The organism is Sphingomonas faeni, assembly GCF_003053745.1.
GTDB lineage: Bacteria > Pseudomonadota > Alphaproteobacteria > Sphingomonadales > Sphingomonadaceae > Sphingomonas > Sphingomonas faeni.
The window spans coordinates 229,549-284,913 of record NZ_QAYE01000007.1; the positions used below are offsets into that span (position 1 = coordinate 229,549).

General features: G+C 63.7%; 57 protein-coding genes and 2 tRNA genes (2 of these 59 cut by a window edge). 24 read left to right on the forward strand and 35 right to left on the reverse strand.

Features of this window, described 5'->3' with window-relative positions:
* The 3 genes in view from C8J25_RS14130 to C8J25_RS14140 are tightly spaced (each overlapping or abutting the next) and all read left to right on the forward strand, a layout consistent with a single transcriptional unit that may run on beyond the window.
* A protein-coding gene (locus tag C8J25_RS14130) for a M1 family metallopeptidase (RefSeq protein ID WP_107954959.1) crosses the window boundary here: on the forward strand, positions 1 to 1,147 show its 3' portion. It extends 578 nt beyond the left edge of the window; only the last 1,147 of its 1,725 coding nucleotides appear in the window; its start codon lies beyond the left edge, outside the window; the stop codon is at positions 1,145 to 1,147.
* Positions 1,144 to 1,458, forward strand: coding sequence for a hypothetical protein (locus C8J25_RS21145; RefSeq protein ID WP_244187110.1), 315 nt, complete (start codon positions 1,144 to 1,146; stop codon positions 1,456 to 1,458). The genes C8J25_RS14130 and C8J25_RS21145 overlap by 4 nt, the downstream gene beginning before the upstream one ends.
* The gene (locus C8J25_RS14140; RefSeq protein ID WP_107954961.1) at positions 1,455 to 1,841 is read left to right on the forward strand and encodes a c-type cytochrome; all 387 of its coding nucleotides are present in this window, start codon (positions 1,455 to 1,457) and stop codon (positions 1,839 to 1,841) included. Before C8J25_RS21145 ends, C8J25_RS14140 begins: the two co-directional genes overlap by 4 nt.
* A 2-nt stretch (positions 1,842 to 1,843) precedes the next feature.
* On the opposite strand, the gene C8J25_RS14145 is transcribed toward C8J25_RS14140, so the two are convergent.
* Complete coding sequence (locus tag C8J25_RS14145) at positions 1,844 to 2,968, reverse strand: calcium:cation antiporter (protein ID WP_107954962.1); 1,125 nt, start codon at positions 2,966 to 2,968, stop codon at positions 1,844 to 1,846.
* A 133-nt stretch (positions 2,969 to 3,101) separates the two neighbouring features.
* Here C8J25_RS14145 and C8J25_RS14150 point away from each other — a divergent pair, with 133 nt between their 5' ends.
* Positions 3,102 to 3,518 carry a hypothetical protein gene (locus C8J25_RS14150; protein ID WP_146173337.1) on the forward strand — a complete coding sequence of 139 codons (417 nt, stop codon included), beginning with the start codon at positions 3,102 to 3,104 and terminating at the stop codon, positions 3,516 to 3,518.
* 315 nt (positions 3,519 to 3,833) lie between these two features.
* Here C8J25_RS14150 and clpX read toward each other — a convergent pair whose 3' ends face one another.
* The 5 genes from clpX to C8J25_RS14175 form a co-directional block, all read right to left on the reverse strand.
* Positions 3,834 to 5,099 (reverse strand): ATP-dependent Clp protease ATP-binding subunit ClpX, encoded by a 1,266-nt coding sequence (gene clpX, locus C8J25_RS14155; protein ID WP_056048170.1) that lies wholly within the window; start codon positions 5,097 to 5,099, stop codon positions 3,834 to 3,836.
* A 123-nt stretch (positions 5,100 to 5,222) separates the two neighbouring features.
* Positions 5,223 to 5,912: an ATP-dependent Clp protease proteolytic subunit gene (locus C8J25_RS14160; protein WP_107954964.1), complete on the reverse strand. Its 690-nt coding sequence runs from the start codon at positions 5,910 to 5,912 to the stop codon at positions 5,223 to 5,225.
* Positions 5,913 to 6,144: 232 nt separating this feature from the next.
* Positions 6,145 to 7,071 carry a glycosyltransferase family 2 protein gene (locus C8J25_RS14165; protein WP_107954965.1) on the reverse strand — a complete coding sequence of 309 codons (927 nt, stop codon included), beginning with the start codon at positions 7,069 to 7,071 and terminating at the stop codon, positions 6,145 to 6,147.
* Between the two features lie 235 nt (positions 7,072 to 7,306).
* Complete coding sequence (tig, locus tag C8J25_RS14170) at positions 7,307 to 8,965, reverse strand: trigger factor (protein WP_107954966.1); 1,659 nt, start codon at positions 8,963 to 8,965, stop codon at positions 7,307 to 7,309.
* Positions 8,966 to 9,033: 68 nt separating this feature from the next.
* A tRNA-Leu gene (locus tag C8J25_RS14175) sits at positions 9,034 to 9,118 on the reverse strand.
* 109 nt (positions 9,119 to 9,227) lie between these two features.
* Between C8J25_RS14175 and C8J25_RS20775 the strand changes: the two genes are divergently transcribed.
* The 3 genes from C8J25_RS20775 to C8J25_RS14185 all read left to right on the forward strand — a co-directional run bounded on the left by C8J25_RS20775 (position 9,228) and on the right by C8J25_RS14185 (position 10,303).
* Positions 9,228 to 9,383 (forward strand): hypothetical protein, encoded by a 156-nt coding sequence (locus C8J25_RS20775; RefSeq protein WP_165899661.1) that lies wholly within the window; start codon positions 9,228 to 9,230, stop codon positions 9,381 to 9,383.
* A gap of 2 nt (positions 9,384 to 9,385) precedes the next feature.
* Positions 9,386 to 9,604 (forward strand): hypothetical protein, encoded by a 219-nt coding sequence (locus tag C8J25_RS14180; RefSeq protein ID WP_107954967.1) that lies wholly within the window; start codon positions 9,386 to 9,388, stop codon positions 9,602 to 9,604.
* Between the two features lie 135 nt (positions 9,605 to 9,739).
* Positions 9,740 to 10,303, forward strand: a complete 564-nt coding sequence (locus tag C8J25_RS14185) for a retropepsin-like aspartic protease family protein (protein WP_244187112.1) — start codon at positions 9,740 to 9,742, stop codon at positions 10,301 to 10,303.
* Positions 10,304 to 10,569: 266 nt separating this feature from the next.
* Here the strand turns inward: C8J25_RS14185 and gatB are convergent, their stop codons facing one another.
* The 3 genes from gatB to gatC are packed head-to-tail and all read right to left on the reverse strand — an operon-like array spanning position 10,570 to position 13,839.
* Positions 10,570 to 12,051 (reverse strand): Asp-tRNA(Asn)/Glu-tRNA(Gln) amidotransferase subunit GatB, encoded by a 1,482-nt coding sequence (gatB, locus tag C8J25_RS14190; RefSeq protein WP_107954968.1) that lies wholly within the window; start codon positions 12,049 to 12,051, stop codon positions 10,570 to 10,572.
* A gap of 1 nt (position 12,052) precedes the next feature.
* On the reverse strand, positions 12,053 to 13,537 hold the full coding sequence (gene gatA / locus C8J25_RS14195) for an Asp-tRNA(Asn)/Glu-tRNA(Gln) amidotransferase subunit GatA (RefSeq protein WP_107954969.1): 1,485 nt from the start codon (positions 13,535 to 13,537) through the stop codon (positions 12,053 to 12,055).
* Positions 13,537 to 13,839: an Asp-tRNA(Asn)/Glu-tRNA(Gln) amidotransferase subunit GatC gene (gatC, locus tag C8J25_RS14200; RefSeq protein ID WP_056048145.1), complete on the reverse strand. Its 303-nt coding sequence runs from the start codon at positions 13,837 to 13,839 to the stop codon at positions 13,537 to 13,539. The genes gatA and gatC overlap by 1 nt, the downstream gene beginning before the upstream one ends.
* 247 nt (positions 13,840 to 14,086) lie before the next feature.
* On the opposite strand from gatC, the gene C8J25_RS14205 reads away from it, so the two are divergent.
* Together C8J25_RS14205 and ruvX are read left to right on the forward strand one after the other, a co-directional pair.
* The gene (locus C8J25_RS14205) at positions 14,087 to 15,193 is read left to right on the forward strand and encodes a DUF3089 domain-containing protein (protein ID WP_107954970.1); all 1,107 of its coding nucleotides are present in this window, start codon (positions 14,087 to 14,089) and stop codon (positions 15,191 to 15,193) included.
* On the forward strand, positions 15,190 to 15,657 hold the full coding sequence (gene ruvX, locus C8J25_RS14210; protein WP_060524389.1) for a Holliday junction resolvase RuvX: 468 nt from the start codon (positions 15,190 to 15,192) through the stop codon (positions 15,655 to 15,657). Before C8J25_RS14205 ends, ruvX begins: the two co-directional genes overlap by 4 nt.
* Here the strand turns inward: ruvX and C8J25_RS14215 are convergent.
* Positions 15,654 to 17,186: a hypothetical protein gene (locus tag C8J25_RS14215; RefSeq protein WP_146173338.1), complete on the reverse strand. Its 1,533-nt coding sequence runs from the start codon at positions 17,184 to 17,186 to the stop codon at positions 15,654 to 15,656. The two genes, ruvX and C8J25_RS14215, sit on opposite strands and share 4 nt — an antisense overlap.
* A gap of 135 nt (positions 17,187 to 17,321) precedes the next feature.
* Here C8J25_RS14215 and C8J25_RS14220 point away from each other — a divergent pair, with 135 nt between their 5' ends.
* Both C8J25_RS14220 and C8J25_RS14225 read left to right on the forward strand, forming a co-directional pair.
* The gene (locus tag C8J25_RS14220) at positions 17,322 to 18,308 is read left to right on the forward strand and encodes an aspartate carbamoyltransferase catalytic subunit (RefSeq protein ID WP_107954972.1); all 987 of its coding nucleotides are present in this window, start codon (positions 17,322 to 17,324) and stop codon (positions 18,306 to 18,308) included.
* Positions 18,305 to 19,525: a dihydroorotase gene (locus C8J25_RS14225; protein ID WP_107954973.1), complete on the forward strand. Its 1,221-nt coding sequence runs from the start codon at positions 18,305 to 18,307 to the stop codon at positions 19,523 to 19,525. Before C8J25_RS14220 ends, C8J25_RS14225 begins: the two co-directional genes overlap by 4 nt.
* Before the next feature lie 152 nt (positions 19,526 to 19,677).
* Here C8J25_RS14225 and C8J25_RS14230 read toward each other — a convergent pair whose 3' ends face one another.
* On the reverse strand, positions 19,678 to 20,985 hold the full coding sequence (locus tag C8J25_RS14230) for an SPOR domain-containing protein (protein ID WP_107954974.1): 1,308 nt from the start codon (positions 20,983 to 20,985) through the stop codon (positions 19,678 to 19,680).
* Positions 20,986 to 21,197: 212 nt separating this feature from the next.
* On the opposite strand from C8J25_RS14230, the gene C8J25_RS14235 reads away from it, so the two are divergent.
* The 3 genes from C8J25_RS14235 (at position 21,198) to C8J25_RS14240 (ending at position 23,096) form a co-directional block, all read left to right on the forward strand.
* Positions 21,198 to 22,256 (forward strand): SPOR domain-containing protein, encoded by a 1,059-nt coding sequence (locus C8J25_RS14235; RefSeq protein ID WP_244187113.1) that lies wholly within the window; start codon positions 21,198 to 21,200, stop codon positions 22,254 to 22,256.
* A 45-nt stretch (positions 22,257 to 22,301) separates the two neighbouring features.
* Positions 22,302 to 22,511, forward strand: a complete 210-nt coding sequence (locus tag C8J25_RS20300) for a hypothetical protein (RefSeq protein WP_146173339.1) — start codon at positions 22,302 to 22,304, stop codon at positions 22,509 to 22,511.
* A gap of 99 nt (positions 22,512 to 22,610) precedes the next feature.
* Complete coding sequence (locus C8J25_RS14240) at positions 22,611 to 23,096, forward strand: hypothetical protein (protein WP_107954976.1); 486 nt, start codon at positions 22,611 to 22,613, stop codon at positions 23,094 to 23,096.
* 148 nt (positions 23,097 to 23,244) lie between these two features.
* Here C8J25_RS14240 and serB read toward each other — a convergent pair whose 3' ends face one another.
* A complete protein-coding gene (gene serB, locus C8J25_RS14245) occupies positions 23,245 to 24,126 on the reverse strand; it encodes a phosphoserine phosphatase SerB (RefSeq protein ID WP_107954977.1) in 882 nt (293 codons plus the stop codon).
* Here serB and miaA point away from each other — a divergent pair.
* The 6 genes from miaA (at position 24,119) to leuA (ending at position 31,592) form a co-directional block, all read left to right on the forward strand.
* Positions 24,119 to 25,048: a tRNA (adenosine(37)-N6)-dimethylallyltransferase MiaA gene (miaA, locus tag C8J25_RS14250; protein ID WP_107955061.1), complete on the forward strand. Its 930-nt coding sequence runs from the start codon at positions 24,119 to 24,121 to the stop codon at positions 25,046 to 25,048. The two genes, serB and miaA, sit on opposite strands and share 8 nt — an antisense overlap.
* Positions 25,049 to 25,130: 82 nt before the next feature.
* Positions 25,131 to 26,879, forward strand: coding sequence for an acetolactate synthase 3 large subunit (locus C8J25_RS14255; RefSeq protein WP_107954978.1), 1,749 nt, complete (start codon positions 25,131 to 25,133; stop codon positions 26,877 to 26,879).
* Between the two features lie 136 nt (positions 26,880 to 27,015).
* Complete coding sequence (gene ilvN / locus C8J25_RS14260) at positions 27,016 to 27,531, forward strand: acetolactate synthase small subunit (RefSeq protein ID WP_056048113.1); 516 nt, start codon at positions 27,016 to 27,018, stop codon at positions 27,529 to 27,531.
* A gap of 100 nt (positions 27,532 to 27,631) precedes the next feature.
* Positions 27,632 to 28,651, forward strand: coding sequence for a ketol-acid reductoisomerase (gene ilvC, locus C8J25_RS14265; protein ID WP_093397093.1), 1,020 nt, complete (start codon positions 27,632 to 27,634; stop codon positions 28,649 to 28,651).
* A 483-nt stretch (positions 28,652 to 29,134) separates the two neighbouring features.
* On the forward strand, positions 29,135 to 29,740 hold the full coding sequence (locus C8J25_RS14270; RefSeq protein WP_107954979.1) for a YceI family protein: 606 nt from the start codon (positions 29,135 to 29,137) through the stop codon (positions 29,738 to 29,740).
* Positions 29,741 to 29,933: 193 nt separating this feature from the next.
* A complete protein-coding gene (gene leuA / locus C8J25_RS14275) occupies positions 29,934 to 31,592 on the forward strand; it encodes a 2-isopropylmalate synthase (protein WP_107954980.1) in 1,659 nt (552 codons plus the stop codon).
* A gap of 44 nt (positions 31,593 to 31,636) precedes the next feature.
* Here the strand turns inward: leuA and C8J25_RS14280 are convergent, their stop codons facing one another.
* The 4 genes from C8J25_RS14280 to folE all read right to left on the reverse strand — a co-directional run bounded on the left by C8J25_RS14280 (position 31,637) and on the right by folE (position 34,292).
* Complete coding sequence (locus C8J25_RS14280) at positions 31,637 to 32,314, reverse strand: type 1 glutamine amidotransferase domain-containing protein (RefSeq protein WP_107954981.1); 678 nt, start codon at positions 32,312 to 32,314, stop codon at positions 31,637 to 31,639.
* 232 nt (positions 32,315 to 32,546) lie between these two features.
* On the reverse strand, positions 32,547 to 32,903 hold the full coding sequence (locus tag C8J25_RS14285) for a dihydroneopterin aldolase (RefSeq protein WP_107954982.1): 357 nt from the start codon (positions 32,901 to 32,903) through the stop codon (positions 32,547 to 32,549).
* Positions 32,896 to 33,654, reverse strand: coding sequence for an SDR family oxidoreductase (locus tag C8J25_RS14290; RefSeq protein WP_107954983.1), 759 nt, complete (start codon positions 33,652 to 33,654; stop codon positions 32,896 to 32,898). The genes C8J25_RS14285 and C8J25_RS14290 overlap by 8 nt, the downstream gene beginning before the upstream one ends.
* Positions 33,654 to 34,292 (reverse strand): GTP cyclohydrolase I FolE, encoded by a 639-nt coding sequence (gene folE, locus C8J25_RS14295; RefSeq protein WP_107955063.1) that lies wholly within the window; start codon positions 34,290 to 34,292, stop codon positions 33,654 to 33,656. Before folE ends, C8J25_RS14290 begins: the two co-directional genes overlap by 1 nt.
* 203 nt (positions 34,293 to 34,495) lie before the next feature.
* On the opposite strand from folE, the gene C8J25_RS14300 reads away from it, so the two are divergent.
* On the forward strand, positions 34,496 to 37,555 hold the full coding sequence (locus C8J25_RS14300) for a TonB-dependent receptor domain-containing protein (RefSeq protein WP_107954984.1): 3,060 nt from the start codon (positions 34,496 to 34,498) through the stop codon (positions 37,553 to 37,555).
* Between the two features lie 416 nt (positions 37,556 to 37,971).
* On the opposite strand, the gene fghA is transcribed toward C8J25_RS14300, so the two are convergent.
* From fghA to C8J25_RS14315, 3 genes are read right to left on the reverse strand one after another with little or no spacing between them, the layout of a single operon-like run.
* A complete protein-coding gene (gene fghA, locus C8J25_RS14305; RefSeq protein ID WP_107954985.1) occupies positions 37,972 to 38,805 on the reverse strand; it encodes an S-formylglutathione hydrolase in 834 nt (277 codons plus the stop codon).
* On the reverse strand, positions 38,805 to 39,188 hold the full coding sequence (locus C8J25_RS14310; RefSeq protein ID WP_107954986.1) for a VOC family protein: 384 nt from the start codon (positions 39,186 to 39,188) through the stop codon (positions 38,805 to 38,807). The genes fghA and C8J25_RS14310 overlap by 1 nt, the downstream gene beginning before the upstream one ends.
* Before the next feature lie 10 nt (positions 39,189 to 39,198).
* Positions 39,199 to 40,305, reverse strand: coding sequence for an S-(hydroxymethyl)glutathione dehydrogenase/class III alcohol dehydrogenase (locus tag C8J25_RS14315; protein ID WP_107954987.1), 1,107 nt, complete (start codon positions 40,303 to 40,305; stop codon positions 39,199 to 39,201).
* Positions 40,306 to 40,424: 119 nt separating this feature from the next.
* Here C8J25_RS14315 and C8J25_RS14320 point away from each other — a divergent pair, with 119 nt between their 5' ends.
* Entirely contained in the window at positions 40,425 to 40,628 is a 204-nt protein-coding gene (locus tag C8J25_RS14320; protein WP_107954988.1) for a hypervirulence associated TUDOR domain-containing protein, read from the forward strand.
* Positions 40,629 to 40,675: 47 nt separating this feature from the next.
* Complete coding sequence (locus tag C8J25_RS14325; RefSeq protein ID WP_031394799.1) at positions 40,676 to 40,936, forward strand: SWIB/MDM2 domain-containing protein; 261 nt, start codon at positions 40,676 to 40,678, stop codon at positions 40,934 to 40,936.
* 390 nt (positions 40,937 to 41,326) lie between these two features.
* Here C8J25_RS14325 and C8J25_RS14330 read toward each other — a convergent pair.
* Together C8J25_RS14330 and C8J25_RS14340 are read right to left on the reverse strand one after the other, a co-directional pair.
* Positions 41,327 to 41,403, reverse strand: a tRNA-Arg gene (locus tag C8J25_RS14330).
* Between the two features lie 324 nt (positions 41,404 to 41,727).
* Positions 41,728 to 43,023 (reverse strand): DNA-methyltransferase, encoded by a 1,296-nt coding sequence (locus tag C8J25_RS14340; protein ID WP_107954990.1) that lies wholly within the window; start codon positions 43,021 to 43,023, stop codon positions 41,728 to 41,730.
* A 165-nt stretch (positions 43,024 to 43,188) separates the two neighbouring features.
* Here C8J25_RS14340 and C8J25_RS14345 point away from each other — a divergent pair, with 165 nt between their 5' ends.
* Entirely contained in the window at positions 43,189 to 43,641 is a 453-nt protein-coding gene (locus C8J25_RS14345) for a hypothetical protein (protein WP_146173340.1), read from the forward strand.
* Positions 43,642 to 43,777: 136 nt separating this feature from the next.
* Here C8J25_RS14345 and C8J25_RS14350 read toward each other — a convergent pair whose 3' ends face one another.
* The 14 genes from C8J25_RS14350 to C8J25_RS14415 form a co-directional block, all read right to left on the reverse strand.
* A complete protein-coding gene (locus C8J25_RS14350; RefSeq protein WP_107954992.1) occupies positions 43,778 to 44,245 on the reverse strand; it encodes a hypothetical protein in 468 nt (155 codons plus the stop codon).
* A gap of 4 nt (positions 44,246 to 44,249) precedes the next feature.
* Complete coding sequence (locus C8J25_RS14355; RefSeq protein ID WP_107954993.1) at positions 44,250 to 44,720, reverse strand: surface-adhesin E family protein; 471 nt, start codon at positions 44,718 to 44,720, stop codon at positions 44,250 to 44,252.
* 34 nt (positions 44,721 to 44,754) lie between these two features.
* On the reverse strand, positions 44,755 to 45,210 hold the full coding sequence (locus C8J25_RS14360) for a hypothetical protein (protein ID WP_107954994.1): 456 nt from the start codon (positions 45,208 to 45,210) through the stop codon (positions 44,755 to 44,757).
* Positions 45,210 to 45,428 (reverse strand): hypothetical protein, encoded by a 219-nt coding sequence (locus tag C8J25_RS14365; protein WP_107954995.1) that lies wholly within the window; start codon positions 45,426 to 45,428, stop codon positions 45,210 to 45,212. The genes C8J25_RS14360 and C8J25_RS14365 overlap by 1 nt, the downstream gene beginning before the upstream one ends.
* Before the next feature lie 63 nt (positions 45,429 to 45,491).
* Positions 45,492 to 45,785, reverse strand: a complete 294-nt coding sequence (locus C8J25_RS14370; protein WP_107954996.1) for a hypothetical protein — start codon at positions 45,783 to 45,785, stop codon at positions 45,492 to 45,494.
* 69 nt (positions 45,786 to 45,854) lie between these two features.
* Positions 45,855 to 48,407 carry a hypothetical protein gene (locus C8J25_RS14375; RefSeq protein WP_107954997.1) on the reverse strand — a complete coding sequence of 851 codons (2,553 nt, stop codon included), beginning with the start codon at positions 48,405 to 48,407 and terminating at the stop codon, positions 45,855 to 45,857.
* Positions 48,407 to 50,140 (reverse strand): hypothetical protein, encoded by a 1,734-nt coding sequence (locus tag C8J25_RS14380; RefSeq protein ID WP_107954998.1) that lies wholly within the window; start codon positions 50,138 to 50,140, stop codon positions 48,407 to 48,409. The genes C8J25_RS14375 and C8J25_RS14380 overlap by 1 nt, the downstream gene beginning before the upstream one ends.
* Position 50,141: 1 nt before the next feature.
* Positions 50,142 to 50,864: a hypothetical protein gene (locus tag C8J25_RS14385; RefSeq protein ID WP_107954999.1), complete on the reverse strand. Its 723-nt coding sequence runs from the start codon at positions 50,862 to 50,864 to the stop codon at positions 50,142 to 50,144.
* 47 nt (positions 50,865 to 50,911) lie between these two features.
* On the reverse strand, positions 50,912 to 51,376 hold the full coding sequence (locus C8J25_RS14390) for a hypothetical protein (RefSeq protein ID WP_107955000.1): 465 nt from the start codon (positions 51,374 to 51,376) through the stop codon (positions 50,912 to 50,914).
* Positions 51,373 to 52,005: a hypothetical protein gene (locus tag C8J25_RS14395; protein WP_107955001.1), complete on the reverse strand. Its 633-nt coding sequence runs from the start codon at positions 52,003 to 52,005 to the stop codon at positions 51,373 to 51,375. The genes C8J25_RS14390 and C8J25_RS14395 overlap by 4 nt, the downstream gene beginning before the upstream one ends.
* Positions 52,006 to 52,007: 2 nt before the next feature.
* Positions 52,008 to 53,396: a packaged DNA stabilization protein gene (locus C8J25_RS14400; protein WP_107955002.1), complete on the reverse strand. Its 1,389-nt coding sequence runs from the start codon at positions 53,394 to 53,396 to the stop codon at positions 52,008 to 52,010.
* A complete protein-coding gene (locus C8J25_RS14405; protein WP_107955003.1) occupies positions 53,396 to 53,968 on the reverse strand; it encodes a hypothetical protein in 573 nt (190 codons plus the stop codon). Before C8J25_RS14405 ends, C8J25_RS14400 begins: the two co-directional genes overlap by 1 nt.
* A gap of 90 nt (positions 53,969 to 54,058) precedes the next feature.
* On the reverse strand, positions 54,059 to 55,153 hold the full coding sequence (locus tag C8J25_RS14410) for a phage capsid family protein (RefSeq protein ID WP_107955004.1): 1,095 nt from the start codon (positions 55,151 to 55,153) through the stop codon (positions 54,059 to 54,061).
* A gap of 11 nt (positions 55,154 to 55,164) precedes the next feature.
* On the reverse strand, positions 55,165 to 55,365 hold the end of the coding sequence (locus tag C8J25_RS14415) for a hypothetical protein (protein WP_146173341.1). The gene runs 237 nt beyond the window's last position; the window shows 201 of its 438 coding nt (coding positions 238-438); its start codon lies beyond the right edge, outside the window; its stop codon occupies positions 55,165 to 55,167.

The following is a 55,365-nucleotide window of genomic DNA, read 5'->3' on the forward strand; positions in this document are numbered from 1 at the left end:
GCCGAAGGGCCTGAAGGCGCCATCGAACGGCGTGCTGCTCGGCGTCGATACGCTGGCGGACGGCCGGACGACCTGGAACTGGCGCGCCAAGCATCCCAACACCTACGGTATCGCGCTGAACGTCGGGCCGTATGAGGAGATCAGCGGCACCTACAAGAGCCGCTTCGGCAACAGCATCCCGATGTATTACTGGTATCTGCCGGGCGAGAAGGTGCAGGCGGAAAAGCTGTTCGCCGAGTTCGCGCCGACGCTCGATTTCTTCGAGAGCCTGATCGGCCCCTATCCGTTCGGCGACGAGAAGCTCGGCGTGGTCGAGACGCCGCACAAAGGCATGGAGCACCAGACGATCAACGCGTACGGCAACGAATACGCGAAGGCGCCGGAGGGGTTCGACTGGCTGTTCCAGCACGAGTTCGCGCATGAGTGGTTCGGCAACCAGCTGACCGCCGCCAACTGGGACGATTACTGGCTGCACGAGGGGTATGGAACCTACATGCAGCCGCTCTACGGCCAGTGGCGCGAGGGGCGTGCGCGGTACGCGACGATCATGCAGACCGAGCGCGCGTCGATCATGAACCTCAAGCCGATCACGCAGCAGCGCGTCACCACCGAAGAGGAGGTGTACGAACTCGACAAGGGCGGCGCAGGGCAGGACATCTACTACAAGGGCTCGTGGATGCTCCACACGCTGCGCACGTTGATCGGCGACAAGGCGTTTTTCGATGTTACGCGGCTGGCGGTGTATGGGCGCGCTGATCCGAAGCCGGGCAATTTCGCGCCGCGGTTCGGGTCGACGAAGGAATATGAGGGGCTCGTCTGGAAGGTGACGGGGAAGGACTATGCCTGGTTCTTCGACGTATATCTCCGGCAGGCGGCTTTGCCCGAACTGGTCGAGACGCGGACGGGAAATACGCTGGCTTTGGCCTGGAAGGTGCCAGGTAATGGCCCGTTCCCGCTGCCGGTGCAGGTGCAGATCGACGGCAAGACGCGGACCTTGCCGATGACTGGGGGGAAGGCGAGCTTGTCGGTCCCGGCGGGCGCGCATGTCGTGATCGACCCGGACGCTCTGGTCCTGCGGCGTAGTGTGGCACTGGAAGACGTCGCCGCCTGGAAAGCCGCGCAAGCTGCGAAGGCCAAGCCCCAATGACCTCTCCACCGTTCCCCCGCGAAGGCGGGGGCCCAGGGTCCCAGGATACGACGCTCGTAGCTCCTGTACTCCTGCGTGCGCAGGAGAACATCTGGGCGTCTCGCGCGGCGGAGATGGCGGCGATCTTCATGGTCGGCGACGGGTTGATCGGCCTTCTCCAACCCCGCCGCCACGTCGATCTCTGGAAGGACGATGCGCTTGGCACCGAGAAACTGGTGAAGCCGTTCGTCGACCGTCCCGGCCGCCGTCGCCTCTACGCCCTCGTGCAGATCGTCGCCGGTCTCGCCTTGGCTGCGCGCCAGAAGCGATGACCCCGTCGCGGTGGCCCCTGCTGGCGCTGGCCCTCGCCGGCTGTGGTCAGAGCCCCGACGCCAGCACGACTAGTCAGATCGCCAGCGGCGAACGCGTCTTCCGCCGCTGCACCGCCTGCCACACGATCGGGCAATATGCGGGCGATACCGATGGGCCGAACCTCTACGGCGTTACGGGCGGCCCGATCGGCGAGCGGCGCCCGCGCTTCTCCTACACTGCCGGGTTAAAGTCGCTTGGCGGCAACTGGGATGCCAAGCGCATGGACGCCTGGCTCACCAACCCTCGCAAGATGGTGCCCGGCACGACCATGGCATTCGCCGGCCTTCCCGACCCGAAGGACCGCGCCGACGTCATCGCCTACCTATCGACGCAGGGCCCCTGAGTTTACGGCACCACCGTCGTGAACAGATAGGCGGCGAAGATCACGAGGTGGACGACACCCTGCAACACCGTCGTCCGGCCAGTGCCGAGCGAGAGCGTGGCGACGAACAGCGAGAGCGCGAGAAGCGTCATGCTCTTCGCATCGATGCCGAGCGCGATCGGCAGGTCGAGCACCAGCGACACGATCGCCACGCTCGGGATCGTCAGCCCGATCGTCGCCAGCGCGGAGCCGAGCGCGAGGTTGAGGCTGGTCTGCAACCGGTTGCGCCGCGCCGACTTGTACGCGGCCAGGCTCTCGGGTGCGAGCACCAGCGCTGCGATCACCACGCCGACCACCGTCAGCGGCAGGCCGGCACCGAGCACCGCGGCCTCGATCGTCGGCGACAGGGTCTTCGCAAGCAGCACCACCGATACCAGCGCCACCAGCAGCGCAGCGAAGGCGATACCCGTGGCGCGGCCCGATGGCGGCGCAGCGTGATCGTCCTTGTCGTCGGTCGATGGCAGGAAATAATCGCGGTGGCGCACCGTCTGCACCAGCACGAACGTCCCGTAGAGGATCAACGATACGACCGCGACGAAGATCAGCTGCGACGACGCGTAGGTCGGGCCCTGTGTCGACGAGGTATAGTTCGGCAGGATCAGCGACAGCACTGCCATCGCCGCGAGCACGCCGAGCGCGGCAGTCATGCCCTTCAGCGTGAACCGCTGCTCATGATGCCGCACCGCGCCCGCGAGCAGGCAGATTCCGATGATGAAATTGAGGATGATCATGATCGCCGCGAACACCGTGTCGCGCGCGAGCGTGGTGGCGTCGCCAGCGTTCGATAGCATCAACGATACGATCAGCGACACCTCGATCACGGTGACCGCGATCGCGAGGACGAGCGTGCCGAACGGTTCGCCGACCTTATGCGCGATGACCTCGGCGTGATGGACGGCGGCGAGCACGCTGCCGATCAACACGATCACGGCGGCGGCGGTGCCGAGCGAGCCCATCTTCGCGAGCCCGACAAGGACGGCGAGCAGTCCCAGGCCCGGCGCGATCAGCGTCCAGATCGGCAGTGCCAGGCGGTCCGGCATCGTCTCCACCACGTGTTCGTTCGGTCGGTCGGCCACTTCGATCGTCATGCATGCTCCCTCGTTCCACTTGGATAACGAATGCGCGAGGGCCGATAAGGGTCCGAGTCGGGGCGATTGCGGAGCGGTAAGGATCGGCTAGGTTGCGGCGATGTTGGCTTGCGATCTCCGCGAAACGCTCGTCATGACCGCCGATGCGATGTGGGATGCTCAAGACCCGTGGTGGGTCATTTCCAGCGCGGCGGTGGCGCTTCACGGGGTGACGCCGATCGAGGTCGACGATGTCGATGTGTTGATGAGCGTGGTGGATGCTGGGCGACTGATGGACAGGCTTGGCGTCGTACCGATCGAGGATGGAGCGAGTGCGATGTTCCGGTCGACGCTGTTCGGGCGGTGGGAGGCACCGCCGTTGGTCGTCGAGATCATGGCGGGGTTTCATGTTGCGACGGGCTCAGGCTGGACGGAGGTGCTGCCACGAACGCGCGTGCCGGTTTTTGTGGATGAGCGCGTGGTTTATGTGCCTGACCGTGCTGAACTGGCCGAGATACTTAGGCTGTTCGGACGTCCAAAGGACTTGGAGCGGGCTCGGCTTTTGACCTGAGGACCGTAGTGGCGGCGCCGGCCACACGCGGGTACCGACGTCGTCGCCGCGAACCCTACAATGTCCCCCAAGATAGAAGGAACGCCAATGTAGTGAGTGAAGACGGGGCATATCGCCCGTTCTCTCTGGGTCAGGTCACATCCTGCCGTTCCCCCGCGAAAGCGGGGGTCCAGGAGTCACGATCGCTACAGCCTGGTACCCTGGACCCCCGCCTTCGCGGGGGAACAGTCAGAAGAGCAGCCCGCGCTCTGCCCCAAAACGAAAAAGGGCGCCGATCACTCGACGCCCTTTCCCGTATCTCAAACCCGTTCCGCTTTAAGCAGCGTCGCCGGTCTTCTTTTTCTCGGCATAGACGCGGATCGGTTCCTTACGGCCTTCGATCACGTCCTTGTCGATCATCACCTCGTCGACGCCGTCCATGCCGGGCAGGTCGAACATCGTGTCGAGCAGGATGCTCTCCAGGATCGAGCGCAGCCCGCGGGCGCCGGTCTTGCGTTCGATGCCCTTCTTGGCGACCGACACAAGCGCGTCGTCGGTAAAGCCGAGCGCGACGTCCTCCATCTCGAACAGCTTCTGGTACTGCTTGACCAGCGCGTTCTTCGGCTCCTTCAGGATCTTCACCAGCGCGTCGACATCGAGATCCTCAAGCGTCGCAATCACCGGCAGACGGCCGACAAACTCGGGGATCAGACCGAACTTCAGCAGATCCTCGGGCTCGACCGACTTCAGCGTCTCGCCCGTCTTGCGCTCGTCCGGCCCGGCGACATACGCGCCGAAACCGATCGACTTGCCCTGCAGACGATCGCCGATGATCTTCTCAAGACCCGAGAACGCACCGCCGCAGATGAACAGGATGTTGGTCGTATCCACCTGCAGGAATTCCTGCTGCGGATGCTTACGCCCACCCTGCGGAGGAACGCTGGCAGTCGTGCCTTCCATCAGCTTGAGCAACGCCTGCTGCACGCCCTCGCCCGACACGTCGCGCGTGATCGAGGGGTTCTCGGCCTTGCGCGAGATCTTGTCGATCTCGTCGATATAGACGATCCCGCGCTGCGCCCGCTCGACGTTGTAGTCGGACGCCTGGAGCAGCTTGAGGATGATGTTCTCGACATCCTCACCGACGTAACCCGCTTCGGTGAGCGTCGTCGCATCGGCCATCGTGAACGGCACGTCGAGGATGCGGGCGAGCGTCTGCGCGAGCAGCGTCTTGCCGCAACCGGTCGGCCCGACCAGCAGGATGTTCGACTTGGACAGCTCGACATCGGCACCCTTGGCGCCGTGGTTGAGCCGCTTGTAGTGATTGTGCACCGCCACCGACAGCACGCGCTTGGCGCGCTTCTGGCCGATCACGTAATCGTCAAGGACGTCGCAGATCTCCTGCGGAGTCGGCACGCCGCCGTCCTTCTTGGACACCAGCGCAGACTTCGTCTCCTCACGGATGATGTCGTTGCATAGCTCGACGCACTCGTCGCAAATGAAGACCGTCGGCCCGGCGATCAATTTGCGGACCTCGTGCTGCGACTTCCCGCAGAACGAGCAATAGAGGGTGCTCTTCGAGTCGCCACCGCTCAGCTTCGTCATTCAATCACCTCTCGCGCATGTCGGTGCACGTGCCGTTTCCGGGGCCGCTACCGTAACGCACCCCGGAGTTCCTACAATCAAATAAACCGGCGGGATTTACGATTCGCCCCATGCCAGTGTCGGTTAGGCGGGTTTCGCACCATCCTCGGATACCGCCGGGCGCTTGTCGAACACCTCGTCGATCAGCCCGAAATCCTTCGCTTCGTTCGCTTCGAGGAACGTATCGCGGTCCATCCGGCGCTCGATCTCTTCGATCGGCTGGCCGGTATACTGCGAATACAGTTCGTTCATGCGCTTGCGGATACGCAGGATCTCACGCGCCTGAATCTCGATGTCGCTGGCCATGCCCTGTGCACCACCCGATGGCTGATGGATCATGATGCGTGCGTTGGTCATCGCGACGCGCATGCCGGGCTCGCCGCTCGCGAGCAGGAAGCTGCCCATTGACGCTGCCTGGCCGATGCATACGGTGCCGACGCGCGGGCGAATGTACCGCATCGTGTCGTGGATCGCCATGCCCGCCGTAACGACGCCGCCCGGCGAGTTGATATACATGAAAATGTCCTTCTTCGGGTTCTCGGACTCGAGGAAGAGCAGCTGTGCGGTGATCAGCGAGGCCATGCCGTCCTCGACGCCACCTGTCACGAAGATGATGCGCTCGCGGAGCAGGCGCGAGAAGATGTCGAACGAACGCTCGCCGCGGTTCGACTGCTCGATGACGATGGGAACCAGGCCTGCTTGCGTCTGCTGCAGGCCGAGCCCGGCGCTGGCCAACGGGCTCGCGAAATCGCCGGTCTCGAACGGATTGTGCATGGAAATCTCTCTTATGCCCCAGTGAACCGCTAACATCGGCGGTCCGGGAGGGGAGTTCAAGCCCTCCCTGCCCTCGCCTCGGGGACTGCTTGCCCTCGCCCCTCCGGGAGAGGGAGAGGCCCGCCCGCGCTTGCGGGTGGGAGGGTGAGGGGACGTTGACGAATCCCAACCACCCCTCTCCCTCCCGTCGCCGAGTGGCTCCTCCTTCCCTCTCCCCGGAGGGGCGAGGGAGTCAGATGCCTGGGGCGGGGTAGGCTAGGTATGCCAGGCGGCGGACTTCGCGACGGCCGCGAACGACCGTGTCGAGGATCAGGCCGGTGAAGACGTTGAGCGCGGCGAAGATGCCGAGGCCGGTGATCAGGATCGCGGTCGGGAAGCGCGGGACCTGGTGGATCTCGATGTACGTCAGCACCAGCGGGATGCCGAGAATCAGCGCGAGCAGGCCGAACACGCTGCCGATCGCGCCGAAGAACCAAAGCGGGCGCTCGATCCGGTAAAGCGTCATGATCGTGCGGAGGATGCGCCAGCCGTCGCCGTAGGTGCTGAGCTTCGATTCGGAGCCTTCGGGGCGTGCGTAATAGGGCGTCTCGACCTCGCCGATCGGCATCTTGAGTTCGAGCGCGTGGACGCTGATCTCGGTCTCGATCTCGAACCCGGCCGAGAGCGACGGAAAGCTCTTCACGAACCGGCGCGAGAAGACGCGGTACCCAGAGAGGATGTCGGTGAAGCTGCGGCCGAACAGGCGGGCGAGCATACCGGTAAGCAGCGCGTTGCCGAACCGATGCCCGCGGCGGTAGCTTTCCTGGACCTGGCTGATGCGTGAGCCGACCACCATGTCGAGCTGCTCGTCGAGAACGCGCGCGACCAGATTCGGGGCGGAGGCAGCGTCGTAGGTCGCGTCGCCGTCGGCCATGACGTAGATGTCGGCGTCGATGTCGGCGAACATGCGACGGACGACCGCGCCCTTGCCCTGGATGCGCTCGGTCCGGACGACGGCTCCGGCGGCGCGCGCAACCTCGATCGTGCGGTCGGCGCTGTTGTTGTCGTAGACGTAGATGGTGGCGCCGGGCAGCGCATTGCGGAACCCGGCGATCGTCTGCGCGATTGCGGCGTCCTCGTTGTAGCACGGGAGCAGGACGGCGATTCTCGGTTCGGTCATGCGCTGTCCTGCGAAGTTGATAGACGGTATCGGAGGTCGAGCAGCAGGCAAAACGTCAGTCACCGAACCATCCCAAAACGCACTTCCCCGGCGGAGGCCGGGACCCAGTTGGGGAAGGTCCATAACGGAGCTTTGCGCGCCGTTACAGCTACCTTTCCAACTGGGCCCCGGCCTCCGCCGGGGAGGTGACCCTATTATGGGTTGAGTGCCTCAACTTTGAGGCACTCAGATAGTTTTACGCCTCGGTCTTGGTCGGAGCCTTCTTCGCGCGCGGCTTCTTCGCCGGTGCGTCGGCGGCTTCGGTGCCCTCTGCATTCTCGGCAGCAACCGGCGACGATTCCGTCACGGCGGTCTCTGCTTCGACCGGAGCCGCCTTCTTCTTGGCAGGCGCCTTCTTCACGAGCTTGGCCTCTTCCGTCGCGTCCGAAGCATGAGCCTCGTCCGTCACGGCTTCGTCCGAAGCAGCGGCGTCGTCGGCAGGTGCCGCCTTCTTCTTGGCCGCAGCCTTCTTCTTCGGCTTGTGGTTGTCGTGATCATGCGTGTGCGTACCGCTGGCGAACCCGTCCTCGCTCTCGATCGCAGCCTCAAGCTCTTCACGCGTCGCTTCGCGGTCGGTGATCTCGGCCTTCTCGAACAGGAAGTCGACGACCTTGTCCTCGTACAGCGGTGCGCGCAGCTGGGCGGCCGCCATCGGCTCCTGCTGGACGTACTGCATGAACTGCTGGCGCTGCTCGGCAGGATACTGCTGCGCGGCCTGTGCGAGCAGACGCTGCATTTCCTGGTTCGAAACCTCGACGCCGTTCGCCTGGCCGATCTCGGACAGGAGCAGGCCCAGGCGCACGCGACGCTCGGCGATCTTGCGGTAATCGTCGCGCTCGCCTTCCATCTCGGCCATCGCAGCCTCGGGATCGGCCTCGTGCGTGGCTTCGTGCTGGAGCTGCGACCAGATCTGGTTGAACTCGGCTTCGACCATCGACGGCGGAACCTCGAAGTCATGACCCTCGGCGAGCTGGTCGAGCAGCTTGCGCTTCATGTGCGTGCGCGTGAGCCCGTTATGCTCCTGCTCGATCTGACCCTTCAACAGCCCCGTGAGCTGCTCGAGGTTCTCGAGACCCAGCGACTTCGCCAGATCCTCGTCGATCTTGCTCTCGCCCGCGGTCTTCACCGACTTGACGGTGATGTCGAACGTCGCGGGCTGGCCTGCGAGCGACTTCTCCTGATACTCCTCGGGGAAGGTCACGTTCAGGACCTTGTCGTCGCCGGTCTTCACGCCGACGAGCTGATCCTCGAAGCCGGGGATGAGACGACCCGAACCGAGCTCGACGCCCATGTCGGTGCCGGTACCGCCCTCGAACGCGACGCCGTCGGCGGTCTTGCCGACGAAATCGACGGTGACGAGATCGCCCATCGCCGCGACGTAATCGTCAGCCGCGTCGTCCCACTTCTTCTGCTGGTCGGCGAACTTCTGGAGCTGCTCGGTGACCGCCTCATCGGCGACGGGCACGGTCAGGCGCTCGAGCTTCAGGCCGTCGATCGCGGGTGCGGGGACCTGCGGGAGGACCTCCATCTCGACCTTGACCACGGCGTCCTTGCCGAGGTCATAGCCCTCTTCGAGCTCGACCGAAGGCTGCATCGCGGGGCGAAGCTGCTTCTCGGCAACGAGCGTCTGGACGCTCTCCTGGATCGCCGCGTTCAGCGCGTCCTGCGTCAGCGCCGGGCCGTGCATCTTGCGGATGAGGTTCGCCGGTACCTTGCCCGGACGGAAGCCCGGCATCTTCATCTGCGGCGCGAGGCGCTTCAGCTCGACATCGACCTTGGCATCGATATCCTTCGCGGTGATGGTGAGCGTAAAGGCGCGCTTGAGGCCCTCGTTCAACGTCTCGACAGTCTGCATGTCCGGCCTTTGTCTAAAAGAGCATTCAGGATAATTCTTCGGGCGGTCGCCTCGCCTGCGCGGCGGGCTGGTGCGGGCGAAGGGACTCGAACCCCCACATCTTGCGATACTTGGACCTAAACCAAGCGCGTCTACCAGTTCCGCCACGCCCGCACAGGACATCGCCGTAGCGGGCGCGTCTATACCAACGTTGCATGCGGGGGCAAGCAGATAGGCAACTCCCGGTGATTACGGGCGTTGAACACCCCGAAGGAGAGACATCATGGCTACCCAACCCCCGGCAGAATTTCCGACGCCGTCATCGCCCGTCGAGCCGACCGCGCCGCCGCCCGAGTTCAATCCGCCCGCGCCGGATATCGACGTGCCTGCGCCGGGAACGCCGTCGAACGATCCCGCACCCGTCCAGCCGGAGTTTTGAGCATGAGTGATCCCCATTCCGGCACGAACCCCGAAACGCTCCCCGAGGACCGTGACGAGGACATTCGCAGCGACATCGAACAGGCGGTGGAGTCGCGCTCCGACGCGGTCGAGCGCGGCGAAGGCGGCGACGAGCCCGAGACGTTCACGGATACCGGCATGCCCGATGGCGTCGGTGGCACCGGCGGCGTCGTGAAGAACCAGGACGGCGACGCGCAGTAAGCTTGCGTCAGCAACCATACAGGCGGGGGTGGCTATCTATAGGACGCCATCCTCGCCAATCAGGACCCGATAATCTCCACGATCCCCACCTTTGCCGAGCACCAGAGCCTCTATATTGCGCTCGGGCTCGCCGTATTGCTGCTGATCCTGGCGCAGCGCATCCCCATCATCCGCACGCTCGTCAATCTGGCGATGACGCTTGTCCTCGTCGGACTGCTGTTCGTCGCGATCGACCAGCGGCGTCAGTTCGACCCCTATGTCGGCAAGATCGCGCGGTTTCTGAAGATCGAGGACCAGCAAGTGGTCGGCGGCGAGGTTCGTATCCGTATGTCGCCGGATGGGCACGTCTGGGCGCGCGCGACGATCGACGGGGTGAGCCAGCGGCTGCTGATCGACAGCGGCGCGACGATCACCGCTATTTCGGAGAAGACTGCGGAGGCTGCTGGGGTTGAGGCGCGCGTTGGCGTGGTGCCGATCGTGTTGCAGACTGCCAATGGGTCTATCGCGGCGAAGACAGGGACGATTGCCTCGCTGCGGCTCGGCGCGATCATCGCGCGGGATTTGCAGGTGGTGGTGTCGCCGGCGTTTGGCGAGACGAACGTGCTGGGGATGAACTTCCTGTCCCGGCTGGCGTCCTGGCGGGTGGAAGAGAACACCCTGATCCTCGTGCCGCATCATCCGCAGAAGGTGGACGCGTAAGGCCGCCTCCGTACACAACCACCCCGGCGAAGGCCGGGGCCCAATTGGGAAGGTTGCAGTAACGGAGCGCTGCCCTCAGTCAGCAACGTCCCCCAATTGGGCCCCGGCCTTCGCCGGGGTAGTGATTGGGAAGATGGCTCCCCTTCTGTTCCCTCGCGAACGCGGGGGCCCAGGAATCAAGCAGCGCTGCACTCAGTTACCCTGGGCTCCCGCCTTCGCGGGAGAACAGGCAGGGCGGGAGATCGGTCAGGTTGCTCAGTGATAGCTTACGAAGCCACCGACTCCCCAAGCATCCCCTTCAGAACCTCGTTCACGACAGCAGGGTTAGCCTTCCCCCCCATCGCCTTCATCGTCTGCCCAACAAAGAACCCGAACAACTTGTCCTTGCCGCCTCGGTAATCCGCAACCTTGTCCGCGTTCGCCGCCATAACCTCGGCGATCACGGCCTCGATCGCCCCGGTATCGCTGGTCTGCTTCAACCCGCGATCCTCGACGACCTTCGCCGCGCCGTCGCCAGTCTCAAGCATCACCTCGAACACCTGCTTGGCAAGGCTGCCCGACAGCGTGCCGTCCGCGATCAGCCCCAGCAATTCCGCCGCCTGCGCAGGCGACACCGGCGAGTTCTCGATGTCCTTCCCCGTCCGGTTCAGCGCGCCGAATAGCTCCGACGTCGTCCAGTTCGCCGCCGCCGCCGGCTTCACGCCCGCATCGAGCAACGCATCGAACCACCGCGCCGCCTCGACCTCGGCGGTCAGCACCGTCGCCTGATACGGTGCAATCCCGAGCGCCTCGTACCGCGCGCGCTTCGCATCCGGAAGCTCAGGCAACGAAGCCCGACACTCGGCCAGGAACGCGTCGTCGAGCACCAGCGGCAACAGGTCCGGATCGGGAAAGTAGCGGTAATCATGCGCGTCTTCCTTCGACCGCATCGAACGCGTCTCGTTGCGGTCGGGATCGTAGAGCCGCGTTTCCTGCTGGATCTTGCCACCGGCCTCGAGCACCTCGACCTGACGCTTGGCCTCCTGCTCGACCACCGCCATCACGAAGCGCACCGAATTGACGTTTTTCGTCTCGGTCCGCGTGCCCAGTTCGTCGCCGGGCTTGCGCACGCTGACGTTGACGTCGGCGCGCATCGAGCCCTCTTCCATATTGCCGTCGCACGACCCGACATAGCGCAGGATCGATCGCAACTTCCGGAGGTAAGCGCCTGTTTCGGCTGGCGAAGCGAGATCGGGCTTCGACACGATCTCCATCAGCGCGACGCCCGACCGGTTGAGATCGACATACGACTGCGTTGGATGCTGGTCGTGCATGAGCTTGCCCGCATCCTGCTCGACATGGATGCGCTCGACGCCGATCCGCTTGCCCGCGGCATCCGGATTCTTCTCGTCGAGGCTGATATCGATCGCGCCCTCACCGACGATCGGATGATAGAGTTGGCTGATCTGATAGCCCTGCGGCAGGTCGGCGTAGAAATAGTTCTTCCGGTCGAACCGCGACCATTTGTTGATCTGCGCCTCGATCGCCATACCCGTGCGGACCGCCTGGCGGATACACTCGCGGTTCGGCACCGGCAGCATCCCCGGCATCGCCGCGTCGACCAGCGACACCTGCGTGTTGGGCTCCGCGCCGAACGCGGTCGCCGCGCCCGAGAAAAGCTTGGCGTTCGACGTCACCTGCGCGTGCACTTCGAGGCCGACCACGACCTCCCACTCGCCGGTTTCGCCCTGGATACGATAGTCGCTCATGTTACCACCAAGCCTCTGGTCGCGCGGTAAATCCTGCTCGCTGTTCGATCGCGAGCCCTGCGTTCAGCACGCCTTGTTCGTCGAGCGGCTTGCCGATGATCTGCAGTCCGAGCGGCAGCCCCTGCTTGTCGAGACCACCCGGCACCGACATCGCCGGCAGCCCTGCCAGCGACGACGGCACGGTGAAGACGTCGTTCAAGTACATCGCGATCGGATCGGCCGACTTCTCGCCGAGCGCAAACGCCGCCGACGGTGCGGTCGGCGTCAGCAGGACGTCGCACGTCTCCCAGGCCCGTTCGAAATCGCGCGCGATCAGCGTCCGGACCTTCTGCGCCTGCGTGTAATACGCGTCGTAGAAACCGGCCGACAGCACGTACGTGCCGATCATGATGCGGCGCTTCACCTCGGGGCCGAAGCCGTCGGCGCGGGTCGCTGCGTACATGTCCTGCAAGCCAGCGCCGGTCGGCAGGTCGCGGATGCCGTAGCGAACGCCGTCATAGCGCGCGAGGTTCGACGACGCCTCGGCGGGCGCGATGATGTAATAGGCGGGCAGCGCGTATTTGGTGTGCGGGAGCGAAACCTCGACGATCGTCGCGCCGGCATCCTTCATCCAATCGATGCCCTGCTGCCAGAGCGCCTCGATCTCCTCGGGCATCCCGTCGACGCGGTACTCCTTGGGAATACCGACGCGCAGGCCGTTGAGATTGCCCGACAATCCCGCTTCCCACTTGGGTACGTCGAGCTGCAAAGAGGTACCGTCCTTCGCGTCGAACCCGACCATCGCCTCGAGCAGGATCGCGCAATCCTTGACGTCGCGCGCCATCGGCCCGGCCTGGTCGAGCGAAGAGGCGAACGCGATCGTTCCCCAGCGCGAGCAGCGGCCATAGGTGGGCTTTATACCGCTGATCCCGGTGAAGGCGGCGGGCTGGCGGATTGAGCCGCCCGTGTCGGTGCCGGTCGCGCCGGGGCAGAGCCGCGCGGCGACCGCCGACGACGAACCGCCCGACGAGCCGCCTGGTGCCAGCGAGGCGTTGCCGCCATCGTTGCGCTTCCACGGCGAGATCACGTTGCCGAACGCCGAGGTCTCGTTCGACGAGCCCATCGCGAACTGGTCCATGTTCAGCTTGCCGAGCATCCCCGCGCCCGCATCCCACAAATTCTGCGAGACGGTCGACTCGTAGGTCGGCGTGAAGCCTTCGAGGATATGGCTCGCCGCGGTGGTCGTGACGCCCTTCGTGCAGAACAGGTCCTTCATGCCGATCGGCACGCCGGCCAGCGGCTTGAGCGTCTCGCCGGCTTCGCGCGCGGTATCGGCGGCGGTGGCGGCGGCGATCGCGTGTTCGGGCGTCTCGACAAGAAACGCGTTCAACGCCTTGGCCTGGCTAACCTTTACGATGAACGCATCGGCGACTTCGCGCGCCTTGAAGGAGCCGTCGCGGACGCCGTCGCGGATGCCCGCGATCCCGAGATCTGTGAGGTCGGTCATTATTCGATTACCTTGGGCACGGCGAAGAACCCGTGTTCGGCCACGGGCGCATTGGCGAGGACCTGCTCGCGAATGCCGCCGCCGGTCAGCGGGTCGGCGTTGACGACGTCGTCGCGCAGCCGCAGCGTGTTGGGGATGACGGCGGTCATCGGCTCGATACCGGTCGTGTCGACCTCTTCGAGCATCTCGATCCAGCCAAGGATGTTTCCGAGTTCCGGCGCCATGCGGGCGGCGTCCTCGTCGGTGATCGCGATGCGCGCAAGGCTCGCGATCCGCTTCACAGTTGCAGTATCTACGGACATGGGCTGCGGCTAGCACCGCGTGGCGCGAGCGCGCAACACCCTTCTAGCTCCCTGCCCCCTTCTGGTTCCCCCGCGGAGGCGGGGGCCCAGGATTACAAACGATACCGCCCGAGATCCTGGGCCCCCGCCTCCGCGGGGGAACAGGCCACTTTCCGGCCGCCGGCGTTTTCCTCTACAATCAGGCGCCCGTTGCAACCTTCCCCAGCTTCCGGCACGGGAGCCGGACCGCCTGCACGGAAGGTCCCGCTTGGCCCGCAAGTTTCTCTATTTCGTCGCCGCGATGATCGTTCTCGCGATCGCCGCCCTGCTCGCCTACCGCTTGTTCGGCACGCAGTTGATGCGCGCGGTGATGGTGCCGAGCGAGAATTTCCAGGCGCAACGCGAAGCCCCGCGCAATATATATGCGCGGAAAATCATGTGGCTCGCGCGCCCCGATGCGCCGGGTAATCCGGCGCTCTGGACGCCGCCCGGCTACACGCCCGGCGAGCCCGGCACGGGCGCGGCGATCTTCTTCATCCACCCGACCTCGTACATCAACCGCGACCATTGGAACGCGCCGATCGACGATCCCGAGACCAACGCGCGAGCGGAACTGTTCCTGCGCGGCCAGGCGAGCGCGTTCAACGAGTCCGGCGACATCTGGGCGCCACGCTATCGCCAGGCGACGTTCGGTGCATTCCTGACCAGCGTCGCCGACAGTGAACGCGCACTGGCGCTCGCTTACGGCGATGTGTCTGCGGCGTTCGATCGGTTCCTCAAGGAAGCCGGCCCGACCCGGCCGATCATCCTCGCCGGGCATAGCCAGGGCGCGCTCCACCTCACCCGCCTGCTACGCGACCGCGTTGCGAACGACCCGAAGCTGAAGGCGCGGATCGTCGCGGCGTATGTCGTCGGCTGGCCCGTCTCGCGCGCGACCGACCTGCCGCGCATGGGCCTCCCCGAATGCCGCGCCGCCGACCAGACCGGCTGCATCCTGTCGTGGGAAAGCTTTGCCGAGCCCGCCGACCCTTCGCTGATCGTCGATGCCTATGACCAGACCACCGGCTTCAACGGCCAGCCGCGCAAGGGCACCCCAATGGTCTGCACCAACCCGCTGACCGGCACCGCCGACGCCGCCGCGCTCGCCACGGCCAACCTCGGCACGCTCGTCCCCTCGGCCGATCTTAAGACCGCGACGATCGCCGCCGGCAGTGTCCCCGCGCGGTGTGCCGACCGCGGCTTCCTGCTGATCGGCGAGCCACCGAGCCTCGGCCCGTACGTGCTGCCCGGCAACAATTACCACGTCTACGACTACAGCCTGTTCTGGGCGAATATCCGCGCCGACGCCAACCGCCGCCTGAAGGCCTTCAAATGATCACGCTCTCCGCCGCGCAGTTCCGCGACGCGCTCCCGAACGGCGGCCGGCTGATCGGCCTCGACGTCGGCACCAAGACGATCGGCACCGCGCTCTGCGACGCCGGCTGGTCGTTCGCGAGCCCCGCGCTCCTGATCCGTCGGACAAAGTTCCAGAAGGACAAGGCCGCACTTGCCGAGATCATCAAGGCGCAGGCGGTCGTCGGGCTCGTCATCGGCCTGCCGATCAACCTCGACGGCAGCGAAAGCCCGCGGTCGCAGTCGACTCGGGCGTTCGCGCAGAACCTCAAGGACATGGGGCTGCCGATCCTGCTCCAGGACGAGCGCTGGTCGACCGTCGCCGTCACCCGAACGCTGATCGAACAGGACGCCAGCCGCGCCAAACGCGCCGAACTCGTCGACAAAATGGCCGCCGCCTATATCCTCCAGGGTGCGATCGACGCACTGGTGACGGCGCAGATCTAGCGCGCCACCCGATAGAGGGTGGACTGGCCGTCGGTCCAGATGACGCGCAGGTCGGTGGCCTTTGCAGCCCCTGGCGGGAAGCCAATCGTCCAGACGTGCGTGAACGCGGCGCGGGGAAAACGCGCGATCGCCTTGGCGAAATTGGAGCCGACGGTCGAACAGATCGACGGAAAGACGCTCTGGGTCGGGTCCCCGGTATAGGGTGCGGCGATCGCGTAGCGGATGTGCAGCGATTGCTGTCCTTCGATCGCCCATTGCTCGTTGGTGAATATGTCGCGTCGGACGATCGCGAGGGCTGGAAGGTGATTGCGCCGCAGGTCGTCCCATGCGCCTCCACAGGGCAACTCGACTAACGAGAGTACCGCAGCGCCGTGCGGGATGGCTGCGACAGCCGCAAGTTCGCGTTGTTGTTCGCTGGAGCGTTCGACAAAGCTCAGCGTCGTGCCTGCCAGGCGCAGGATCAGGAAGGCAGTGGCCATCACGGCCAGCGTGCGTGCCATTCGCAGATCGCGCGGCGCGATCGCGATCAATCCCAGCATCACCGCGGCAGGTGCCATCCGCATGTCGACATAGGCGCCCCCCATCAGCAAGCGTGGAAGGACGACGAACGCTGCGAGGCACAACAGCGCGGGGATGCCCAGCAGCGGCGAGAACCCGAGGCGAGCACTCCGCATTCCGGCATACAGCACGGCGATCAACGGCAGCAGCGAGAGAAGATCGAACCATGGCCAGTGGTCGCGGAACAGCGAAACGAGCCATACCAGCTTCACCGGTGCGTCGAACCAGCCCTCGCCGCCAAGGCCGCCCGCCGCCGCGCCCGTCCCGGCCACAATAGACGCCAGCATGACGAGGAGCGGGACCGTCATCGACAGACACTGGATCGCCGCACCGACGAGCGCCGCCGGCCAGCCACGGCCTGCCGTGCGAAGCCGCGCGATGTCGGCGCCTGCTGCCATCAGCCCCAGCAGCCCCCAGCCGAAGCTGTGCGAAATCCATATTACACATGCGATGGGTACGAAGAGCAGCGCGCGTATGATCAGGCGATCCTGTCGCCCTAGCCGGATCCACAGCGCCAGTGCGCAGAACGCCAGCGCCTGAGACAGCGCGAAATTGACGAAGCCGAACTGGAACGGCCAGGCATAGGCGAGCGGCAACGCGAACGTCGCGGTCGGCGGTATGCGCCCATGCGCCTCGCGCGCGGCCCACAACAGTCCGGTGGCGGTCAGCATCGGGATCGCGATCACCGCCAGCTTGGTCGCGACCTCGAATGGGAACAGGTGCGACAACGCCGGTACGAGCAGGTCCATGCCCAGATTTGGGATCAGCGCCCAGTGATATGCGTAGTAGCGCTGGAGATCGGGCGAGGTCGGCAGCGCCATGGCGATATGCCAGCGCCCCATATGGCCGGGCAGGTCGCCGAGCGGGGGCAGCGCCGGCCACAACAGCGGCACAGCGGACAGCAGGACGAGCGCAACGGCGAACGCACGCGTTTCCCACCATCCGGCACCGTTCGCGTTCGCGTTCGTCATATCGTCCTGCACCCTCGCCCCCGTCTGCAAACGCCATCCCATGCCGGCGCTAAATTCCGGTTAACCATGCGGTTTGCGGCGACGTATCGCGCAGCGCTTGCCCCCTGCCCCCGCGGACACTATCCCGCGCTTTTAATGCGAACCTCAGATCACCGCCCCGCCGCCCTCATCGAAGGCGGCGCCGTATTCCCTCACCGGCATCTCACCGGCATCGACGGGCTCCAGCCACACGAGATCGCGTTCCTGCTCGACGAGGCGGAGACGTGGGTCGAGGCGAACCGGACGCACGCCACGCCGGACAAGCGGTTGGCCGGGCTTACTCAGATCAACGCGTTTTTCGAGAACAGCACGCGCACGCTTCTGTCGTTCGAGATCGCCGGCAAGCGGCTCGGCGCGGACGTCGTCAACATGCACGCCGCGCAGTCGAGCGTGAAGAAGGGCGAGACGCTGATCGACACGGCGATGACGTTGAACGCGATGCGCGCGGACGTGATCGTGATCCGGCATATGTCGAGCGGCGCGGTGCGGTTGATCGCGGACAAGGTCGATTGTCCGGTGCTGAACGCGGGCGATGGGCGACACGAGCATCCGACGCAGGCGTTGCTCGATGCGCTGACGATCCGGCGGCGGAAGGGCTCTATCGCGGGGCAGCGCGTCGTGATCTGTGGCGATCTGCTGCACAGCCGGGTCGCGCGGTCTAACATCCTGGCGCTGACCGCGCTTGCAGCCGAGGTGCGCGTTTGCGCGCCCTCGACGCTGATGCCGCCGATGATCGAGCGGATGGGGGTGACTGCGTTCACCGATTTCGACAAGGCGCTGGAGGGTGCGGACGTGGTGATGATGCTCCGGCTGCAGAACGAGCGGATGGATGGGGCTTATGTGCCGTCCACGCGTGAGTATCGGTTGCGTTACGGGCTGACGCTCGACCGGTTGGCGAAGGCGGCCCCTGATGCGCTGGTGATGCATCCCGGCCCGATGAACCGCGGCGTCGAGATCGACTCCGCGGTGGCGGATCATGCGCGATCGGCGATTACCGAGCAGGTCGAGATGGGGGTCGCCGTTCGGATGGCGTGCCTCGATGTGCTGACCAGGCGGGCACGCGGCGTGGAGGGTTGGGCATGATCCTCGCACTCACCAACGCGACGCTCGCCTGCCCCGTCGGCGGCGTGTCGAAGGGTAATGTGCTGGTCCGCGATGGCGTGATCGTCGCGACCGGGATCGTCGATATTCCGGCCGATGCAGACATCGTCGACTGCGGCGGCAAGACGGTCGCGCCGGGGATCGTCGATCTCGGCGTGGCGAAAGTCGATCGTGCGGCGTTTCGCGCAGGCGGGATCGTGCGGATCGGTCTCATGCCCGACCAGTCGCCCGTGCTGGACGATCCTGGCATCGTCCAGCGCGCCGCGTTGATCGGCAAGCCAGACCTCTGGATCCACCCGATCGCCGCCGCCACGCGGGGACTCGAAGGCCATGACCTTGCCGAGATGGCGATCTGTCTTTCGGCTGGCGCGAAGGCGGTGGGCACGGGCAAGCACTGGATCGCCGACAGCGGCGTGATGCGGCGCGTGCTGGCCTATGCGCGCGATCTCGACGTGACGGTGATCGCACATGCCGAGGACGGCGGACTGACCGCCGGCGCGGTCGCGACCGAGGGCGAGACGGCGACGCGGCTTGGCCTGCCTGCCGCACCGGCGGTGGCGGAGGCGCTGGCGATCGCGCGCGACCTGATGCTTGCCGAGGATACTGGGGCTCGGATCCATATTCGCCAGGTTACGACGGCGGCCGGGTTCGACCTGATCCGTGTGGCGAAGCGTCGTGGCGTCTCGGTGACCTGCGGGATCACGCCGGCGCATCTGCATCTGTCCGAGATCGCGGTCAGTGATTTCCGGTCGTTCGCGCTGCTATCGCCGCCTTTGCGTGCGGAGAGCGATCGTCGTGCGGCGCTCGAGGCCATCGCCGACGGCACGATCGACGTGCTGTGTTCGGGACATGAGCCGCGGGGGCCCGAGGAGAAGCGATTACCGTTTACCGATTCGAGCAGCGGGATGGCGGGGGCGGAGACGCTGTTGCCGCTCGCGCTGATGCTGGTGCGTGACGAACTCCTAACGCTGGAGCGGCTGTTCGCGCTGCTCGCCAGCAATCCGGCGCGGGTGCTGGGGCTGGATACGGGGACGCTGGAGGTCGGCAAGCCGGCCGACCTGATGCTGTTCGACCGGCTCGCGCCTTGGCAGATCGTCGGGGAGGCGTTCCTTGCCGAGGCAGGGAATACGCCGTTCGATGGCTTGCCGGTTCAGGGGCGGGTGTTGCGGTTGTGGAAGGGTGGGCGCGAGGTTCTGTAAGGGCGCACCACCCCGGCGGAGGCCGGGGCCCAATTGGCAAGGTCGGCGTAACGGATGCCCGCGCTCAGTTACAAACGTTCCCCAGTTGGGCCCCGGCCTTCGCCGGGGTGGCGTCTATCGAAGCGGGGGGACGAACAGGGCGGCAACGCCCGTTATCGCGACGCCATCTGCATGCCGGGCTTGCGCAACCATTGCGCCATGACGTCGCCCGCGCCTTGACGGACGAAGCAGGCGCCGCCCTTGGTCCGGTACTGGCGGCACATCGCATTCGCCGCCGACTTGCTGAACCCGCCGACCGAGAGGCGGTAGACATCCTCGCCCCGCGCCTTGAACGTCATGCCGTTCGGCGAATAGCTGGCGAGTACCGCGAACCGGCGTGCGGCGCGTGCCCAGCCGTCCCTTGCGACTCCCGCGCTCTCGAAGGCGCCGAGCTGGACGTACCAGTTGCCGGTCGCGGGTGCCTTTACCTGATACGCCGCGGTCGCCATGCCGCGACCCGATGACGTGGGTGCTGACGCGACCTTGATCGGGCCACCGGCCGGACGGAGCATCATCGTCGGCAACGCCTGGACGACCTCCTGCCGCGGTCCGAACGCAATTTTCGAGACGCCAGCCGCTGACACCGAAGCGATCTGCACAGGGGCGGCTTCGGTCGGCGCGACGACCGGATCCGCTGCAGCCAAGGCCTGTTCCGGAACACCCGGCGCTGGCGCGTTCAATGCCAGCGCGACCGGCTGTCCCGCATCCGCCACCGCGCGAACGCCGAGCAGGCTCGCCACCTGGTCGGATGCCTTGGCCGGTTGAGCGAACAGCGCCCATTGCTCCAGCCGGGCATCGACATCCGCCGGTGCCATGTCCGCCGCCGCGACCACGCGTGCCTCCTGCCAGCGTCCCGCCAGTGCGAAGCTGAGCGCGAGGTTCTGGCGTACTTTTGCATTCGAAGCTGGCGAACGGGCGGCTTCGGTCAGGACCGCGATCCCGCCCGCGGTGTCGCCCGCGAGCGACAGGGCAAGGCCACGATCGACCGCCGGGATGATCGCGGCGTTCGCCTCGAGGCTGTGGCGCGCCGACTGCCAGTCGCCGGTTGCGATCTGCGAGAGCGCGAGGTTGAGCGCTGCTCTGCCGTTGGTCGGCGACAGTTGCAGCGCGTCGGCGAACGCGTGCGAGGCCGAGGCGAACCGGCCGCCCTTGAGATAGCTCTGGCCGAGCAGCATGCGGTAGTCCGCCTGCTGCGGCATCAGTGCCACCGCACGCTCTGCATAGCCGATCGCGATGGGACCGTCGTTGCGCGCAAGTGCCGCCTGCGCCTGCCCCGCAGTGCCGACCGCGCCCTTTGTCGCGAGGGCCGCGTTGCGATCGCTGGCAGACGCGATGCCGCCCCCGTTCGCGGCACAGCCGACCATCGTACCCCCGAGCAGGAGGGCGGAGATGCCGCCGAGGAGGAGAGCGCGCGTGGTCATCGGGGCAATCCCTGTTTCATGGCAAACGCTAGACCGCACATAGTTCCCACTCCCGGTATTCGCATACGCAGTGCCATGTCGGTTTAAAGAAGCGGTTAACGCGACTTCATAATGACTTACCGACGCGCGATGTTGGGCATCGGGAACGGTCGCCCTTTGCCTTGCGCGACGAACGGCGGCATGGTGGCGGCGAGACGGTATGAGGGATGGCGATGACGGTTCGGCGTAAGCTTTTGGTGGGTGCGATCGCGTTGAGCGGAATGCTGGCCGCCGCCCCCGCGTTTGCCGATGTGAAGGCCGGCGTCGATGCCTGGGCGAAGGGCGATTATCCGCGTGCGATCACCGAGTGGCGCCCGCTGGCGGTCGCGGGCGATGCCGATGCGCAGTTCAACCTGGCGCAGGCGTACAAGCTGGGGCGCGGCGTGACGCTGGATCCGGTGCTGGCCGAGAGCTGGTTCCGGAAGGCGGCGATGCAAGGGCATGTGCAGGCCGCGGACAATTACGGGCTCGCGCTGTTCCAGGCCGGCAAGAAGACGGATGCGCTGCCTTGGCTGCAGAAGTCGGTCGCGCATGGTGAGCCGCGGGCGCAACTCGTGCTCGGAACGATGCTGTTCAACGGCGACGGCATACCGCGCGATTTCCCGCGGGCCTATGCGCTGATGACGCGGGCCTCGGCGTCGGGCTTGCAGTCGGCCTCGCAGACGCTCGCGCAGATGGACCAGTATATCTCGCCCACCGACCGCGAGAAGGGCACCGCGCTGGCGCAGCAATATGCGTTGCAGTCCCCGCCGCCGGGTCCTTCGCGTGCGACGGTCGGGCAAACGCCGGTGGCGCCGCCGCGTACCGCCAGCGTGCCTCGTCCGTCGAAGCTGCCGCCGAGTTCGCTTCCTGCGCGCATTCCCGGGCCGACCCGCGAACCGGCCCCGACGCGGGAACCGACGCCGACGCGTGAGCCGGCATCGGTCAGGCAGGCGCAGGTGAAGCCGCCCAAGCCTGCGCCGACGAAACCTGCTCCGGCAAAAGCTATAGCGGCCAAGCCCGCGCCGGTGCGTGCGACGGGCAATTGGCGCGTCCAGCTTGGCGCGTTCCGCGATCAGGGCAATGCCGAGACGCAGTGGAACAAGGTTCGCGGCAAGCTGCGCGGTGCACAGCCCTTCTACGCGAAGGCGGGCGGCGTCACGCGGCTCCAGGCGGGTGGCTTTGCGTCGAAGGCGGATGCTACGCGGGCTTGCTCGGCGTCTGGCGTGGCGTGTGTGATCGTCGCGCCCTGAGCGGATGAGCCCGGCCGCTACGATACTCATGACGAGGATGTGCGAATGTTCTTCCTGACCCTGGCGTTGCTGTCCGCGCCATCGACCTGCACCGAGATCAAGCAGCAGTGCCGCGCGTGTCCTACCGCGGGTAGCGTCAAAGGGTGTTCTACGGTCGGGATTGCGTGCCAGCCGACGCGTCGCATCTGCGAACCTGCCGTTCCTCCGAAGTCCGTCGCGCGGGCGGACCCGGTGGCTGACAAAAAGGCGCGCTGAGCGATCGTGCCTATGCCCGGCGAATGAGCGATCGGGTGCGGCAGGGATCAAATAGCCGGACCGGTCGTTTCGTTTCGACATCGACCGGGAGCTAGATGCATGATTTTGAAGACCTTGGCGCTGGCAGTTGCCGGCGCGACGCTGTTGGCCGCGTGTTCTGGTGAGCAGCCTGCGACGACTACGAGCAACGACGCGATGGTGGATAACGGGGTGTCGTTGCGTAACCTCGCCGAGACCGAAGTAGCGGTACCCAAGCCTGAGCAACTGACGGTGAAGGGGCGATTGATCCCGACCCCCTCCGATCCGACGTCACGCCACTTCCTGTTGCGTGAGCGGAAGGCGGCAAGCGGCACGATCATCGCGATCCTACGTCAGGAGCATGAGGGCAAGGTCGCCTATGCGCGCACCGAGACGGATTGCGGCAAGCGGCTGTTCCATGTGCTGGGCGTGGGTCCGAACCGAGCGCTCGTCGAGACCAACGTGGCGCATGATGGTCCGCTGCGGCCGATCAAGGGTTTGCCGTTGCGCGAGGAGCTTGCGAAGTACGTCTGCGAAGCGAGCGGCACGCCGCTGGCGAAGGGCTGACTCGACCCCTCTGATCCTCCCCCGCTAGGGGGAGGTGGCTGGCACTTGCCAGACGGAGGGGGAGGTAAGGGAAACCAGCGTTCCGCGTCCTCCCCCTCCGTCACCTTCGGTGCCACCTCCCCCTAGCGGGGGAGGATCTCAAGGACGGCTAGTCCAACACCCAGTCGCGCTTCGCGATACCCTGCGCGTATAGCAGCGCCGTCAGATCCCCATAATCGATCCGCGCAGCCGCTGCCGCCGCGACGATCGGCTTGGCGTGATACGCTACCCCCAGCCCAGCCGCCTCGATCATCGCCAGATCATTCGCGCCATCACCGACCGCGAGCGACTCCTCCACCACAATCCCCCGCTCGGCGATCGCGGCGCGCAGCGTCGTAAGCTTGGTATTCGACCCGACGATCGGCTTGGTCACCGTCCCCGTCAGCGTTCCGCCCTCGATCTCCAGCACGTTGGCGATCGCGCGGTCGAAGCCGATCTGCTTCGCAACCGGCTCTGCGAACCGCGTGAAGCCGCCCGATACCAGCACCGCCAGCGCGCCCCTTGCGCGCATCGTCCGCACCAGCGCCTTCGCGCCAGGCATGATCTTCACGCGTTCGGCCAGGCAGCGCTCGATGTCGCTTTCCGCCAGCCCCTTGAGCAGGGCCACGCGGGCATCGAGCGCCGCCTCGAAATCGAGTTCACCGCGCATCGCGCGCTCGGTGATCTCGGCGATCTGCGGCTTGATCCCAGCGTAGTCGGCGAGTTCGTCGATGCATTCGACGGTGATCATCGTCGAGTCCATGTCGGCGATGAGCAGCTTCTTCGTGCGCGTCAGGCTCGATTGCACGACGACGTCGGTCGCGGGGAATGCGCCCTCGAGCGCGACCCGAGCAGCGTCCGGCGCCATACCGAAGATCAGGTCGGCGGCGTCCCCCTCGTCGATCCAGCCGCTCGCGCCCGGTGCGCAGCCGGCGTCGCGCAAGCGATCCATCGCGGTCGAAATATCGCCTGCGGTCAGCGTGCCCGAGGCTATAAGCGTTGCCGTGAACATAGAAACTCTCCCGAAGGTCGCGCTCATCGCAGGGCCGACCGCGAGCGGCAAGTCCGCGCTCGCGCTGGCCATCGCCGCGCGCCACGACGGCGTCGTCATCAACGCCGATTCCGCGCAGGTCTATGCCGACCTCCGCATCCTCACCGCGCGCCCGTCCGCGGAAGAAGAGGCCAGCGCCCCGCACCGGCTCTTCGGTCACGTGGATGCCGCCGATGCGAGCTACTCTGCGGCCCGCTGGGCTACCGAGGCGACGCTGGCGATCCGCGACACGCTCGCGGAGGGGAAGCTGCCGATCCTGGTTGGTGGCACGGGGCTCTATATCCGCACGCTGCTCGACGGTATCGCGCCTGTCCCAGACATCGACCCGGCCCTTCGCGAGGAGGTCCGCGCCCTCCCCGTCGCGGAGGCGCACGCAGCACTCACGCAACTTGATCCGCAGGCCGCGACCAAGCTCAACGCAGCCGACACCACCCGCGTCGCCCGCGCGCTCGAAGTCGTCCGCGGTACCGGCCGTACGCTTACCGACTGGCAGACCGATAAGGTCGGCGGGATCGGCGAGACGATCGGCGTCCGCGCGCTCATCCTGATCCCCGATCGCGACTGGCTCAATGCGCGTATCGACCAGCGCTTCGCCGAGATGGCCGATACCAGCCGCGAGGAGATCGCCGCGCTGCTCGCGCGCACCGACATCCCACAGGACGCCCCGATCCGCCGCGCGATCGGTGTGCCCGAGATCGCCGCGCTCGTCCGCGGCGAGACCTCGAAACCCGACGCCGTCGCCGCCGGATCGCTCGCCACGCGACGCTATGCCAAGCGCCAATATACGTGGCTAAGACACCAGCCGCCCGCCGCCTGGCCCCGCACCGAAGCGCTCGACCTCCCAACGCGCTTGCATCAATTTGAAACTATATTGCTCAAATGATGTTTGACACGCATCTTTTATATCGGTAGCCGGCCCAACCACGAGACGCTAAAGGCAGCGTTCTCGCAAAGGATGATATGAAATGACCGAGAAGAGTGGAGCCGATATCCTGATCGAGGCGCTGTGCGATCTCGGCGTGGAGGTCGTCTTCGGCTATCCGGGTGGTGCCGTGCTGCCGATCTACGACGCGCTGTTTCGCTCGGGTCGGATCAAGCACATTCTGGTGCGCCACGAACAGGCCGCGACGCATGCGGCCGAGGGTTATGCCCGCTCGACCGGCAAGCCCGGCGTGGTGCTCGTCACCTCGGGTCCCGGCGCGACCAATGCCGTGACCGGCATCACCGACGCGCTGATGGATTCGATCCCGATGGTCGTGATCACCGGCCAGGTGCCGACCGCACTGATCGGCACCGACGCGTTCCAGGAGGCCGATACCGTCGGCATCACGCGCCATTGCTCGAAGCATAACTACCTCGTGAAGGACCCTGCCAAGCTTGGCGACGTGATCCACGAGGCGTTCCACATCGCCACCTCGGGTCGTCCGGGGCCAGTGGTCGTCGACATTCCCAAGGACGTGCAGGTCGCGACGGCTAGGTACAAGAAGCCGGGCCCGATCCAGCACAAGACCTATCGCCCGCAGGTGAAGGCCGACCAGTCGCAGATCGAGCAGCTGGTCGACATGCTCGCCGCGGCCGAACGTCCGATCCTGTATACCGGCGGCGGCATCATCAACTCGGGCCCCGCCGCGAGCCAGTTGCTGTGCGAACTCGTCCGCATCACCGGCGCGCCGGTGACGTCGACGCTGATGGGCCTTGGTGCCTACCCCGCGTCGGGGCCGCAATGGCTCGGCATGCTCGGGATGCACGGGACGTACGAGGCCAACATGGCGATGAACCAGGCCGACCTCGTCGTCGCGCTCGGCTCGCGCTTCGACGACCGCGTGACGGGGCGCTTGGACGCGTTCAGTCCGAACTCGCGGAAGGTGCATATCGACATCGATCGCTCGTCGGTGAACAAGACCGTGCGCGTCGATCTCGGCATCATCGCGGATGTCGGTCATGCGCTCGAAGACATGGTGCGGATCTGGAAGAGCCGCCAGCATCCCAAGCCCGACACGACCGACTGGCAGCGGCGGATCGCCGGCTGGCGCGCGGTGAAGTGTCTCGATTTCCCCGAGAACGATCCGACCGAGATCATGCCGCAGCGAGCGATCCGGGCGCTGTTCGACGCCACGCACGCACGCTCGCCGATCATCACGACCGAGGTCGGCCAGCACCAGATGTGGGCGGCGCAGCATTTCGGGTTCGAGAAGCCGAACAAGTGGCTGACCAGCGGTGGTCTCGGCACGATGGGCTACGGCCTGCCCGCCGCGATCGGCGCGCAGCTCGGCAACCCGAACGCGCTGGTGATCGACATTGCCGGCGAGGCGTCGATCCAGATGAACATCCAGGAGCTGGCGACCGCGTCGCAATACCGGTTGCCGGTGAAGATCTTCATCCTCAACAACCAGTATATGGGCATGGTCCGCCAGTGGCAGGAGCTCACCTATGAGAGCCGCTATGCCGAGAGCTATTCGGATTCGCTGCCCGACTTCGTCAAGCTGGGCGAGGCATATGGCTGGAAGGGCATCCTGATCGAGACGCGCGACCAGCTCGACAGCGGGATCGCCGAGATGCTGGCGTATGACGGCCCGGTGATCGTCGACTGCCGCGTGTCGCAGCTGACGAATTGCTTCCCGATGATCCCGTCGGGCGCGGCGCATACCGACATGATCCTGCAGGCGAACGAAGTGTCCGGCACGATGGACGACGAAGCGAAGGCGCTGGTTTGATGACGTATTCGTCTTCTGCGCCCCTCCCTGGAAGGGAGGGGTTGGGGGTGGGTCGGCCTGCTTTGGCCACCGCCGCCTCCGATCGAAACCAACCCACCCCCGGCCCCTCCCTGTCAGGGAGGGGAGAAGGCTAATCATGCACATTTCCCAGGAAAAGGCCGAGCGGCACACGCTCGCCGTCATCGTCGACAACGAACCGGGGATCCTCGCCCGGATTGCGGGCCTGTTCACCGCGCGCGGCTATAATATCGAGAGCCTGACGGTGTCGGAGATCACTGCCGACAAGTCGGTCAGCCGGATCACAATCGTCACCAGCGCGTCGCCGGCGACGATGGAGCAGATCATCGCGCAGCTCGACCGGCTGGTGCCGGTGCACAAGGTCACCGACCTCACCGCACAGGGCGCGCACGTCGAACGCGAACTCGCCCTAGTGAAGGTGCGTGGCACCGGCGACCACCGGATCGAGGCGCTGCGCCTTGCCGACGTCTACCGCGCGCGCGTGGTCGATGCGACGACCTCGAGCTTTGTGTTCGAGGTCACCGGCGGGATCGACAAGATCGACAAGTTCGTCGAACTCATGGGTGAAGTCGGCCTGATCGAAGTAGCCCGAACCGGCATCGTCGCGATCGCCCGCGGCAAAGAGCCGGCTTAACACTTCTCCGCTTTTTTAGTTTTGTTCTCCCGCGAAGGCGGGAGCCCAGCCTGGACCTCCGCCTTCGCGGAGGTACACACCTTATCGAAAGGACCATCCAATGCGTGTCTATTACGATCGCGACGCCGACCTGAACCTTATCACCGACAAGAAGATCGCGATCGTCGGCTATGGTTCGCAGGGCCATGCGCACGCGCAGAACCTCCGTGATTCGGGCGTCAAGGACGTCGCGATCGCGCTGCGCGAAGGCTCGGCCACCGCCAAGAAGGCGATCGAGGCGGGCTTCGCGGTCAAGTCGAACAAGGAAGCCGCAGCCTGGGCCGACATCGTCATGATCCTCGCGCCCGACGAGCATCAGGCGGCGATCTACGCTGCCGACCTGCACGACAACCTCAAGCAGGGCGCGACGATTGCGTTCGCCCACGGCCTCAACGTGCATTTCGGCCTGATCGAGCCGCGCGCCGACCTCGACGTCATCATGATCGCGCCCAAGGGTCCCGGCCACACCGTGCGCAGCGAGTATGTCCGCGGCGGCGGCGTTCCCTGCCTGATCGCGATCGACCAGGACAAGTCGGGCAACGCGCATGACATCGCGCTCGCCTATGCATCGGGCGTCGGCGGCGGTCGCTCGGGGATCATCGAGACCAACTTCCGCGAGGAATGCGAGACCGACCTGTTCGGCGAGCAGGCCGTGCTGTGCGGCGGCATCACCCACCTGATCCAGGCCGGGTTCGAGACGCTGGTCGAAGCCGGTTACGCGCCCGAGATGGCGTATTTCGAGTGCCTCCACGAGACCAAGCTGATCGTCGACCTGCTGTACGAGGGCGGCATCGCCAACATGCGCTACTCGATCTCGAATACGGCCGAGTATGGCGACATTACTACGGGTCCGCGGATCATCACGGCGGAGACCAAGGCCGAGATGAAGCGCGTGCTGGCGGATATCCAGTCGGGCCGGTTCGTGAAGAACTTCATCCTCGACAACCGTGCGGGGCAGCCTGAACTGAAGGCGGCGCGGAAGCAGGCGCTGGCGCATCCGATCGAGAAGATCGGGTCGGAGTTGCGTGGGATGATGCCTTGGATCGGGAAGAATGCTCTCGTTGATAAGGCCAAGAACTGACGCGAACGCGAGCGCGCGACAGCGCGTGAGCGCGGCCGGCACGACGGAGCCTGCCCATAAGGCACGGCTTCGCCGGGTCCGACGGGCTGGCGTGGGGAACGTGCTGAGGTCAGCGTGAAGCCTGCCGCTACCCTACCACCCCGGCGAAGGCCGGGGCCCAGTTGGGGGACGTTGCTAACGGACGACAACGCTCCGTTACCTCGACCTTTCCAACTGGGCCCCGGCCTTCGCCGGGGTGGTGGCGTTTTGGGGGAAGCGTCGATCACTCCTCCCCTGTTCCCTCGCGAACGCGGGGTCCAGGGTCTCGGGCGGTGATCGTGGTTTAGCTGGGCCCCCGCGTCCGCGGGGGAACGAGAGCTGGCGGTGCACTCCACCGCGAGCGCGCGCCCCACCGACCCAATTCCGAAACACAGCGTTGGCATAACGTCGTTTGACGCGCCCCCTCCGCTCGGCCAGCATCGCGCGTCAAACAGGAGACCCCGCATGCGCCTAGTCCTAGCCACGATCCTCGCCCTCACCGCCGCGCCAGTACTGGCCCAGACCGCAGGCGTCCCCGGCGCCCCCGTCAAGGCACGCGTGACCGCCGGCACCTACGCGGTCGATCCGAACCACACACAGGTCACGTGGGCGGTCAACCACATGGGCTTCTCCATGCTCGAAGGGCAGCTCGGCGCATCGGGCGGCAGCATCACCATCGATCCCGCCAAGCCGAACGCGACCAAGGTCGAAGTGAATTTCGCGATCGACCAGCTTTCGGTCACCGCCGCGCCGTTCGCGGGCCATCTGAAGTCGAAGGACTTCTTCGACGCCGCAACCTACCCGACCGCCAAGTTCGTCTCGACCAAGGTCGTTGCGACCGGCGACAAGGCGACGATCACCGGCGACCTCACGCTCAAGGGCGTCACCAAGCCGGTCGTACTCCAGGCGACCTTCATCGGCGCCGGCGCGAACCCGATGAACAAGAAGCTCAACTTTGGCTTCCGCGCGACGACCTCGATCAAGCGTAGCGACTTCAATATCGGCGCCTACGCGCCGGTCGTGTCGGACAAGGTCGACCTGACCATCAACGCCGCGTTCTCGGCGCAATAATCTATCAAAATTTCTATCGCGCTGGACACGGACTGTGTCCGCGCGATAGGAAGTCGCAATGACGCATGGCCGCCTCCCGCTGCTTCGACTTACGCGCCCTTAGGCGCGCCGATCGTTTGCGCGGTGGCCATGCCCCGTGCCTCGCGCCTAAGGGCTGACCCGAACGCTCCCGACGACACGAGAGATACGAGCCATGCTGCGCGACCCATCGACCAAATACCGACCCTTCCCGCAAGTCGACCTGCCCGACCGCCAATGGCCGTCGAAGACCATCGTCAAGCCGCCCCGCTGGCTCTCCACCGACCTGCGCGACGGCAACCAGGCGCTGATCGACCCGATGGATGCGGAGAAGAAGACGCGCTTCTTCGACCTGCTCTGCAAGGTCGGCTTGAAGGAGATCGAGGTTGGTTTCCCGAGTGCGGGTGCGACCGAATTCGACTTTATCTCCGGCCTCGTGAAGACCGGCCGCATACCCGACGACGTATCGATCCAGGTGCTGACCCAGTCACGTCGCGATCTGATCGAGACGAGCTTTGCCAGCTTGGTCGGCGCGAAGACGGCGATCGTGCACCTGTACAACGCCGTATCGCCGGCATGGCGCAAGATCGTGTTCGGGATGGACCGCGCGCAGGTGAAGCAGATCGCGATCGACGGCGCCAAGGTGCTGCGCGACGAAGCCGCCAAGCAGCCGAACGTCCGTTGGCAGTTCGAATATTCGCCGGAGACCTTCTCGACCGCGGAACTCGATTTCAGCCTCGAGGTCTGCGAGTCGGTGATGGACGTCCTCATGCCCAGCCCTGAGAACCCGATCATCTTCAACCTGCCCGCGACCGTCGAGTGCGCGACGCCGAACATATATGCCGACCAGATCGAATGGTTCGGGCGGCACATCCGCAACCGCGATGCGGTGGCGATCTCGCTCCACACGCACAACGACCGCGGCACCGGCGTCGCGGCGGCGGAGCTCGGCATGATGGCCGGCGCGGACCGTGTCGAGGGATGCCTGCTCGGCAATGGCGAGCGCACCGGCAATTGCGATCTCGTGACCGTCGCGCTCAACATGTACACGCAAGGCGTCGATCCGAAGCTCGACCTGTCGGACATCGACGGCGTCGTGAACACGGTCAATTACTGTACCAACATCCCCGTCCACCCACGCACACCCTATGCCGGCGACCTGGTCTTCACTGCATTCTCGGGGTCGCATCAGGACGCGATCAAGAAGGGCTTCGCGGCGCAGGAGGCGAAGAACGACACGCTGTGGGAGGTGCCCTATCTCCCGATCGACCCCGCGGATCTCGGTCGCAGCTACGAGGCGGTGATCCGCGTAAACTCGCAATCCGGCAAGGGCGGCGTCGCCTGGGTGATCGAGCAGGACAAGGGGCTGAAGCTGCCCAAGCGCTTGCAGGCTGACTTCAGCCGGCATGTGCAGGCCTATGCAGACGAAACCAGTCGCGAGCTGAACGCGGCAGATATCTGGAGCCTGTTCGAGCGGACCTACATGCCGCAGGCCGACGACCGGGTGGAGTTGCGCGATTACGAGGAAAGCGGTGCCTCGGGGCAGCGCGTGTTCATCGGCCGCGTGGCGATCGATGGCGAGGAGCGGTCGATCTCCGGGCGTGGCAACGGGCTGATCTCGGGCGTGATCGCGGCGATCGCGAAGTCGACTGGGCCGACTTTGGACGTGGTCGACTACAACGAGCACGCGATCGGCCACGGGGCGGATGCGCAGGCGGCGGCGTATGTCGAATGCCGGACTGCCGAGGGTCGGACGGTGTTCGGCGTCGGCATGGATACCGACATCGCGACTGCCTCGGTGCGTGCGGTCCTGAGCGCCGCCAACCGCGCCTGACCTTATGAAAGACGGCCACCGGCTGAACCGGTGGCCGTTTCTCCTTACGCCAGCTTCGCCAGCAACGCCTGTGCCGCCTTTGCCGACGAGGCGGGGTTCTGGCCGGTGATCAGCAGGCCGTCCTCGACCACGTACACGCCCCAGTCGGCGGTCTTCGAATAGTTGCCGCCCTGCTGTTGCAGCATGTCCTCGACCAGGAACGGCACGACATCGCTGAGCCCGACCGCGGCCTCTTCGGTATTAGTGAAGCCGGTGACGGTCTTGCCCTTCACCAGCGGCGCGCCATCGGCGGCCTTCACGTCGCGCAGCACGCCGGGTGCGTGGCAGACGAGAGCGACTGGCTTGCCTGCGCCGATCGCGGTCTCGATCAAAGCGATCGATGCCGGATCGTTGGCGAGATCCCAGAGCGGCCCGTGCCCACCGGGATAGAACACCGCGTCATAGTCATTGATGCGCATCTCGGAGAGTTTGCGCGTATCGGCGAGTGCGGCGGTCGCCTCGGCATCCGCCTCGAACCGGCGTGTCGCGTCGGTCTGTGCGTCGGGCTTGGCGCTGCTGGGATCGAGCGGTGGCTGGCCACCCGCCGGCGATGCGAGCGTGATGTCGGCACCCGCATCCTTGAACACGTAATAGGGCGCGGCGAGTTCCTCGAGCCAGAAGCCGGTCTTGCGGCCGGTATCGCCGAGGTCGGCATGCGAGGTGAGGACGACGAGAATTTTCAACTTTGGTCTCCGGATCGGGGATTACGGGGAGAGAACGACCCGGCACTAGGATCGGCGCCTCACGCATGTGAAACGGATTGCGCCCGAACGTGGGACTATCGCCCTGAGCAGGACCGGTCGGCAATCATACGGAGGCATGCCCTACTTGTTCTCCCGCGAAGGCGGGAGCCCAGTCTGGATCCCCGCCTTCGCGGGGAAACAAGTCTTTCCCAAACGCTGGATCGATCTCCCGCTAGATCCGTCGCTCCCGCACGATGCGGCAGCCGATCGCGGCGTCCGGGTAGACGTCGGTCTTCATCGTCTCGATCTCGACCCGCCGCACCCGTTCGTCCGCTAGGCACAATGCGGCGATCGCTTCGCATAGCGTTTCCTGCAGCGCGAACGGGCGGTTCGCTACCATCGCCAGGATGCCTGCGCGGACGAAGTCGTAATCGAGCACTTCCCCGATCGCATCCTCGTCGAGCGGCCCCGGATACACGACGGTCATCTCGACCGAGACGACCACGCGTTGTGGCGCGACTTCGTGCGGGTGGATGCCCAGCCGCATCATCACCTCGAGTCCGTCGAGGATCGTCGTGAACTCAGCCATGTCGTCCCTCAAACATCACGTCGCCGTCTCGCGTCAGAAACCGTTGTCCGCAATCGACGAACACATTCTGCCCCGTCACGCCTTTTGCGGACAGCAGCCACGCGACCGCATCCGCGACCGCCTCGGCGCCGACCGGTCGCTTCAGCAAATTGTCGCTCGCCACCGCCGCGAACTCTTCTTCGGTCTGGTCTCCGCTCGGAAGGGTCAATCCCGGCGACACTGCGTTGACCGAGATGTGCGGGCCGAGCGCCTGTGCGAGCATCGTCGTCGCCCCCTCCAGCGCGATCTTGCCGCAGCTGTACGAGAAGAAGTCCGGGTTGAGGTTGGCCACCTTCTGGTCGAGCACATTGACCACCGCGCCGTCCGCGACGTCGTCCTGCGACGCCAGCGCGGACGCCAGCAGCACCGGCGCGCCGCAATTGACCGCGCCAAGCTCGGCGAACAGTATTGGATCGACGGTCGGCGGTCGATCGAATTCGAACTTCGACGCGCAGTTCACCAGCCCGTCGATCGGCCTACCGATCGCAGTCCGTGCCGCTGCGAACAGGTCACCGATCGTGCCCAGATCGCTCAGGTCGCCCGCTACCGAAGCAGCACGCCCTCCCCCGTCGACGATCTCCTCCACAAGTGCCGCCGCCTCGTCGGGGGAATGTCCCTGATGCACGACCACGGCATGCCCGTCGGCAGCCAGCCGCCGGACGATCGCCGCACCCAGCCGCTTCGCACCGCCCGTGACCAGCACGGTCCGCATCAGGCGCCGCGACCCATCAAGGCCAGCACTTCCTTGCGGCTGCGTTCGTCGTCGCGGAACACGCCCATCATCCGGCTCGTGACCATCGTCACCCCAGGCGTGCGGACACCGCGCGCGGTCATGCAGGCATGGCTCGCCTCGATCACCACCGCGACGCCCTGCGGCTTGAGGTTGTCCCAGATGCAGTCGGCCACTTCCGCGGTCAGCCGCTCCTGCACCTGCAACCGCCGCGCGAACCCGTGCAGCACGCGCGCAAGCTTCGAAATGCCGACGACGTGGTCGCGCGGCAGGTACGCGATGTGCGCCTTGCCGATGATCGGCGCCATGTGATGCTCGCAATGCGACTGGAACGGGATGTCCTTCAGCAGGACGATCTCGTCATAGCCGCCGACTTCCTCGAACACGCGTTCGAGGTGTTTCGCCGGATCGTCGCCATAGCCGGCGCAATATTCCTTCCACGCACGTGCAACACGACGCGGCGTGTCGAGCAGGCCCTCACGGGTCGGATCGTCGCCCGCCCAGCGGATCAACGTACGGATCGCCGACGCTACGTCTTCTGGCACAATCACCTTGCCGTCGGGACCCAGCACATCGTCTTCAACCAGCCGCTCCTCGGACCCGTTCAGTTCATCCCGCATCGCAACACCCTTTGTCAGCATACCCAAACATCGGAACATGGGTCCTCTTTTGCAACTGTTTCATTTCAGCAACGCGCCGTAAATCCCCGTATTCCGGGGCTCAAAATGCGTTGACGCTAGATCGTTTTCGTCGTTACTTCGCCATACCTGAAAAACTAAATCGTGAATCGGCACAGACCGGCACGATCGGGGAGAGGACTGACATGGCCAAGTTCGAATTGCTCGCCGCCTCGGCGATGATACTCCTGTCGATTGCGCCGGCAATGGCCCAGACGGCCACCACATCGGCTGGAAATGCCGGCCCCACCAACGGCCCCGGGCAGGAAGCGCCGTCGACGCCCGGCACATCGACGCAGACCACCCCCGCCGATACCTCGGCAAGTGCCTATGCGTCGCAGGATATCGTGGTTACCGCGCAACGCCAATCGCAACGTTTGCAGGATGTTCCGATTGCAGTGAGCGCTTTTACCGCGGACACGATCTCGAAGCAGCAGATCGTCAACCCGAGTGCGCTCCAGCAGACGCTGCCCAACGTCACCTTCACCAAGACCAATTTCACCACGTCGAGCTTCACGATCCGCGGGATCGGCGATCTGTGCGTCGGCGCGACCTGCGACCAGGCGACCGCGATCCACGTCAACGACATGCCGCTGGTCACCACGCGACTGTTCGAAAGCGAGTTCTTCGATCTCGAGCGGATCGAGGTCCTGCGCGGTCCGCAGGGTACGCTGTTCGGCCGCAACGCGACGTCGGGCGTGGTGAACTTCATCACCGCCAAGCCGGACCTGTCGGGGATCCACGCCGCCGCCGAGGCCGAGTACGGCAACTATGATTCGAAGCGCGCGCGCGCGATGATCAACCTGCCCTTCACCGACACGCTCGGCATCCGCGTCGCGGGCACGTATCTCAACCGCGACGGCTATACCAAGAACACGTATGACAATTCGAAGATCGACGGGCGCGACCTGTATTCGATCCGCGGCACGTTGTCGTGGGAGCCGACCAGCGATACCCGCGTCGATCTGATCGGCTATTATTTCCGCGAGAAGGACAACCGCAGCCGTATCCAGAAGCAGCTCTGCCACCGTGATCCGACCGGCATCCTGGGCTGCCTTCCCGATCGGCTCGCGAACGAAACGCCGAACGGCAACTCGACGCTGGCCGCGACGCTGGCCTCGACACAGTATTTCGGGATTGCCGGTACGCAGCTCGGGCATCCCGAGATTGCCGCGATCGGCCTGCAGAACCTGTATGCGACCGACACCTATGCCGGGGTCGTCAATCCCGGCGACGTCCGCACCGTCCGGATCGACTCCAACCCGACCTACTTCGCCGAGGAAGAGCAGTACACCGCCAAGATCTTCCATGATTTCGGTCCGGTCTCGTTCAACTTCACCGGCGGGTTCTCGCGCAACACGGTCGACAGCACGACCGACTTCAACCTCGCGGTCGAGAACCCCCTCGCGACCAATGTCGGCCTGAACACGCTGAACGCGATCGGCCGCCCCGGCGTGGTGATCCCGCTGCCCGGCGGTGCGCTGGTCAATACCGGCTATCTCAATGGCGTCCGTTCCGTGCTGATCCCCAACGGCCCGGCCGGCGGCGCGTGCCAGTCGGGTGCCGATACGAACAATGTCGGCGTGTTCGGCGGCAACGGCATCGGCTGTTACGCGCAGAGCCTCGACGTCGATCGCTCGCGCCAGGTGAACCGGCAATATTCGGCCGAGGCGCATATCGACAGCTCGTTCGACGGCATGTTCAACTTCCTGCTCGGCGGCATCTATGTCGACTCGCGCAGCCAGAACACCGACTATTTCGTCAACGCGTTCGGGCTGGATTACGCATCGGGCGTGCTCGGCGCGGCCAGCTCGGCGGCAATCCCGGGCGTCAACGGCAACGCGTTCCTCGCCACGCCGTTCTACCGCAACGACGGCGACGACTTCCGCCTGAAATCCTACGGCATCTTCGGCGAGACCTATTTCGAGTTCAACGACAAGCTGAAGCTGACGCTCGGCCTGCGCTACAACCACGACGAGAAGGACGTGAAGGCGCGCAACATCACGCTGAACGTGCTCACCCCGATCGGCGCGTCGAACATGACGCAGGGGCTGAACTACACCACCACCGACTTCGACTCCACGCGCACCGGGGTGCAGGAATATGCGCTCGACAAGGTGAGCTTTTCGCGGCTGACGGGGCGTGCAGTGATCGACTACAAGATCTCGCCGGACAATCTGATCTACGCGTCCTATTCGCGCGGCTACAAGTCGGGCGGCATCAATCCGCCCTTGCCCGCGACCTTCTCGGTGCCGACGACCTTTACGCCCGAGAAGATCGACTCGTTCGAGATCGGCTCGAAGAACACCTTCGGCAACGGCGCGCTGCGGCTCAACGTCACGGGCTTCTACTACAAGTACAAGCAGTTGCAGCTGAGCCGGATCGTCGCACGGACCGCGGTCAACGACAATGTCGACGCCCATGTCTACGGCGTCGAGGCGGAAGCGATCCTCAGCCCGATCCCGGCGTTCGTCGTCAACATGAACGCGAGCTACCTCCACAGCGAGGTGTCGGCGGACAAGTTCCTGGTCAATCCGCGCGATCCGTCGGGCGGCCGCTCGGACGCGGTGATCATCAAGGACCTGCAGAGCGCCGCCAACTGTGCGGTCGTGCCGACCACCGCGGGCAATATCGTCGGGGTGAACACCTATGTCGGCGCGGTGAACTCAGGTCTCGGCCTGCGCGCACCCGTGGCGATCCCGACGACCAACACCACCGGCGCTTACAGCCTCTGCTCGGTTCTCGCCTCGACCGCGGCCAATCCTCCGGCGGCGCTGCGCGCGCTGTTCGGCGTGCCGACCGGTGCTCTGCCGTACAGCGTCATCGACGGCGTCGGCGTCAACATCCGCGGCGGCAAGCTGCCCCAGGCACCGACCTACAAATTCTCGGCAGGCGCGCAGTACACCATCGCGTTCGGCAGCGGCATGTCGTTCGTGCCGCGCGTGGACCTCAACTACACCGGCGGCTTCACAGCCTCGATCTTCAACCAGCTGGTCGACCGCGTGCAGGGCTATGAGGTGATCAATGCGCAGGTGCAACTAAACGGCGCCGAAGACCGCTGGTTCCTGCGCGGCTTCGTGCAGAATTTGACGAACAATGACTCGATTACGGGTCAGGCGGTCGGCGACCAGTCGTCGGGGCTGTTCACGAATATCTTCACGATCGACCCGCGGCGGTATGGCATCGCGGCCGGGTTCAAGTTCTAAGCGACGACGCAAACGACCCTCCCCCGCCAGGGGGTGGTGGCGCCGAAGGTGACGGAGGGGAAGGACACGGAGCAGCGGTGGGCGCGTGCCTCCCCCTCCGTCTGGCAAGAGCCAGCCACCTCCCCCTTGCGGGGGAGGATTTCAAGGCGCCCTCCCTTCTCGCAAGGGCGGGGACCCAAGCCAAGATTCCGCCTTCACGGGAGAACCTGGGGCAAGGTGCCGCACGACTACGGAGTCGTACTGCTTTGAAGGAGCTAGCCCCCGACTTGCTCCCCTCCCTGAAAGGGAGGGGTTGGGGGTGGGTCGGTCTGGATTGGCCGCGGCGTTTACCAGGCAGCCTACCCACCCCCGGCCCCTCCCTTTCAGGGAGAGGGGGAAGGAGGCAGATCCCCCTCCTCATCGGAGAGGAGAGACGATCACTTCAGGCGCTTGGCGTGCCACGCCACATGGTCCGCCATAAAGGTCGAAATGAAGTTGTAGCTGTGGTCATACCCAGGCTGCATGCGTAGCGTCAGGTCGATCCCCGCCGCCTTGCACGCGTCTGCCAGCAACTCGGGCTTCAACTGTTCGACCAGGAAGCCATCGGCTTCGCCCTGATCGACCAGGATGTCCTCCACCCGCGCGCCATCTTCGATCAGCGCGCACGCGTCGTACGCTCGCCACGCCGTCCGTTCCGGCCCGAGATACCCGCCGAGCGCCTTCTCGCCCCATGGGCACTGCAACGGCGCGACGATCGGGGCGAAGGCCGACACGCTCCGGAAGCGATCGGGATTGCGCAGCGCGATCGTCAGCGCACCATGACCGCCCATCGAGTGGCCAAAGATCCCCTGCCGCGCCATGTCCGCCATCGAAAACTCCGCCGCGATCAGGGCGGAGAGTTCGTCCTCGACATAGGACCGCATCCGAAAATTCTTCGCCCAAGGCTCCTCGATCGCATCGACGTAGAAGCCTGCACCCTTGCCGAAGTCGTACGCGTCATCGTCCGGCACATCGTCGCCGCGGGGCGACGTATCCGGCGCGACCAGGATCACGCCCAGTTCGGCACACGCGCGCCGATACTCGCCCTTGTCCATGACGTTGGCGTGCGTGCAGGTCAGGCCCGACAGGAACCACAGCACCGGCAACCGTGCGCCGGCGTCGTGCGGCGGCACGTACACCGCGAAGGTCATGTCCGTGCCGGTCGCAGTCGAGGCGTGGCGATACACGCCCTGCGTGCCGCCATACGCCTTGCTGGTGGAGACGGTCTCCATCACGCGACCCGGTGCAATGCGCAAAGCTTGTTGCCCGACGGATCGCGCAGATAGGCCAGATACAGCGTGCGACCCGCCGTACCCTGGCGGATACCCGGAGGGTTCTCGCAGGCGGTGCCGCCATGCGCGAGACCCGCGGCGTGCCACGCATCGGCGGCCTCGGGCGATGCGGCTACGAAGCCCATCGTGCTGCCGTTGCCGTGGCTCGCCGGCTGCCCGTCGATCGGCCTCGTCAGCAGGAAACGCCCGCCGGCGTGCGCGTAGACCACCCGCCCCCATTCATCGACGACGCCCTCGGGCACGCCGAGCGCCACCAAAGCCGCGTCGTAGAACGCCTTCGATGCCGCGATATCGTCGGCGCCGAGCATGATATGGCTGAACATCCGCGCGTCCTCAGTAGATCACGACGGAGCGGATGCTCTCGCCGGCGTGCATCAGGTCGAAGCCCTTGTTGATCTCGTCGAGCGTCAGGCGGTGCGTGATCATCGGGTCGATCTCGATCATCCCGTTCATGTACCAGTCGACGATCTTCGGCGTATCGGTCCGCCCGCGCGCGCCGCCGAACGCGGTGCCGCGCCAGTTGCGCCCGGTGACGAGCTGGAACGGCCGCGTCGAAATCTCCTTGCCCGCCTCGGCCACGCCGATCACGATCGAAGTGCCCCAGCCGCGATGGCATGCCTCGAGCGCTTGGCGCATCACTGTCGTGTTGCCGGTCGCGTCGAAGGTGTAGTCCGCGCCGCCATCGGTCAGCGCGACGATGTGCTGGACGATATCGCCCACATCCTTCGGGTTGGCGAAGTGCGTCATGCCGAAGCGACGCCCCCATTCCTCGCGATCCGGGTTGATGTCGACGCCGACGATCATCCCCGCGCCGGCAAGCCGCGCACCTTGGATCACGTTCAACCCGATCCCGCCGAGCCCGAACACGACGACCGTGTCGCCCGGCTGGACCTTAGCCGTATGCACGACCGCGCCGACACCCGTCGTCACGCCGCAACCGACATAGCAGGAGGTGTCGAACGGCGCGTCCTCGCGGATCTTCGCGACCGCGATCTCCGGCAGGACGGTGAAGTTCGAGAAGGTCGAGCAGCCCATGTAGTGGAAGATCGGCTGCCCCTTGTAGCTGAACCGCGTCGTGCCGTCGGGCATCAGCCCTTTCCCTTGCGTCGCGCGGATCGCGGTACACAGGTTGGTCTTCTGGCTGAGGCAAGACTTACACTGGCGGCATTCGGGCGTGTAGAGCGGGATGACGTGATCGCCGACCGCGACGCTGGTCACGCCTGCGCCGATCTCGCGGACGATGCCGGCACCCTCATGGCCAAGCACGCTGGGAAACAACCCTTCCGAATCAAGCCCGTCGAGCGTGTACGCGTCGGTATGGCAGATGCCCGTCGCCATGATTTCGACGAGCACTTCGCCGAATTTTGGTCCTTCGAGGTCGAGTTCGACGATCTCGAGCGGTTTTTTTGCCTCGAAGGCAACAGCGGCGCGGGTCTTCATGGGTGGGTCTCCTTGATTGCCGCCCTGATGGCCCCCGTGCCCTGCGTCTGCAACCCATACGCGATGCAACCAATGCCACGTTGCCGCGCTTGATCCTTTCAAATCAAGGAGATGGCGCGATGAAGGATCCGAAGAAGGGCGACGAGGTCACCTGGAAATCGCACGGCGGCGAAGCGCACGGCACGGTCGAGAAGAAGCAGACCACCGATACGAAGATCAAGGGCCACACCGTCAAGGCGTCCGAGGAGGAGCCGCAGTTCATCGTAAGGAGTGACAAGGGCGGCAAGGCAGCGCACAAGGCGGACGCGCTCACCAAGGCGTGACCACGCGCGCAGTGCCCAACGCACGCGCGCAACAGGAAGGAATGCTTATGGCTACAGCTCCCAAGACCGGCGGCATCCACGCCCCCGTCCAGCCCTCTCCCGAACTCGGCGAGATCGTCGGCAACGACAAGCTCCCGCGCAGCGAAGTGATCAGCAAGGTTTGGGTCTACATCAAGGCCCACAACCTGCAGAACCCCGAGAACAAGCGCGAGATTCTGGCTGACGAGAAGCTGAAGAAGGTCTTCGGGCGTGACAAGTGCACGATGTTCGAGATGAACAAGTACATCTCGCAGCACGTCAAGGCCTAACCGCCAGCACTGCACGGCAAGCGGCGACGGGGCATCGTAAGCGATACCCGTCGCCCCTTGATCGAACCTTGTTGAGGGTTCGTAATATCGAGATTATCGTCGTGGCTCGAACGTTACCGCGCACGACCGGACGCTAGCCCCGCGCTTGATCGTCCCACCCGACCGGCGTATTGCGCCCGCCAATGCCCCCGTAGCTCAGCCGGATAGAGCGACGGTTTCCTAATCATTCGACGGATCGACACAAAACGCCGGTTTCTACCGGTTTTTTGCGTCCGCTATAATCGTTTATCGTCTGGGGTATACGCTGGGGGAACAGGCGTTTTGGGCGCGTTCCCAGAGATGTTCCCCGCAGCGTCTGGGGGAACATATTTTCGACGATGTAGATGGCTGTGGTGACCCCAAGTGGATTTGAACCACTGGCCCCCAGATTAGGAATCTGGTGCTCTATCCGGCTGAGCTATGGGGCCACGCACCCCGCTTCCATAATGACCCGGCTGCGTTCGGTCCAGATCATCTGCGCACGGTAGGGACTGGCGACACGATGACCTTCCCCCGCTTGAAGCAGCGCTTACACCGGAGCCGGGATCGGGCAGTGGCGATGGGGATCGGTGACCCTCCGAACAACTTTAAGATATTTGCGAATGGGACATTGATGGCGCGCCCGCATTCGCAGACGATTCGCATGTCGGCGCGATGCCGCATGAAATCCGTCGTGGTTTCGAAATGCGCGCTGCCCATCGCTCCCATGTAGAACATTTAGGGAACAATGGGCAACGGTTAGTGCGTTCGGGTTAATCGACCAGTGCTGCGTCGATCCGGACTTTCGCCAGATCGAAAATGACCCGCCCCTTGTCGTCGATGCCGTTTTCGGCACCCATGAAGGCACGCTGGCAGTTGATCGCAGCGATTGCCGCCGAACCGGAACCCATCGTGGGATCGACGACCAATTCACCGGGATTGGAGTAGGTGCGGATCAAATATTCGAGCAGCGCGACCGGCTTCTGAAAACGATGGATATTGCCCGCGTCCTTCCCGAATTCCAGCACCGTCCGGGGATAGTTGCTGGCGCTCATGTAAGTGGAACCCGCCCAACCCTCGCGCGGTTTCGAGTTCAGGTGCGACATCGGATGCTTTCGCCCGGTCGCCAGCTTCGGGACGGTGTTCTGCGGATTGAACGTCATCTGACGCTTCGAGTGGCGAACGATCGTCCCCTTGCTGAAAATCAGGATGTCTTCATGCGCCTGCATGTGTCGCAGCAACTGCTGTCCCGTCGCCTTCGGCTTGTGCCAGACAAGACGGTCCTTCAAGAAATCCCCACCAGCCTGCGTCAGCGCAGACGTGAACGACCCACTGGCGAAGGCGACGATTGCGCCACGATCGCTGACGACCCGCAGCATTTCGTCCATCCACTCCTGAACGTCGATGACTGGATCAAAACCATGTCCCGTCAGACCGTAGGGGAGGTCCGTCAGCAGCGCATCGACGCTCCCGTTGGGAAGCTTGCGCAACATCGCCAGACCGTCCCCGTTGACCAACACCGGACGCGCCGGGTCATTCGCCGCCTTCGGCTTCGGGATCGCCTTGGTATCGTTCGCAGCCTTCCGCACGACGCGCGGTTTCTCGCTGCGCTTGGCCTGCGCCGCCACCTTCGATTTACGGTCAGGAGCCGTCACAGGAGCCTTGAGACGGTAGGAGAAGTCGTCAGCCTCAACATTGGTGGTCGGATCGTCTGCAAGGCGCTGGTAGCGGGCGTAGATGCTACCCTTCGAGACGCCGGAGTGAAGCAGTTTGACGTGAAGCTGACGCGCCGTCTGAAAGTGGGTGGTCAGAACGTCGAGGAACATGGCGTCGGGATAGCGGCCACCCTTCCCCGCCTTGCTCACCTTGACCGGCTTAGCGATCGGTTCAGCATCGTTGGCTGCGGTCACGACACTCTTAGCGTAGACGTTGGAGTGACGATCAATTTGTCTTTGGAGTTCTTCGGCGCGGGCGTTCGCATTGCGAACGTTATGGGAAAAGCTTTCGCCGATCTTATTCAGGAGGTTGACGAATTCGTTGATCTGCTGTTCTGCGTTGACCGTCTTCATAATCGTAGTCTTTCGTTCAGGTTCCCATAGGATTCCTTGGTTTGCTTGTGTCAGTTTGCTGCGTTGCTTGCTGACGATTAGGTCTTTACCGCAGTTCGCGGCGGTTGTCAGACTGGTGGGATCAAGAGTAGTGGGCAACGTATCAAGCGTAGTGGGGACAACAGCGTGAACGATGAACGGTATGCAGGGAGAGTGCGCGGCATCATCTCAAAAAAGTCTGCCGCATTGGACTACGCGGAATCGATGATTCAACATTTCGAGGAAGAACGCGCTGCGCCCGGTGGCGGACTGAACAAGAGCGCATATGTCGCGTCGTTCGACGGCAAAGAACTACCGACACCAAATGGCAAGACCCGGTGGCACATAACTACGGTCACCAACCTCATGGCGATCGATCAGCAACTAACTGAGAAGCGCGCCGCTGAAATTGAGAGTTTCAATTACAACGAACGCTGGTTCAAGGGGCGGAGCTACAAGGCTGTCCGCGTCCTGACTGACCAAGACTGGATCAATCTTCGTCAGGAGTATTTGGGCGGGTTGGACGCGCTGGTTGAACGGGCGAAGGTGATTGCCGCACGGATACGTGGCGACGATCCTACTTCGAAGACGGAGGGATAGACCCTTTCCAGATCGCGTATAAAACCTTGTTCATTTGATCGAAGAGATTGGGGTAGACGATCTCTTTCTCGGTCGAAAGAATACGGCGCAGCAAGATATCGCGGATAGGCTGCTTTTCAGGCCATGTCAGCGCGAACTATGCGCGACTGTTGCCACGAAACCCTCGCCATATCCATTGCAGCGTCAGGAAGATTACATAAGCGATTAGCGGAAAGATAAATGCTGCGATCAGGTGACCATAAGTGTCATCGAGCGTAGGAGGTGCGAAACCGTCAGGACCACCGGAATTGCGCAAGGCGTAGCGATAATCTTTCAACTCGAAGAACACGACCATGAACCAATAGGCGAACCACAAGACCGCCACGACGATCAGAATCCGTCGTAATCCGAGCGTTAGACCCGGAGCCGTGCCGGTCGGGTCGGTCGTGTTCAACTCCCGCGCCACCGCTGACAAATCGTAAGTGCCGTCGATCCTGACTTCGCTGTTGTCGCGGTCAATCGATCGGTCTTCGATCAGACCAGCGCCACCGGGAGCGTCAGCGCCGATCGCGTGGACTTCGAGGAAATCTTGCAGAAGCTGCGGCGTGATCGTGGTTCGGGTCATGCGTCTACTTCTTGCGTCGTGCGGTCGTTCGCGTTCCAACGAACGCCTTGAACATCTGATATGCGCTGATGTTCAAAACTTCGTCCTCCTTTGCCGCCTTCCCACAAGCGTAGCTCAAAGCCAGATAAGCTGACGTTGAAGGTGCAGGAAACTCCCACGAGCTATTTCCTGTCACGTCATCTATGAATTTCTGATCGTCGCCAAACATCTTACCTGACAGCATCTGCGAGCGCTCCGCTTTGCAGTCAAATTGGTAGAGCGTCTGCGCGAATATCGGTTTGAGATATGCAGAATCCATAACGACCGTAGTCAACCACGCACGACGATATCCTGCTACATCTCGGATCGTGTCGAGATCGATGGCGACCATACTGTCCTGCGCTTCTGCGGCCACTATAACGAACCGTTCTGAGTTCGCTGGTGCCGCTGTCAGCATGGTTGCCGCGATCACCGCAACGGCAGTCAAAATCTTCATCGCGTCCCCCTTGTCGGAGAACAGGTTAGCTCGCTTACCCCTTCGGACCAACCATCCTGACTACACGAATCGATTCCGCCAGCGTGGCGAAGCTATCCTTCATCGTCTCCGCCAGCTTTTCCTGACCGTGCTCGACGCGCTCCAATGACTTGTCGATGGCGGCGATGCTCGACTCCACCTTCACAATACGCTCGATGTCTGACTGACGCGCGCGTTCCAGAGCATCGAGACGCGACGCGTGGTTGTTGACCTTGTGGCCGATGGTCTGCGCAATCCGGGAGTCGAGATCGCTGATCTTGCCGGTGGTCGTCACCGCAGCCGCCGTGATCGAATTATCGAGATGGGTGATAGCGGCGGCACGGTCCTGCGCTTCCTCGTTCACCCGTCCTGACACGTAAGCCCCGCACCAGCGCACGACAGCGAGCGGCATACCGACAGCGGTTCCGATGGCGGCGATTGCCCCGCACATCTCTAAAACACCGATGTCCATTACGCGTCGATGTTCGGCGTTCGCGACGACCACATAGAGAGAAGCGCGGGGATGACGATCAGCAGCACGCCGTCAACGAACGCGGAGTCGAGTTCATGCCCTGCGTAGAAGGCGAAACCGGAAGCGATGACGCCGCTAACGGCGCGACGATGCGCTTCATCGCCAGACCATTGCAAAGCTGCTTTGGCCTTTTCTTTAAGTAAATTCAGATATTTCATAGAAGTATTTATATGAATGGTCGGCGCGACGGACACGCCGACCAATCTTAAATGCACGTATAGCTACGCGCCACCCAACTGCGAAAAGGCATCGGTTTCCCAATTTCCGTCAACTTTTCTGAAAATCGCGTCGTCAACCTTGATCAACATGGGGATTTCGCCCTTATTCCAAGTTATCTTGTAGGCGATGAAGCAGCTATATTCTTCTTTCCCGCCCTCCTCGCACCGCAGATCGGTGACATCGATATCCGCATTCCAGCGAGATTTGAAAATGTCACGCGCATCCGATTTACTCGGTCCACCGAACCCACAAGACGCCAAGCAAAACACAAACGGCAAGACCAACAGCTTCCGCATTTATACCCCCAGATTTATAATCGAACGGAGTCTATTCACGTATTCAGTCGCGTCGCAATCCTCTTTGCGTCAGTCGAACTGATCGAACGGGTTGGGTTCGCCGTTGGCCTGCGGTGACGGTGACGCGGGGTTGATCGTCACCGCATGTGCGGGAGCCTCCCCGGTCACCGCACCACGGAAATCGGCGATATCCTGTTCGGCTGCTGGATAGCGTCGCGCGACTTCACCGAGGCGACGTGACAGCACTTCGAGTGAACGACTTTCACCACCACGCACGAGCGCCCTTGCGAAACCCGGCATCGCGAGCAATCGACCGGCCACCCCTGTTCCCACGAGCCCGAGCCATACGGTGGGGTTCCAGACACCGCCTGCGAGGGCGGCAGTCTCTGCCGTGATGGCGCGGGTCTCGTTCCAATTCTGGTTGGTGATGCCGGATCGCGACGGATTGCCAAGCTGACCCACCCGACGCTGCGAACCCGCGAGCGTGGCAAGATCGTTGAGGTCTCGAACCGTCGATGGTGCGAACATCGCGTTGCGCGCTTCGTCTGACATCTTGGACCAGCGAGTGGCGAAGGACTCCAAAGAGAATTCACCCGGACGCGTGGCACGCGATGCCACCTGTTCACCAAACGCATTGATCAGACCGCCACGGATCGCGCCAGCCTGCGCGGGATCGATAAGGTTCAGTGCGCGACCAAGGTGGTCGTAATCGCCCTTTGCCATCGTCGAGAGATTCTTCGCGACGGCATCTGCGGACAAGTCTGCATTCTTACCCAAGACGCGGTTGATGACATTGATTCCATCAATACGCTGCGCCCACTGACGATCGGCCTGACGGTAGAGACGCGCCGCGTCAGGGTTTCCAGATACGCGCAACCCGCGAAAGATATCGTCAGAGAGCGCAGGCCAAAGCCGTTTTGCCGCTTCCTGCAACTGCCGCTGCCCCGACTCAACACGATCACCGAAACTGGTTCGGAGGCGACGAAGACCGTCGATTGACCAAGCTGCGGATGTCGATCCACCGTTCGGACCAGCCGCCAGATCATTGCGCAAGGCGCGGAGAGCGTCAGCGCCGGGGACGCCACCGGGGACCGCATCCCAATCCCGTAGGATATCGTCGATACGCGAAATGGTCGAAGGTGTGGGGACTTGCGCGCCATTCGCAGCGGTTTCAGCCGCTGCGTAGACCGAGCCCGCCGCCCGTTCGGTATCACCGGCATATGCTGCCAGCGATCCGGGGTTGGTGGCATCGTTCGCCCGCGCCGCTGCGGTGACGAGATCAGTGGAAGCGCCACCAGCCGCATCATCGCCGATACGGGTAGCGGTTCGTCCCGCCTGTTCCTCGAAGCCCTGAACGGCGCTGTGCAGGCCACCCAAGCGCCCGCCCGTGATCGTTGGCTGTAGAAGCGCCGTGGCCTGTGCCGACAACCCGCCATCACTGACATTGCCAGCCAAAGGTCGGATTTCATTCCCGATACCATTGCCCGCAGACAGGCGCTCACCAGCGTTCAGAATTTCACGCCCAACGGATGGTGTTGCGCGGTTCATAGCGACGCGACGCGCGACGGCATTCAACGGCGTTCCCAACACCGCGCCACCGATCGCGCCAAGCGCCGCGCCCTTCGCGCCTTCTTCGAGACGGTCAACGAAGCCTTCGGTCCCGCTGTTGAAACCATAGGCTCCACCCAAGACCGCACCCTCGCCAGCGAGCCGACCCGCCGCGCGCATACCGCCCGCCGCCAACGCGGCTTCACCGCCGCCGATGGGAAGCGTGGCGATGCCGCCAGCGATCTGACCACCAAGGTATGCGCCGGGATGGTAGTGCTGTGCATCGGTCAGGGTCTGACGGTTTTCATCGCGGACGCGACCATAGGCGTCCGACCAGTCCTCACCCGTTCCGCCACCGAATGCACCAGCGATAGAATTGGTGGTCGAGCCAATCGCCCCGCCGATTTCATCGCCCGCACCGAGCGTCACCGAGTCGAACGCACCGACCCCTGCGGCATCGACAGCGCCACGGTCTGGACCGTGGTAATCGGCAGGCTTCACCAGACCCGCGTCATTCGCGACCCCAACAGCGATCTGCGAATGATACTTGTCGCGATAGGCCAGCGCTTCGTCGAGACCGTTCACCGAAGCCTGATTTCCAGCCGCGTGTTCCTGTGCGATCCGCGCATCGATCTGCTGACGAGTTGCCCCGCTGTTCACCATTTCGGAGATGTCGCGGTTGAAGGTCTCGGATGCGATGCGCTGCGCTCCCGTCGTTTCAACCGAGTGGGGACCAACAGCAGGCTGCACAGCCTGCTCAACGCCTGCCGTGGGTTCGTCGAACTGGTCGAACGGATTAGCGCCCTGACCGGCCTGTGAGGCCGCCTGTGGAGCGTGAACGGCCTGCTGGACGGTCTGCGCCTGTGGCGGCATCTGCTGAACCGGTGGCTGACCGTCACCGAACTGATCAAAGGCGTTGGCCTCTATCGTCGGGATCGTCGGCTGAACCATCGGCTGCATCTGTCCGGGATCGATCCCCGGTTGAATGCCAGTGTTGATCGGCTGCACCAGCGGCGCGGCACCGAACGGAAGACCGTCAAACTTCGGTTTCAGGCTGTCGAAATAGTTCGCCATTACGAACCTAACACGGACGCCGACGCCCCTGCCCCATATTTGGCATCGAACTGCGCCCGAAGGTTAGGGTTCGAGCGCAACATCTGCGCCGCCCCTGCTGGAACCGCCGAAGTAGGCTTGGCCTGCTGTGTCTGCCGTCCGCCGAAGCCCCCCTGCGACTGCGCAAGCATCTCTTTTTCCATGTCCGAGGCGATCTGATAGATTTCAGAATATGCCTGTGCGCGACCGGAAGCTGAACGGGTTCGCTCGGGCATCGTCGCCGCCGCCAATCGGGCTTCATAGTCGGACTGACTGCCGATGCCGGGAACGCGGGTCACTGCTGTGATGGTGTTGCGAATGTTCGAAACCAGCGTGTCGAAACGATCCGTGTCGCCGCCCACGAGCGCACCAGAAACACGCCCGCCAATGACGCCGCCGTAGATGCCAGCCGACGATGACGGACGAGCGCCAGACAGAGCACCACCCTCTGGATCAAGCTGTTGTAGCTGGACGATCTGCGCTTTGAGGCGCTGCGACTGTGCAAGCTTCGTGCGCGCGATCCCCATGTCTTTCTCTGACAGTGGTTTGGGCTGCGATCCCGCTGGTGGCTTTGCCACGCCCTGCTGAACGATCTGTGGAGCGCGATTGATCGGCTGCTGACCAACAGCTTGCGTGGTCAGACTGCGCACCGCACGATCACCATACGCCTGCGTCTTCGGTCCCCAGATCGAGCGATCCGGCCCGCCATGGTAGAACATCGCAGCCGCGCGAGGATCGCCGCCCGTCTTGTCCAAGGCTTCCTGTGCATACGCGACACCAAGCTGACGCTGATACGCCAGACCAGCCGGTGTCTTGTCGGTCATCAACTCGGGACGCCATTTAACGCCAAGCTTCGCCGCCATACTCCGCGCGGTGCCGGGGAGCATCTGTGACGCCCCCTGCGCCGTGCCGTAGCGGGTAGCTGGACCAGACACGCCAGCACGTCCGCCGCTTTCCTGCGGTTCGATAGCGGTTCGATATAGCTGTTCAGCCGTAATCGAACCCGGCGCGAGGTTCTGTGTGGTTTGCGTATAGCCGTTCGATCCAACGCCGCCGACCTGATAGACGTTATCGGTAGTGGGCGCGTTGAAGAATTGCTGATCTTTGAAAAGCTGTTCGCCGCCACGGGTGACCAACGAACCACCGACCACGACAGGATTTTCAGCCGTGATGCGAGCGGTGTCAGCGTTCTGACGACCTGTCTGACCGTCATACACGGCCTGCTGATCGCCCGCCCGATCCTTGGCGGAATAGCCCAGACCACCCACTGCTGCGAGGTTCTGGTCAGTGGGATCGAATCCGGCGATTTGCTCGCGACCGTATCCCATTGCCTGCAACGTCGGTGTTGCAGCCGCGAGAGCGCCCGAGCGCTGTTCATACGGTAGCGCCGCGATACCGCGCACGACTTCGCCGAACGAACCCGCACCAGCCGCGCCCTGATCGTATTTGTTCTTCTGAATCGCGATGAAGTTTGCCGAGGCTTTGTCATCGCCATACGCTGCCGCCTGTGCAGCAGCGCCGTTGATGTCGTTGCCCTTCAACAGGTCAGCGACGCGGCTGCGATACTGTTGCTGCTGCTGAAACGCGACTTGCTTCTGCTGGTCAGCGAGCCGCGCCTGACGAAGGGCGACGGCCTGTGCCTGCCCCTGTCCAAAAGCTGCGCCCACGTCCGAAGGGTCGGGGCCACCGCGAAGGAGATCGGTCCAATCCGCCATCTTACTGACCCCCGAAGTAGTTTCGGTTCAGGCCCGACGATGTGAATGCAGATGGGGTTGTGCTGGTGAAAGGCCCCGGAAGCGTCGATGCGGTCGGCGGGGTCGTGCCGGAATACGACGATCCGAAAACCTGCCCCGCCGCCCCTGCAACGCCCTTCAAGACGTTGGCGATGTTCTGCCCCTGATAGACGGCATTGCTGGATGTAGCATTTGCACCGGCCTGCGTGGCGTTGTTGATCGCCGTCGTGGCTGCGTTGCCCTGACCGATTAGCGTGTTCGTGGCGTTCGCGCCCCGATCCGCAACGCTACCAAGCTGACCCGCGTAATTGTTGTAGTTCTGCTGTGCGAGACCGCTGGAAAACTGCATCGCGGACTTGAGCGCCGCACCAGAGTTGCCCTGACCCGATGCATACGCATTCGAGTTGATGGCGTTCAAACCCTGCGACTGCGAAAACTGATAGCCGGGGGTGGCTTCGAGCGTTGCCAAAGCAGAAGTGGGATCGCCACCAAGACCGAGCAAAGACTGTAGCTGCGTCTGTGCCGCTTTTCCATTGTCAACGGTAGGAGTGATCAGCCCCTTGTTGTCCTGATACCGTGCTTCGACGGCTGCGATCTGTGCCGCCTGTGCCTGTGCTTGCGCCTTTGCAGCCTTTTTGGCGCCCTTCCCGGATGCGATACCGCCAGCGACGCTGCCTGCTGCGCCAATTACTGCCGACGCTGGCATTAGATTTCACCATGATTGTTCATGGAAGTATTTATCTACCGAGCGGGTTAGCCGTGATCGCGCAACCAATCGTCGCGGTTGTTCCTGAAATACTCGACTTCACCCGCGACGTGATGCTGACCGAAACCACATGACTTCGCGCCAACCAGCCGGTTAAACATTCGCGCCCGACGATTGTGGAGTGGGGTCATTCCCCAGATCACTTCCGCCTCATGATCCACGAACATCTCCCGGATCAGTGTCTTGGCGTCCTGCATCATCGCCTTGCCACGCGATCCCGGCAAAGACATCGTGTGCATCTGAACCGTGAACGGTGCGCTCCATTCGAATATCATCGCAAGCGTTTGCGGTTCATTGTGAAGTAGCCAATACGAAGCCGGGTCTTCGGTCAGGTTTCCAAACAGCAGCCATCCGTTAGTTTCAGGATGATCCTCGGGATTCCATTCCAATGACCTGACCACATCAGGATGATTGCCAATCATGTTGTGGACGGTGGGGTCGAACGTCCTCATTCGATGTTCACATTATCGGGAAACTTCCACGACGGAATGCCGGGAGCGCGCGTGGTCCCCCCACCCCCGCCTGTGCCGGTGGATGATGGCGTTGCGTAGCCGCCCACCAAGTGACGATCCCCGCTCTGACCGGCTTCGCTTTGGTCCGTGGTGACATCGTAGGCGACAGCGCCGCCAAGATGTTCGGGGTCGAGATACGACACATAGTATTGGGTCGATTGCGCAAGACCGCTGATCGTCGCGCCGGTCACTGCGACCTGTGTGGCGTCGCCATACATCCGGGTATGGTTCGCAACCGTGATGGTTGCATGGGTGGGATCGCCGGGGTCGATCGCGGAAGTCAGCACTCCCGTTTCCACCACGTAGCTGTTTACGACGACGCCCGCTGCTGCTGCCGCCCCTGCCGCTGCCAGCGCCGCCGCCTTCGCCTCGTTTGCAGTGGTAATCGCGATCCCGGCCTGTCGCAGACTGAACGCGATGTCATCGACCAGTTTCGACAGATCGTTCACGTTAGCCTGAATCGACTTCACCGTGTCGTTGATCCAGCGATGGAAGGCCACGGTCGGACGACCATCTTTAATGTTCACGATGGCGTTGGCGAGATCGAAGTTGGAAAGTTTGAGCGGCATTGTCAGACCCTCCAACCTTCGTTCGCCACGGCTCCCGAGATGCGGATGTGCGCCGGGGAGACGGTGGAGATTTCGAACGTCCGCGATGGTGCGCGAGCCATGCCCATCCGCCACGCGTTAAGAATATCGCCCTCCCCACGCGCCATTAGCTCGCGCGGCTCTGACCAACCGCGACGTGGATCATTCCAACGAAGACGGAAGACAGCGGGGATGTTGGTCCCGACGCCGATAGCAATCGAGGAATTCGGCACTGGCGTTGACGGTAGCGCGATAGTCCCGCTGACGAGCCGTTCAAACGGTTGACCGTCATCGAGCGAGCTATCTGGATCGAGCTTGAACAGCGCGCCGGTTGCGTCGCCACATAGCGCCCCGGTGGCGGTATCGATCCCAAGCCGAGGACGCCATTCCGTTGCCCCGAGCGTCGAAAACTCACACCAGAGTTTGGTGTCAGCATAGTAGGCAAACGTCCCCTGACCGGGGATGCGCAACACGTAGAATTTGTGTCCGTAAGAGGTGAAGACCCACGCCGATGGCTCGTCTGTGCGGTTCTTCAATCGCTCCTCGATACCGAAATCCGAAATGCGGTCCGGGATACCGTCCCCCATCCGGTAAACGATAGAATCGTCACCAACCCACAACAGCGAGTTGTCATAGATGGCGAGGCTATCGCGTCCGATGATGCCCCGATCCACAAGGCGACCCGTTGCACGACTGAACGTCGCGTTGGCGTCGCCGGTAGCCTGCCAGACCTCAATCGAGTTTGCGCCGAACATGAACACGTCATCGCGCAAACGCCTAATCGCGATCAGGCCATCAGGCAGAGCTTCGGCGGTCGCGTAGTTGAGTTCCTGAACCGAGTTTTCGCCGGGGACCAACCAGTAGAAAGTGCCGCCGCTGGTCCCAAGAATGAAATAGCCGTTCAGCACATCGAGATCGATGATCGGGGGAAGGTCGCGTAGAGTCAGCGTCGCGTCATCGGCGGTTAGCGTGTCGCGCAACTGAACCTTCGTGGTGGTCTCACCATTCCAGACATGGAATTCCCCGGCCGATATGACGCCCACGCGCTCGAAGGTGGCTTCGATACGAACGGTCGCGCCATCGTCGGGCAAGTCAGCGATGGCGACGATATCGGCACCGTCGAGGCGAAACCACTTCGGACCAGCGACGACGATGGGGATGTTCGAGATGGAGTTATCAGACTGATAAAGGCCGCGAACCGGACCCTGCGTCAGCGAGGCGAAACGAGTCAGACCCGGACGCTGCAAGCGCATGAATTCATCCGGGGACGCACCGGATTTGTCTTCCTCCATATACATGTTCACCAGCCGGGTTTCAGGCTGTGCCGCTGACTGGCGTGAATATGCCGCGATACCGAGCGGGACGGCGGGCATCAGAAGTAGACCCCACGCCCGATGGTCTGGGGTTCAGACCAGTTATGCGTGATCCCCATTGTGAAGCGCGCGGCGTTGCGGATGGTGATTTCTGACGGCTGCTGACGGTATTCGTCGCAGAGTTCGAGCGCGAGATAGGACGACAAGCCGATAGCGTCACGGCGCGACAACGGCGCGGCGCTGGTCAGGTCGAGATTGTCCATATCGCACCAGACATTGGCCTGACCGTCACGGACATAGGTGGTGGTCTGGTTCGTCAGATGGTTGGCAATGACGATGATCGCGCCATCGCGGACTGGACGTTCGCGACCGCATTCAGTGATGGTCTCGGGAAGCTCGACATCGGTCACGGCGAGCGTTGAGATGATGACGCGTTCATTCTCGCCTGCGGTGTAGGCTGACGCAGGGATCGTGGACGTGATTTCGCCGAATGCGCCTTCGGTCAGTAGCCGAGCGTAGATGGATTTGAGCGTTTCGAGCGCGTCTTGCGCTTCAATATCGGTGGGGAGTTCACCACCGGCTACGACGCCGATACGGCGGAGCGCGCGTGAAATAATGTCGATGCAGTTCATGGAAGTATTTATCTGACGGTAGTCTTCACGCTCCCGGACACGAAAAAGGGAGGGGATTTCTCCCCTCCCTTCCATGTTGGAGTAAGTCGATTACGCGTCCGGGGTAGAAGCGTGGAAGATCGACACGATACCGGTCTGAACACCAGCAGCCGAGCACTTGGCCTGACCACGGATTTCGACAACGGCGACGTTGTTTTCCATGCCGTAATCCCAAGCCTGAACACGGGGTTCAGGCATCTTCGAAACACCGACAGCAAGAGCGCCAACACCACAAAGCAGAGCATGACCGACGCCAGCAGCGGCGGTCGTCAGTTCAGTCAGTTCGCGGATGATCACGCCGTTATAGATGAGATCGCCACCCTGTAGGAGCACGTTGTCTTCCAGACCACGCTCGCGCGAGTCCTTGTTTGCAGCGTAGATGATGGGATCAACCGACAGATCGCGGAAGCCTTCCGAGTCAACGAACAGCACGAACCATTCACGGCCTGCGGTTGCATCCGAGCGATACGGGGTGATCTTGAACGGTGCCGACTTCTTCGCCATCGCCTTCGCCATGTTGATGACGCCAGCGGAGAGCTTCTGCGTGGCATCGACGGTTGCGAGTGCGGTTGCGAACACGCCACTGGACGAGTTTGCGCGCTTGTTGCCGAACAGAACACGATCCGTGTTTGCGACCAGCCACGCGTTCTTCTGTGCGACGCTCGAAGTTGCGAACGGGACGTAGGTATCTTCGAGCGGATTGCCGTCAGTGTCATTGCCACCGGGGACGATCACCGACTGACCAGCGACGATGACATCGTTGCGAAGGTTTTCAGCCGACTGCGCGATCAGCGAAGAACGAGCGATATTGTAGATATCGAGTTCAGTCTTGAACGTCTCCGACTCCTGAATCTTCACACCATTACGACGCAGCGAGGCGCGAACGGCAGTGGAGTAGTTGCGGAGATTTTCTTCATTGCCCATAAGCGTTGCGCCGCCAGTGACGCCAGCGCCCTGCAACTTCGCGAAGTATGGGAAATGAATTACTGCGCCAGCCTGACCACCAAGCTGCTTATCCATACGGATAATCGCGTTAGACGCGGTGGACATGTAGGGCAGAAGTGCCGAAGTGCGAACGTATTCCAGTGCGTATTTTTCCGACCAGACCTGCTTTTCATTGGCGGAAACGAGTTTGAAGTTTGCCATTTATTCCTTTTTTACGATTTCTTGAAAATGGCATCGAAGGCGTCTTCGGGTTTGTGCGGAGCAACGGTCTCACGCGACTTTGCGTTGACGATGCTTGCGGGACCGGAAGGCTTTCGAGCCACGGTGAATTGTGCTTCCATCACCGGCTGTGCGGAGATTTCAGCGAACCCGAGCTTCGCAGCTTCGGCGCGAATGAATGCTTCGCGATTTGC

Coding starts and splice junctions, on each gene's coding strand:
- C8J25_RS21145 (WP_244187110.1), top strand. CDS start 1,144: ATGACCTCTCCACCGTTCCCCCGCGAAGGCGGGGGCCCAGGGTCCCAG.
- C8J25_RS14140 (WP_107954961.1), top strand. CDS start 1,455: ATGACCCCGTCGCGGTGGCCCCTGCTGGCGCTGGCCCTCGCCGGCTGT.
- C8J25_RS14145 (WP_107954962.1), bottom strand. CDS start 2,968: ATGACGATCGAAGTGGCCGACCGACCGAACGAACACGTGGTGGAGACG.
- C8J25_RS14150 (WP_146173337.1), top strand. CDS start 3,102: ATGACCGCCGATGCGATGTGGGATGCTCAAGACCCGTGGTGGGTCATT.
- clpX (WP_056048170.1), bottom strand. CDS start 5,099: ATGACGAAGCTGAGCGGTGGCGACTCGAAGAGCACCCTCTATTGCTCG.
- C8J25_RS14160 (WP_107954964.1), bottom strand. CDS start 5,912: ATGCACAATCCGTTCGAGACCGGCGATTTCGCGAGCCCGTTGGCCAGC.
- C8J25_RS14165 (WP_107954965.1), bottom strand. CDS start 7,071: ATGACCGAACCGAGAATCGCCGTCCTGCTCCCGTGCTACAACGAGGAC.
- tig (WP_107954966.1), bottom strand. CDS start 8,965: ATGCAGACTGTCGAGACGTTGAACGAGGGCCTCAAGCGCGCCTTTACG.
- C8J25_RS20775 (WP_165899661.1), top strand. CDS start 9,228: ATGGCTACCCAACCCCCGGCAGAATTTCCGACGCCGTCATCGCCCGTC.
- C8J25_RS14180 (WP_107954967.1), top strand. CDS start 9,386: ATGAGTGATCCCCATTCCGGCACGAACCCCGAAACGCTCCCCGAGGAC.
- gatB (WP_107954968.1), bottom strand. CDS start 12,051: ATGAGCGACTATCGTATCCAGGGCGAAACCGGCGAGTGGGAGGTCGTG.
- gatA (WP_107954969.1), bottom strand. CDS start 13,537: ATGACCGACCTCACAGATCTCGGGATCGCGGGCATCCGCGACGGCGTC.
- gatC (WP_056048145.1), bottom strand. CDS start 13,839: ATGTCCGTAGATACTGCAACTGTGAAGCGGATCGCGAGCCTTGCGCGC.
- ruvX (WP_060524389.1), top strand. CDS start 15,190: ATGATCACGCTCTCCGCCGCGCAGTTCCGCGACGCGCTCCCGAACGGC.
- C8J25_RS14215 (WP_146173338.1), bottom strand. CDS start 17,186: ATGACGAACGCGAACGCGAACGGTGCCGGATGGTGGGAAACGCGTGCG.
- C8J25_RS14220 (WP_107954972.1), top strand. CDS start 17,322: ATGCGAACCTCAGATCACCGCCCCGCCGCCCTCATCGAAGGCGGCGCC.
- C8J25_RS14225 (WP_107954973.1), top strand. CDS start 18,305: ATGATCCTCGCACTCACCAACGCGACGCTCGCCTGCCCCGTCGGCGGC.
- C8J25_RS14230 (WP_107954974.1), bottom strand. CDS start 20,985: ATGACCACGCGCGCTCTCCTCCTCGGCGGCATCTCCGCCCTCCTGCTC.
- C8J25_RS14235 (WP_244187113.1), top strand. CDS start 21,198: ATGACGGTTCGGCGTAAGCTTTTGGTGGGTGCGATCGCGTTGAGCGGA.
- C8J25_RS20300 (WP_146173339.1), top strand. CDS start 22,302: ATGTTCTTCCTGACCCTGGCGTTGCTGTCCGCGCCATCGACCTGCACC.
- C8J25_RS14240 (WP_107954976.1), top strand. CDS start 22,611: ATGATTTTGAAGACCTTGGCGCTGGCAGTTGCCGGCGCGACGCTGTTG.
- serB (WP_107954977.1), bottom strand. CDS start 24,126: ATGTTCACGGCAACGCTTATAGCCTCGGGCACGCTGACCGCAGGCGAT.
- C8J25_RS14255 (WP_107954978.1), top strand. CDS start 25,131: ATGACCGAGAAGAGTGGAGCCGATATCCTGATCGAGGCGCTGTGCGAT.
- ilvN (WP_056048113.1), top strand. CDS start 27,016: ATGCACATTTCCCAGGAAAAGGCCGAGCGGCACACGCTCGCCGTCATC.
- ilvC (WP_093397093.1), top strand. CDS start 27,632: ATGCGTGTCTATTACGATCGCGACGCCGACCTGAACCTTATCACCGAC.
- C8J25_RS14270 (WP_107954979.1), top strand. CDS start 29,135: ATGCGCCTAGTCCTAGCCACGATCCTCGCCCTCACCGCCGCGCCAGTA.
- leuA (WP_107954980.1), top strand. CDS start 29,934: ATGCTGCGCGACCCATCGACCAAATACCGACCCTTCCCGCAAGTCGAC.
- C8J25_RS14285 (WP_107954982.1), bottom strand. CDS start 32,903: ATGGCTGAGTTCACGACGATCCTCGACGGACTCGAGGTGATGATGCGG.
- C8J25_RS14290 (WP_107954983.1), bottom strand. CDS start 33,654: ATGCGGACCGTGCTGGTCACGGGCGGTGCGAAGCGGCTGGGTGCGGCG.
- folE (WP_107955063.1), bottom strand. CDS start 34,292: ATGCGGGATGAACTGAACGGGTCCGAGGAGCGGCTGGTTGAAGACGAT.
- C8J25_RS14300 (WP_107954984.1), top strand. CDS start 34,496: ATGGCCAAGTTCGAATTGCTCGCCGCCTCGGCGATGATACTCCTGTCG.
- fghA (WP_107954985.1), bottom strand. CDS start 38,805: ATGGAGACCGTCTCCACCAGCAAGGCGTATGGCGGCACGCAGGGCGTG.
- C8J25_RS14310 (WP_107954986.1), bottom strand. CDS start 39,188: ATGTTCAGCCATATCATGCTCGGCGCCGACGATATCGCGGCATCGAAG.
- C8J25_RS14315 (WP_107954987.1), bottom strand. CDS start 40,305: ATGAAGACCCGCGCCGCTGTTGCCTTCGAGGCAAAAAAACCGCTCGAG.
- C8J25_RS14320 (WP_107954988.1), top strand. CDS start 40,425: ATGAAGGATCCGAAGAAGGGCGACGAGGTCACCTGGAAATCGCACGGC.
- C8J25_RS14325 (WP_031394799.1), top strand. CDS start 40,676: ATGGCTACAGCTCCCAAGACCGGCGGCATCCACGCCCCCGTCCAGCCC.
- C8J25_RS14340 (WP_107954990.1), bottom strand. CDS start 43,023: ATGAAGACGGTCAACGCAGAACAGCAGATCAACGAATTCGTCAACCTC.
- C8J25_RS14350 (WP_107954992.1), bottom strand. CDS start 44,245: ATGACCCGAACCACGATCACGCCGCAGCTTCTGCAAGATTTCCTCGAA.
- C8J25_RS14355 (WP_107954993.1), bottom strand. CDS start 44,720: ATGAAGATTTTGACTGCCGTTGCGGTGATCGCGGCAACCATGCTGACA.
- C8J25_RS14360 (WP_107954994.1), bottom strand. CDS start 45,210: ATGGACATCGGTGTTTTAGAGATGTGCGGGGCAATCGCCGCCATCGGA.
- C8J25_RS14365 (WP_107954995.1), bottom strand. CDS start 45,428: ATGAAATATCTGAATTTACTTAAAGAAAAGGCCAAAGCAGCTTTGCAA.
- C8J25_RS14370 (WP_107954996.1), bottom strand. CDS start 45,785: ATGCGGAAGCTGTTGGTCTTGCCGTTTGTGTTTTGCTTGGCGTCTTGT.
- C8J25_RS14375 (WP_107954997.1), bottom strand. CDS start 48,407: ATGGCGAACTATTTCGACAGCCTGAAACCGAAGTTTGACGGTCTTCCG.
- C8J25_RS14380 (WP_107954998.1), bottom strand. CDS start 50,140: ATGGCGGATTGGACCGATCTCCTTCGCGGTGGCCCCGACCCTTCGGAC.
- C8J25_RS14385 (WP_107954999.1), bottom strand. CDS start 50,864: ATGCCAGCGTCGGCAGTAATTGGCGCAGCAGGCAGCGTCGCTGGCGGT.
- C8J25_RS14390 (WP_107955000.1), bottom strand. CDS start 51,376: ATGAGGACGTTCGACCCCACCGTCCACAACATGATTGGCAATCATCCT.
- C8J25_RS14395 (WP_107955001.1), bottom strand. CDS start 52,005: ATGCCGCTCAAACTTTCCAACTTCGATCTCGCCAACGCCATCGTGAAC.
- C8J25_RS14400 (WP_107955002.1), bottom strand. CDS start 53,396: ATGCCCGCCGTCCCGCTCGGTATCGCGGCATATTCACGCCAGTCAGCG.
- C8J25_RS14405 (WP_107955003.1), bottom strand. CDS start 53,968: ATGAACTGCATCGACATTATTTCACGCGCGCTCCGCCGTATCGGCGTC.
- C8J25_RS14410 (WP_107955004.1), bottom strand. CDS start 55,153: ATGGCAAACTTCAAACTCGTTTCCGCCAATGAAAAGCAGGTCTGGTCG.